Genomic DNA, 56,607 nt, shown 5'->3' with positions numbered 1-56,607 from the left:
TGACCGGCGGCGAGGACCACGCACTGGTCGCCACCTTCGCGCCGGACGCCGCGCTGCCCGCCGGCTGGCGCCCGATCGGGACCGTCCACGAGGGCGGCGCGTCCGTGACGGTGGACGGCAAACCCTGGAACGGCCCCGGTGGGTTCAGCCACTTCGGCCATTCGGAGTAACGGGGGGTATCGCGGCGCCGGTCCGAGTCGGCGACCCGGGCCGGCGGTGTGCGGCACCGCAGGCTCTTCGGTGTCGGTTCGGTCAGGCGGTGTGCGCCGCTGCAAGTTCCTTGGCGCCGGTCCGAGTGTGACTCGCGGGCATGGTGCGGTGCGGAATCCCCGGACCGGGCCACTATCCGTTCCGGCGCGTCAGCCCGGCCAGCACCAGCGTGATCAGCGCGCCGGCGGCCATCGCGGTCCCGGCGGCGTGCATCCCGGACAGCGTCCCGAGGATCGCCACGCCCAGGGCGCTGCCGGTCTGGCGGGCGGCGTTCAGTGCGCCCTGGCCGGTCGCGGCGAGCGGGCGCGGGGTGGCCACCGCCATGTCCGCGGTGATCGACGGGATGGTCATCGTGGTCGCGATCGCCATCAGGACCTGCGCGAGGACCACCACGGCCAGCGAGGTGTGCGCGCCGACGGTGAACAGGACCGCGCCGACCGCGACGTCCATCACCATCGCCGCCATCACCATCGGCCGGGCGCCGAACCGGTGCGCCAGGCGGCTGGTGAGGAACGGCAGGAAGCACAGCGGGATCATCATCGGCAGGAACGCCACCCCGGTCATGGCCGGGCTCAGGTGCCGCGTCTCCTGCAACCACAGCGTCACCGAGTACAGCAGGCCGTAGAAGATGTAGTTCGCGGCGACCGCGGTCACCAGGTTGGTGCGGACCCGGCCCAGGCGCAGCAGTTCCGGCGGCAGCACCGGTGTGGCGGCCCTGCGCTCGACCAGGGCCACGGCGACCGCCGCCAGCACCGCGACCGCCAGCGCGACCAGCGCGGCCGGCCGGCCCCAGCCCTCGGTGCCGGCGTCCACCAGACCGTAGGTCAGGGCGCACAGCGCGACGGTGAACAGGACCAGGCCCGGGATGTCGACCTTCTTGCGCTGCTCGGAGCCCTGCGAGGCCAGTCCGCGCACCAGGAACCAGGACACCAGGGCCAGCGGCGGGTTCACCACGAACACCAGCCGCCAGCCGCCGGCCGCGACCAGTGCGCCGCCGAGCACCGGGCCGACGGCCAGCCCGATCCCGGACAGCGCGGCCCATGCGCCGACCGCCTTCATCCGCTCCTTGGCGTCGGGGTAGAGCCCGGCCAGCAGCGCCAGCGAGGCCGGGACCATGCCGGCCGCGGCGGCGCCGAGCAGGGCCCGGCCGGCGATCAGGCCGCCGGTGTTCGGGGCCAGCGCGCACAGCAGCGACAACACGCCGAACAGGGCGACCGCGCTCTGGTAGACGCGGCGGGCGCCGAACCGGTCGGCGACCGCGCCGGAGGCCAGCATCAGGCCGGCGAACACCACGGTGTAGGCGTCCACGGTCCACGGCAGCGCGGCGGCCGAGGCGTGCAGGTGCGTCTTCAGGTCGGGGAGTGCGACGTTGAGGATGGTCGCGTCGATCAGGACCATGAAGTTGCCGGCGACGATGCCGGCGAAAGCTGCTCTGTTCCTCGGAGTGGAGGTGCGTGGTGCGGGCGCCGCCGTCTTCGGTGCGGCCTCGTCGATCAGTGCCATGACCCGAGGATCACGCCGGCCGCCGCCGTCCCGACAGGCCGGGTTTCCGATCGGGCCATCGGATACTCCGATGGCGGGGGTGCCGACGGCTGAGCGAAGATCAGAGCGTGATCCGAAGCATACTGCTCATCAAATTCACCCCCGAGGCCACCGGCGAACAGATCGAGGCCTTCGGCCGGGCCCTGGCGGCCGTGCCGTTCGAGGGGCGGCGCCACTTCGAGTTCCACCGCGACGCCCGCCTGACGGACGACGCGATGGACGCCGCGGTGATCGCCGACTTCGACGACGAGGAGACCTACCGGGCCTGGGTCGCCGACCCCGGCCACGACGAGGTGCGGACCCGTTTCCTGGACCCGATCCGCGCCCAGCGGGACCGGATCCTGTACCGGATCTAGCGGCGGGCCGGGGATCGGTCGGCCGGGGCCCGGCCCACCGGTCTCGGTCGGCCGGTCTCAGCAGGCCAGCCAGCTCCCGAGGACCGGGTTGAACTCGTTGATCCGTACCCGGCTGACCAGGTCCGCCTCGGCGAAGGGGTCGTGCTCCAGCAGGGTCCGCAGCGCCGCCTCGTCCTCGGCTTCGAAGACCAGCAGCGCGCCGGTGTTGTTGGCCCAGGGCCCGGAGACCAGCAGTTCCCCGCGGCTCTGGGCCTCCGCCAGGAACGCGCGGTGCGCGGGGCGGACCTCGTCGCGCTTGGCGGTGTCCGCGGTGTAGACGTATTCGACGGCGAAGCGAGCCACCATGTCTCCTTGGGAATGGAAGTTTCAGTCACCGTATCCTGCGAGCATCCCCCATCGGAGAAGCCGATGGCAGGATGGGCACATGGACACCCGACAGTTGCGTGCGTTCCTCGCGGTCGTGGAATCCGGCGGCATCTCCGCGGCCGCCGAGCAGCTCGGCTACGCGCAGAGCAGCGTCAGCGACCAGCTGCGCACCCTGGAGCGGGACCTGGGCACCCCGGTCCTGAACCGTACGAGCGTGGGCACCGTCCCGACCGAGGCCGGGCAGCGCCTGCTGCCGTACGCGCGCCGGATGCTGGACCTGGACGGCGAGATGCGGCGCACCGTCTCCGGGCACCGTCCGCTGCTGCGCATCGGGGCCCTGCAGTCGCTGGCCGACGAGTGGCTGCCGGAGATGCTGACCGCCTTCGAGCACGGGGCCGCCGGTCCCCAGACCGCGGACGTCACGGTCACCGTCACCAGCCGTACCCGGCTGATGGAGGAGCTGCAGGAAGGGCGCCTGGACGCGGTGTTCACGCTGGACAGCGGCCCGCCCTACGACGGCCCCACGGCGGTGGTCGGCACCGACCGCGTGGTGCTGGTGACCGCGCCCTCGCACCCGCTGGCGAGCGTGCGTCCGCTGACGCTGGACGCCGTACGCCGCGCGGAGTTCATGGTGACCGAGGTCGGCTGCATCTACCGGCAGCTGTTCGACGAGTGCGGGCGCGACCTCGGGCCGTCGCTGAAGATCGCGATGATCACCGGATCGCTGAACGCGCTGCGGCGCCTGACCGTCAACGGGCGCGGCGCCGCGCTGCTGCCGAGGTTCTCGGTCGCGGCGGAGCTGGAATCCGGCGACCTGGTGATGCTGGACTTGAAGGAGGGCCTGGCACCGCTGACCATCGAGGCGCGGTGGCGGGACGGGATCGGGCCGGCCGCCGAGCCGTTGCGGGCACTGGTGGAGCTGACGCAGAAGTTCAGTCCGGCGGCTTGGGCGATGGCATAGTGGCACACTGCGGATCATGAACAGCGCAGTGGAGATCCGCGATGCCGATGCGGTGGACGAGTCCCTGGCCGGCGCCGCGCACGCCATCCTCGCCGAACTCGTCTCCGGCGGTGCGGCGCTCGGGTGGGTCGACCCGCCTTCGAAGCCTGAGATCGCCGCGTTGCTGGCGAAGGTGAACGCCGCTTCGCAAGCAGGGGACGGCGCGCTGCGGCTGGCGTACTCCGGCGATCGCTTGGTGGGCCTCGGTTACTGGCTGCGGTACGAGCGGCCCACGCACCGTCCCCACGCGGACTTGGAGAAAGTCGCCATCGCGTCCGACGCGCAGGGCCTGGGGGCCGGCCGCCTGCTGACCGCCGCCCTGGTGGACAGCGCACGCGAGGCCGGCATCGAGGTGCTGACCCTGGACGCCCGCGGAGACAACGCGAACGCTCTGCGCCTGTACCGCACGCTCGGTTTTCGCGAGTACGGCCGGCTGCCGGACTTCGTCGCGGTCGGGAAGCGGCGCTACGACAAGGTCTTCTACATGCTCGACTTCCGCGACTGACCGTTTCGGGCCCCCGTCCTCGCCGGCTCGTATGCTGATCACCATGTCCGCAGCCCGCGTTTCCAGTGCCCCGCCCCGCGTCCTCACCATCGCCGGAAGCGACTCCGGCGGCGGCGCGGGCATCCAGGCCGACCTGAAGACGATGCTGGCGCACGGCGTGCACGGCATGTCGGTGCTGACGGCGGTCACCGCGCAGAACTCGGTCGGCGTCCAGGACTTCTGGGCCCTGCCGATCGAGGCGGTGGAGCGCCAGTTCCGCTCGGTCGTGGACGACATCGGCGTGGACGCGGTGAAGACCGGCATGCTGGCCTCGCCCGAGCTCACCTCGACGGTGGCCCGGCTGATCGGCACCCTGGACCCGGCGGTCCCGGTGGTCGTCGACCCGGTGAGCGTCTCCAAGCACGGCGACCCGCTGCTCGCCCCGGACGCCCTGGACGCCCTGCGCGGCGAACTGCTGCCGCGTGCCACGGTGGTCACCCCGAACCTCGACGAGGTCCGCCTCATCACCGGCCTGGAGGTGTCCGCCGAGCCCGACATGGTCCAGGCGGCCCGGGCCCTGGCCGAGCTCGGCCCCCGCTGGGTCCTGGTCAAGGGCGGCCACCTGAGCGACGCCCCGGAGTCGGTGGACCTCCTCGTCGGCCCCGACGGCGCCGAGCACTGGCTGCGCGCCCCCCGCCACGACAACCGCCACACCCACGGCACCGGCTGCACCCTGGCCAGCGCCATCGCCTCCCGCCTGGCCCTCGGCGACGACGTGCCGAGCGCGGTGCGCGCCGCGAAGGAGTACGTCACCGGCGGCATCGCGGCCGGCTTCCCGCTGGGCGCCGGGATCGGGCCGGTGGACCACGGGTGGCGCTGGCGGGCCGTGGCGAACCAGGCCTGAGGGCCGCGGACCGGCTTCAGTATTCGATCACCGCGGCCGATATCCCCGGGAGAGACCGCCGCGCCACGCCGGCGGCCCCCGAGAGATGGAGGTCTGTCTTGCGAACCCGGATGAAGTGCGCCGTCGTCACGGTGGCGACAGTGTCCGCCGCGGCGCTCGCGGCGCCCGCCGCGTCGGCGCAGCCCGTGAACCCCCGCAGCCAGCCGCACGGCCGGGTGTGCCTGTTCGACGCCCCGCGCGAGCCGGCGGACGCCGGGCACATCGGCTGGGCGTACCGCTGGTCCGCCGACCACGGGCAGTGGGACTACGGCGCGACCGTGGGCCGGCAGAACGGCTGGCGCAAGCACGGCTCGTTCGCGCAGATGGTGAGCGACTTCCGGAAAAGCCGCGACGGCGGCGGCTACACCACCTACCGCTGCACGGACACCCTGGCCTCGGACCAGCGGGACGCCAACGCCCTGGTCAACCGGATCAACGGCAAGGACTACAACCTGGTCGTGGACAACTGCCTGACCAAGGCCATCCAGATCCTCAAGGCATACGACGAGTCCGGCGGCCTGAACGCCCTGCCCGTCGGGAAGTGGACCATCCCGAACTACTACTACGCGGCGATGCTGGACAAGGCCGGCTGGGACCGCCTGGTGCGGCTGCACTGATGCATCCTCCGCGCAATCGCCACGCAAGCGGCGCGGCATAGCGTGTGACCGTCCGGAGGGACGGGAACTGCCTACTCGTTCCTCCGGACGACCTTCCTCAAGCTGCCTCGCGGCTGGATGGCTCCAGACGGCTCTAGACGGATTCCGCCAGCGAAAGCCCGAACCGCCCCAGCGAGTCCGTCCACCAGTGCCGCACCGCGAACCCGGCCGCGCCGAGTTCCCGGGCCACGCCCTCGGGCCGGAACTTCGCCGAGATCTCCGTCCGCAGCTCCTCGCCGCGCTCGAACGACACCCCCAGATCGAGCTCCTTCAGCCGGACCGACAGCTCCCGCCGGGCGCGCAGCCGCATCTCGATCCACTCCGCGGCCGGATCCCACAGCGCCACATGGTCGAAGTCGTCCGGATCGAAGTCGGCGTCCAGCTCCCGGTCCACGACCCGCAGCACGTTCTTGTTGAACTCGGCCGTCACCCCGGCCGCGTCGTCGTACGCCGCGACCAGCGTCTCAGGGTCCTTCACCAAGTCGGTGCCGAGCAGCAGCCACTCGCCGGGACGCAGCCCCGCGCGCAGCCGGGCCAGGAACACCGAGCGCTCCTCCGGCAGCAGGTTGCCGATCGTCCCGCCGAGGAAGACCACCAGCCGCGGCCCCGCCGACTCCGGGATCGCCAGCCGCTCCTCGAAGTCGGTGACGACCGCGTGGATCGTCAGCTCCGGATAGCGCCGCTGCAACTGCTCGCCCGAGGCCAGCAGCGCCGCCTCGCTGACGTCGATCGGGTCGTAGCGGCGCAGCGTCCCGGCGTCCCGCAGGGCGTCGAGCAGCAGCGTCGTCTTCGTCGAGGACCCCGAGCCGAGTTCGGCCAGCGTCTCGGCGCGCGTCACGGAGGCGATCTGCGCCGCGCGCTCGGTGAGGATCTCCCGCTCGGCGCGCGTCGGGTAGTACTCCGGCAGCCGCGTGATCTCCTCGAACAGCTCGCTGCCGCGCGCGTCGTAGAACCACTTGGGCGGCAGCCACTTCGGCTCCGCGGTCAGGCCTTTGAGGACGTCGTCCCGCAGCGCCGCCGCGAAGAAGTCCTCCGGCAGCCGCCGCTCGATCTCGATCCCTGTCATCGTCCCTCCACCAATCCGTGCGCGCTCCACAGGTGGACCCCCTCCGCGACGTCGGCCCAATCGGCCGAGTCGTCGTCGGGCTCCGAGGCGACGACCGTGAAGCCGTCGCCGGTCCGCGCGCTGAGCGAGTCGCCGTAGACCGAGGCGACGATCGTCGTGTCATTCATCAGCAACAGGTTGAGCCGGGACTCGGCGAGCGCGGCCACGTCCGCGACGACCGAGGCGACCGCCTCGTCCATCGCCGCGCCGTCGCGCGCCCGGGCCCGGATCAGGGCCCAGACGAACGCCGAGTCCGTCCGCGATTCCAGCTCCAGCAGATCCACCGCCGGCAGCGTCCCGGCGAGCTTGGCCACCGATCCCGGATAGCCGCCGATCGATCCGTTGTGGCTGAACAGCCAGCCCTCGCCGGCGTAGGGCGCCGCGGCCTCGGCCCCGGTGGCCGAGCCCGTCGTGGCGTCGCGCACGGCGGCCAGCACCGCGCCGCTGCGCGTCACCCGCGCCACGTCGGGGAACGAGGGGTCGGCCCAGATCGGGCCGGCCAGGCGGTACCGCGCCGGCACCGGGTCGCCTTCGGCGAACCAGCCGACGCCGAACCCGTCGGCGTTCACCACGCCGTGCGTCTGCCGCGCCGGTTCCCAGCTCTGCCGGAACAGGGAGTGCGGCGGGTCGATCAGCAGTTCCCGCAAGGATCTGCGCGGCCCCAGATAGGCCAGGTGCCGGCACATCAGAGGGCTCCCTCAGACTCCGGACGGCCGTCGCGGGCCGTCCGGAACCCGGAGAAGATCTGCCGCCGGATCGGGTAGTCCCAGTTCCGGAACGTGCCCCGGCAGGCCACCGGGTCGACGGCGAACGACCCGCCGCGCAGCACCTTGTAGTCCGGGCCGAAGAAGACCTCCGAGTACTCCCGGTACGGCCAGGCGGCGAACCCGGGATAGGGCAGGAAGTCCGACGACACCCACTCCCAGACGTCGCCGATCAGCTGCCGCGCCCCGGAGGGCGCCTCGCCGTCCGGGTAGGAACCCGCGGCCGAGGGCTGCAAATACGCCTGGCCGAGATTCGCGTGCTGAGGCAGAGGATCCTCGTCGCCCCACGGGTACCGGCGCGAGCGGCCGCTGATCGGGTCGTACCGCGCGGCCTTCTCCCACTCGGCCTCGGTCGGCAGCCGCCGGCCCTTCCACGCCGCGTAGGCCTCGGCCTCGTAGTAGGTGACATGGACCACCGGCTCCTCGGCCGGCACCGGCTCGACCACGCCGAAGCGCCGCCGCAGCCACTGCTCGCCCTCGCGGGACCAGTAGAGCGGGGCGAACAGGCCGGCTGCCTGCCGGTGCGCCCAGCCGGCCGGCGACCACCAGCGCGGGTCGTCGTAGCCGCCGTCGGCGATGAACTCCAGGTACGCGCCGTTGGTGACCGGCGTGGTGTCGAGCCAGAACCCGGCGACGTCCACCTCGTGCGCCGGCCGCTCGTTGTCCAGCGCCCAGGCCTCGGTCGAGGTGCCCATGGTGAACGGGCCGCCGGGGACGAAGACCTCGGCCGGCAGCCCGAGCACGTCGGCCGGCGGGGCCGGCGGCGGGGGACGGTGCAGGACCGGCTCGCCGGCCCGGATCTGGTGGGTGATCAGCATGGTCTCGTCGTGCTGCTGCTCGTGCTGCGCGATCATGCCGAAGGCGAATCCGCCCCGGCTGAGCTGTTCGTCTCCCCAGCGGGGCTGTTCCAGCAGGTCCATCACCCGGCCGCGCACCTCGTGGACGTAGCGTCTGGCCTCGTCCGGGGGCAGCAGCGGCAGGGTCGGGCGCTCGGCGCGCGGGTGCTCGAAGGCGTCGTACAGCGGGTCGATCTCCGGGTGCATGGGCTCGCGGCCGCCGAGGTTGCGCAGCAGCCACAGCTCCTCCTGGTTGCCGATGTGCGCCAGGTCCCAGACCAGGGGCGACATCAGCGGGGAGTGCTGGCGGATGAGATCGGGGTCCTCGACCGGGCCGGTCAGGCCGTGCGTGCGTTCCCGGGCGCGCTCAAGGCTGCGGGCGATGCGCTCGGCCAGGCCGGCCGCGCCGGCCGACGCGGTGTCGTCTACGGGCACTGTCATGGGAGGTCCTCCTCGGCGTAGCGCGCGACCTCGGCTATAAGCGACGACGGCACGTCCATCCGCCCCAGGGCGGACAGGGCGGCGTCGAAGCAGGCCGCGGCGGCTTTCCGGATCGGGGTGAGTTCGAGGGCGGCCCAGGCGTCCTCGGCGGCCTGGGCGTCGTGGAACAGGGCGGTGACGACCGCGGTCGGCACCCGCCACAGATCGCCGGGCAGCGCGTCGAGCACCCGCAACTCCAGGTGCCCCTGCGGCCGTACCGGCGGGAAGAGGGTGGACAGGTGATAGGCGAGGTCGTCCAGGGTCGGTGGGCGGTCCTCGCCGGGATCCAGCTCGCCGGTCTTGATCCACTCGCGGAAGGTGAGTCCCGGCGGCGCGGTCCAGGGGGCGCCTTCGGGGCGCCGGACGCACAACAGGTTCGCGTCCAGGGCGTACTGCGCGTACGCCAGACGCGGGTCGGGGGAGTCCAGGGGAGGGGCGCCGGTGCGCCCGGGGTCGATCGCGGCCCACACCGCCGGCCTGTCGGTCCGGCAGAAGGCGAAGGTGAGGACCGGGGTGAGCTGGTGCGCCAGCCGCCAGCGGCGGCGGTAACCGTCCGGACCGTCGTGCTCGGTGCCGGCGTCCAGGTTCACCTGGATCGAGGCGGTGGAGCACATCATGATGCGGCCGGAGCTGTTGTCGCGATCGAAGTAGTGCTCCATCGCGACGTAGCGGGGATGGTCGACGAGCCGACTCGGGGGGTGGCCGTGCTCGCGGCCCATGCCGACGAGCGCTAAGCCTGCCTCCGCAGCCGATCGCCGGAGGAGTTCCAGATCACGGTCCGTGGTGGCGATCAGATCACGGACCGAGTCGGCGGGGGAGGAGCTGAGCTCCCACTGGCCGCCGGGTTCCATCGTCAGGGTGCCGGACAACGGCAGGTCCGCCGCGTCCGCGAAGGCACGCATGAGGCGTTCACGCTCCGGCAGGTGCTCCGGATGGCGTGCGTCCCGGGGGAACCATTCCAGTTCCACGCCGACCCGGCTCGGCGGGCCGGTCTTGAAGCAGATGCCCGAGATGTAGTCCAGGGCACCCTCCACCGTGAGAAGGGTCATGCATTCCATCGTGACATGCCGTACTGACACAGTCGCGGGTCGGAAGGCTTACCGTTTGAAGAACACGCAGAACCGCAGGCCCGCCCCCGAGGGGCTGACCTGCGGTTCTGTACGCTTTAGAGCACGCGGCTTTTTACCACCGCTTTACGCACACGCTCAGCGCGCGACCTTGCCCGCCTTGATGCAGGAGGTGCAGGCGTTGACGCGCTTCGGAGTCCCGTTCACGACCGCGCGGACGGTCTGGATGTTCGGGTTCCAGCGCCGCTTGGTGCGGCGGTGCGAGTGCGAGATGTTGTGGCCGAAGCCCGGCCCCTTGCCGCACACGTCGCAGTTGGCAGCCACTTCGATTCACCTCTACCGAGTCGTTGACGCTGCCGGTGGTCTTGCTTTCCTGCGGCTGCGTGCTTGCGTGATCCCCGCCGTCATCGGCGGGCAGGTACTGATGGCCAGGGGGCTGGGCCCGTCCTGGCAACCTGGTCAGAGTAGCCGACTGGCGGGCCGTGACGCCAATCCGGTGCCTGTGCGGGGCCCAGGCAGGGCTCGGGCGGTGTGCGCACCGGCTGCCGCGGGCCGCAGCGGTACCCTGGCCGCCATGCCCCCCACCGCGCCCGGACCCGTCGCGCCGCCCCCGCGCCCGGCCGCCGCCCCGGTCGACGCCGGGGCGCTGCGCCGCTGGGCCGGAGCGGCCCTGACGGTCCTGGGACGGCACCGCGAAGAGATCGACGCGCTCAACGTCTTCCCCATCGCCGACTCCGACACCGGCACCAACATGTACCTCACCTTCGAGGCCGCGTGCCGCGCCCTGGACGACCGGATGGCGGCCCCGGGCCCGGCGCCGTCGGTCCCGGAGGCGCTGCAGGCGCTGGCCCACGGCGCCCTGCTCGGCGCGCGCGGGAACTCCGGGGTGATCCTCAGCCAGCTGCTGCGCGGCGCGGCGGGGGCCCGCTACACCGGTTCGGCGGTCGACGGCGCGGCGCTGGCCGCGGGCCTGGCCGCGGCGGCCGAGCTGGCCTACGAGGCGGTCGCCCGGCCGGCCGCCGGGACGATCCTGTCGGTGGCGGCCGCGGCCGCCGAGGCGGCGTCGGCGGCCGCGGTGGCGATCGGCGAGCTGGCGGCGCGGGCCGAGGCCCCGGCCGGCGGGCCGGAAACGCCGGTGCCGCCTGCGTCGCCTGTTTCCCCCGGGTCGCCTGTGTCCCCCGGGCCGTCTGTGTCCTCCGGGTCGGCAGTGCCGCCCGGGCCGCCGGTGCCGAACCCGCTCACCGCGAACGACTCCCTGGCCTACGTCGCGCAGGCCACCGCGGCCGGCGCCCGTGAGGCGCTGGGCCGCACCACCGACCAGCTCGACGTGCTGCGCGAGGCCGGCGTGGTGGACGCCGGCGGGCTCGGGCTGGTGGTGATCCTGGACACGCTGGCGGCCTACACCGGCGGCCTGGACCCGCGCGGCGCCCTGCGCCAGCGGCGGCTGGCCGCCGTGCGCGCGCTGGAGCCGGCCCCCGCGCCGGCCCGCCCGGAGCCGGAGTTCGAGGTCATCTACCTCCTGGAGGCCGCCGACGAGGCGGTGGCCGGGCTGCGGGCGGCCCTGGACGACTTCTGCGAGCGCGGCGGCGGCGACAGCCTGGTGGTGGTGGGCGGCGACGGGCTGTGGCGGGTCCACGTGCACGTCGACGACGCCGGCTTCGCGCTGGAGGCCGGGATCGCCGCCGGCCGGCCCCGGGACATCCAGATCACCCACCTGGCCTCGCAGCATTCCCCGGGGGCGCAGAGCGCGCCGTCCGCCGAGCCGCCGGCCGTCTCGGCCTCCGCCGCGCCGCCCCTGCGCCCGGTCCGGGCCGTCGTGGCCGTGGCCTACGGTGCGGGCATCGCCGCCCTGCTGGAGGAGGCCGGGGCGCACGTGCTGCGGGCCGAGCCCGGCCGGCCGCCCGGTGCCGCCGACTTCGAGCGCGCCGTGGCCGCCACCCGGGCCTCGGAGGTGGTGCTGCTGCCCAACGACAGCGAGACCACCGCGGTCGCCGCGGCCGTGGCCGAGCGGCTGTCCGCAGGGCAGCCGGCGATGCGGGTCGCCGCGGTGCCGGCGAAGGTGACCGTGCAGGGCATAGCGGCGCTGGCCGTGCACGAGCCGTCCCGGCGCTTCGACGCCGACGTGGTGGCGATGACCGCGGCGGCCGGGGCCACCCGGTACGGGGCCATCGAGGTGGCCGCCGCCGAGGCCTGGACGATGGCCGGGGTGTGCCGGCCCGGCCAGGTGCTGGGGCACGTCGAGAACGACGTCGCGCTGATCGAGGACGACCAGGCCGCCGCGGCCGAGGCCGTGCTGGAGCGCATGCTGTCGGCGGGCGGTGAGATGGTGACCTTGGTGATCGGGGACGGCACGGAGCCGGGCATGCCCGAGGCCGTCACCGAGCGGGTGCGGATGCGGCACCCGGTGGTGGACGTGGTGGTGTACGACGGCGGGCAGACCGGCTACCCGCTCCTGATCGGCGTCGAGTAGTTCCGGAAGGTCCGAGCCATGGGCATCCACTTGGACGAGCCCCTGCACAAGGCAGTGGGAGACCGCACCGCCAAGGTGCTCCGCACCAAACTCGATCTGGCGACGGTCGGTGATCTGCTGCGCCATTATCCGCGCAGATACGTCAAGCGCGGCGAGCTGACCGAGCTCGCCGAGCTGGAGCCGGGCACCGAGGCCACGATCGTCGCGCAGATCACCAAGGTCAGCCGGCGCCCGATGGCGGCCCGGCGCGGTCAGATGCTGACCGTCGAGGTGCGCGACAGCGCCGACACCGCGGTGGAGATCACCTTCTTCAACCCGCGCGCGGCGAACGCGCTCAAGCCCGGCATGGTCGGCATGTTCGCCGGCAAGGTCGGCGAGTACCACGGCAGGATCCAGCTGACGAACCCGGACTTCGAGAAGTTCGACGCCGACGCCGACGACACGGACGTGGACGGCTGGGCCGGCGAGCTGACGCCGATCTACCCCACCACCGCCGGCCTGCTGCCGAAGATGATCGCGCGCTGCGTCCGGATGGTCCTGGATCAGCTCGACACCGACCTCGAGGACGACCCGGTGCCCCACCCGGTCCGGGCCCGCCAGGGGCTGCTCCCGCTGGCCGAGGCTTTCCGCCGGATCCACCACCCCGACGACTGGCCGGAGATCGCCACCGCCCGCAAGCGCCTGAAGTGGGACGAGGCGCTGCCGATGCAGGTCGTCCTGGCTCAGCGCCGGGAAGCGCTCAAGGCCCTGCCGGCCGTGCCCCGCCGCCGGGTCGATGGCGGCCTGCTGGACGCCTTCGACGCGGCCCTGCCGTTCACCCTGACCGACGGCCAGCGCCAGGTCGGCGTGGAGATCGAGCAGGACCTGGCCTCCGAGCACCCGATGCACCGGCTGCTGCAGGGCGACGTGGGCTCGGGCAAGACCATGGTCGCGCTGCGCGCCATGCTCGCCGTGGTGGACGCCGGCGGCCAGGCGGTGATGCTGGCCCCGACCGAGGTCCTGGCTCAGCAGCACCACCGGTCGATCGTGCAGATGCTGGGCGCCGGCGCGGACGTGCCGGTGGACCTGTTCTCGCAGGACGAGGCGCCGGCCTTCGACCCGTCCCGCAAGCAGGTGAAGGTCGCCCTGCTCACCGGCTCGCAGAACGCGAAGGACCGCCGCACGAACCTGCTGGACGCCGCCTCCGGGGCGGCCGGGATCGTGATCGGCACGCACGCGGTGATCCAGGACCACGTGCAGTTCGCCGACCTCGGCCTGGTGGTCATCGACGAGCAGCACCGCTTCGGCGTCGAGCAGCGCGACGCGCTGCGCGCCAAGGGCGAGGACCCGCCGCACGTGCTGGTCATGACCGCGACGCCGATCCCGCGCACCGTCGCCATGACAGTGTTCGGCGACCTGGAGACCTCGGTCCTGTCCGAGCTCCCGGCCGGCCGCTCGCCGATCGCCACCCACGTGGTGGCCGCGCACGAACACCCGTCGCACTTCACGCGCGTGTGGGAGCGGATCCGCGAAGAGGTCGGCCAGGGCCGCCAGGCCTACGTGGTCTGCCCCCGCATCGGCGAGGCCGACGACGTGTCGGACGACGGCTCCGAACTGCTCTCCGACCCCGGGCAGCAGCGGCCGCCGCTGGCCGTGGTGGACGTCGCGGCGAAGCTGGCCGAGGGGCCGCTGAAGGGGCTGCGCGTCGGGATGCTGCACGGCCGCATGGCGCCGGACGACAAGGACGCGGTGATGCGCTCGTACGCCGCGCACGAACTGGATGTGCTGGTCGCCACGACGGTCATCGAGGTCGGCGTGAACGTCCCGAACTCCACGGTGATCGTGGTGATGGACGCCGACCGCTTCGGCGTGTCGCAGCTGCACCAGCTGCGCGGGCGCGTCGGCCGCGGCCAGTGGGCCGGCCTGTGCCTGCTGGTCACCGAGTCGCCGGAGGGCACGCCGGCCCGCGAGCGGCTGGCCGCGGTGGCCTCGACCCTGGACGGCTTCGAGCTGTCCAAGCTGGACCTCGCGATCCGCAAGGAGGGCGACGTCCTGGGCGCCACGCAGTCCGGCTACCGCAGTTCCCTGCGGATGCTGAGCGTGATCGACGACGAGGACGTCATCCGCGCGGCCCGCGACGAGGCCGCCCCGCTGGTCGAGGCGGACCCGGAGCTGACGGCGTATCCGGCGCTCGCCCGGACAATTGCCGTCTTGCTGGACCCCGAGCGCGCGGAATACTTGGGCAAGACATGATCAGCCGCGACCTCACCCCCGAGCTCGTCCCAGTCCCGGGCCGCCGCCGATGACCCGCATCATCGCCGGCGCCGCGCGGGCCCGCCGCCTGGCCGTCCCGCCGGGCGACGGCACCCGCCCCACCGGCGACCGCGCCCGTGAAGGCCTGTTCTCCGCTCTGGAATCCGAATTCGGCGGCATGTCCGGATTGTCAGTCCTCGATCTCTTCGCCGGCTCCGGCGCGCTGGGTCTGGAGGCCCTCTCGCGCGGGGCCGAGAAGGTGCTGCTCGTCGAGGCCGACCGGCGGGTCACCCGGCTGATCGCGCAGAACATCGCGACGGTCGGCCTGCCCGGGGCGCGCGTCGTCGCCGACCGGGCCGAGCGCGCCGTGGCCGCCGAGGTGCCCAAGGAGGCGCCGTTCGACCTGGTCCTGCTCGATCCGCCCTATGCGGTGGCCGACGCCGACGTCGTGACCATCCTCACAGCGCTGGCCGACGGCGGCTGGCTCGCCCCCGATGCCGTGGCGGTCCTGGAACGCTCGGCGCGCGACGCCGAATTCGCCTGGCCGGCGGGCTATGAGGGCACGCGGACCAAGACCTACGGGGAGGCCCGCATGAACTTCGCTGTCTGGTACGTTCGCGGCGGCCCAACGACCGGTCCCCTCAATCCGCCGGAGTAACCATGGACGAGCCCCTCATCCGCCGCGTGGTCTGTCCCGGGTCGTTCGACCCGATCACCAACGGCCACCTGGACATCATCGGCCGCGCCTCGCAGCTGTTCGACGAGGTGATCGTCGCGGTGGGGGTGAACGCCGGCAAGGCCGGGTCGCTGTTCACCATCGATGAGCGGATCGACCTGGTCAAGCAGGTCAGCGCCGAGTATGGGAACGTCCGGGCCGAGCCGTTCGAGGGCCTGCTGGTCGACTTCTGCGCGCGGCACGGGATCCGGGCGATCATGAAGGGGCTGCGGGCGGTCAGCGACTACGAGTACGAACTCCAGATGTCGCACATGAACCACCGGCTGTCCGGGGTCGAGACCTTGTTCGTGGCCTCCAACCCGCTGTACAGCTACCTGTCCTCATCGCTGCTGAAGGAAGTCGCCTCGCTCGGCGGAGACGTCTCGGGCCTGGTCCCCGACCTGGTCCTTTCGGCTCTTACCGACCGACTGGCTGAACGGAAGAAGAAGTCCGCGTAGCCTTTGCCGCTAGGGGCTCGCGCGCGAGACCCCGCGAAGACCGACCGTCGCCAAGAAGGGGCGGCCCCTCGGGGCCGCTAGAGGAGCGAGTGAGAAGTGGCCACAAGCGACCGCCTGGAGCAGATGGTCGGAGACCTCGTGCAGATCGTCGAGACCGCGAAAGCGGTCCCGATGTCGGCCTCGTGCGTGATCAACCGCGCCGAGGTCCTGGAGATCCTGCACGAGCTCGCCGCCGGGGTGTCAGAGGAACTCGCCGAATCGCGGCGCCTGGTCGCCGAACGCGACGAGGTGATAGCCCAGGCCCGGCGTGACGCCTCGGAGCACATCGAGGCGGCCCGGCGCGAGCGGGGCAGCATGCTCTCGGGCACCGAGATGGGCCGGGAGGCCGAGCGCATCCGCGGCGCCGCCCTGGAGGAGGCCCGCCGGATCCGCGAGGACGCCGACAACTACGTCGACGACAAGCTCGCCAACTTCGAGGTGGTGCTCACCAAGACGCTGCAGGCCGTGGGCCGGGGCCGGGCCAAGATGGTCGGCCGGGACCCGATGTCCGAGCTCGGCGAGCACATGGCCGAGCAGGACGCCGTCGAGGCCGCGACCCGCCCGGAGTACGACTTCGACGAGCGCGACGAGGTGCCCACCGGCTACCAGCGCGAGACGTACAACACCGGCGAGTACCCGAAGTACACCGACGAGGCCTACGAGTCGCAGCAGAACGGCTACCAGCAGGAGCCGTCCTACCAGCCGCAGGAGCCCGCGTACCAGCCGCAGGAGCCCGCGTACCAGGAGCAGCAGCCCTCGTACCAGGAAGCGGCCTATCCGGAGCCCGCGTACCAGGAGACCGGCTACCAGGAGCCCGCCTACCCGGAGCCCGCGTACGCCCAGCAGGGCGCCGGCTACGGCCAGAGCGAGTACGGCCTGCCGGAGCCGGAGCTCTCGCACGAGTTCGCCGCGGCCGACATGAGCGGCGTCTTCCAGCGCCCGGACTTCTCCCAGGACTACCCGCCGCAGGAATACCAGCACCAGCAGCAGCCGGCACAGGTCGCGGTGGGCTACGGCTACGACACGGAGAACGGCTACGCCGCGAACTACAGCGACCCGGCCTCGGTGCCGTACCCGGTGCAGCCCTACGGCACCCAGTACGAGCAGCAGCAACAGCAGCAGCCGGAGTACCACACCGGCGAGTACCAGGCGTACCCGCAGCACGAGCAGCAGTACGCCCCGCAGCCGTCGCACCAGCAGCACCCCGAGGCGTCCGGGTTCTTCGACACCGGGATGATCGACGTCCGGCAGTTCCGCGACGACCCGTACCAGCAGCACTGAGCCCGTACCAGCAGCACTGAGCCCGGTACCGGCTCGCACGGACAACGGCCGCGGGGGGGGGGGGGCCCCGGGGGGGGGGGGGGCGGGGGGGGGGCGCGGGGCCGCCCCGGGGGGCGGGCCCCCCCCACCCCCCCCCCCCCCCCCCCCCGCCCCGCCCCATCCAATCCACAGTGCCCCCGCCCATCCCGCCCTCGGCCGGGACCGGGCCCCCCCTCACCCCCGGCGCGCCGCGCCGCGCAGCCGGGGCCCCCGGGCCGCGGCCGTTCAGCATCGGGACGCCGGGCTCAGGTCCCCACGAGCTGCCAGCCGCCGAACGGACTGCCCGTCCCGGCCGCCGTCTGCCGGTCGACGTGCAGCGCCCCGTCCAGCTCGAAGGCCAGCACCACCAGCCGCCCGTCGGAGTCCACCGCCATCGCCGGCGCGCCGACGATCACGTTCCCCAGGTCCGGCCAGGACCCGGAGAAGCCGGCGTTCGCCGCGGACTGCGACGCCATGCTGACCCCGCCGCCGGCGTTGCGGATCGCGATGCTGATCCGGCCGTCGCCCGCGGTCGCGGCGGCGACGCTCTCCAGCATCGGCGGGCTGCCGCCGAGCAGCCCCGGATTGGTCGTCCAGGTGCCGTTGCCCTGCGTCCACTGGGTGGCGACCGCCGGGTCGTTCGGGTCGGCGTAGAAGATCTCCGGCCGGCCGTCCGCGTTCAGGGCGAAGGAGACCTGGGTCTTCCCGGTCGCCGCGGGGGTCAGCGGCGAGGAGTCCATCGCCCACCGCTTGGCCGCGTTCTGCTTCCAGTGCAGGATGCCCTGTCCGGACGGGGCGAACAGCTCGCCGGCGCCGCTGCCGCCCAGGCCCACCGACAGGTTGTCCCGGACTTGGTAGCCGCCCAGATCGGCCCACGCGCTGGGCCAGGTGCCGCCGGCGTTCAAGGTCTTGCCGCTGACCCCGGTGCCCAGGTTGCGGACGAACACGGTCACGTTCCCGTTCTGCTCGGTGAACGCGGCCGGGTCGCCCACCAGCGTCGGGTTGTCGGAGTTGGGGTTGCCCAGCGACTTCCAGGACCCCCAGACCCCGGGGGCGGTCTGGACGTCCGTCATGACCGCGTAGTCCGACAGCCGCGTGGTGAACACCCGCAGCAGTCCCGACGGGTCGACGGTCACCGACAGCCTCGGGGTCATCCCGCCGCTGCCGGGGATCGGCGTGGGGCCGGTCCAGGCCCCGCCCGGCGAGCTCTCGGTCCAGCTCTGGATCTGGCTGTTGATGATCGCGAAGGCGGTGAGCTTGCCGCCGGCCGTCGCCGTCCACACGTTCCCGTTCGGCCACCGCGAGTACTGGCGGCTGTAGAAGGGCGTGTAGAACGTGTTGTTCGGGTCCGGCGACGTGTCGTACAAGCCGTGGTACACGCCGGGGATGTCGCCGCGGTTCGGGCCCAGATAGCTCAGGAAGTCGCCCTTCTTCACCGAGCTGTCGCCGCCGTTGAGGGTGGAGCCCTCGTTGCTGATGTTGTAGTCGCGGTAGGGGCGCAGCAGGACGTGGCCGCCGTTGTTCGGGCCGTGGTAGTTCGCGACCGAGTCCAGGGTGAAGCCGCCGGAGCCGAGGTGGTCGGTGTTCCCCGGGTCGCTGTCGAACCGGTGCGGGTCCATGCCGTAGACGACGGTCGCGTTGTAGTGCGCGTACAGCGCCGTCAGCGAGGCGGTCAGCTGGGACTTGGTGTACGTCTGGTTCGCGTACTGCGGTTCGCAGTCCGAGCCGCCGTCGGCCGCCAGCGTGCCCATCGTGGCCTCGTGCCAGCCGGTGATCTGGCCGGAGTTGTAGATCTGCTCCAGGATCCCCTGCTTGTTCACGCCGCTGACGTAGTTGGCGTCCCCGGCGTCGTGCAGCTTGAAGAACACCAGCTTCACCTGCGGCGCCTGGTCGAGGGTGTCCTCCTCGACGACCTTGCCGGCGAAGGTGATCGGGGTCCGGGTCCAGGTGGGGTTGGCCACGCCGGCGATCTCGGCGGCGGCGGCCCGCGCGCCCTTGTCGCGGCTCTCGCCGTACAGGCAGGTGCTCGAGAACGGCTTGCCCGGCCCGACTTCGGTGGTGGCCGCGCCCGCGGTGAGGAACACCGTGACGAGCGGGAAGTTGTAGACCTTGCGCAGGTCCGGGTTGAAGAACAGGAACGTGTCGTCGGCGTGCGCGACGACTTGGACGATGTTCGGGGTGGCGGCGAACGTGTCGGCGCGGGCCGGTCCCGGCGGCACGCCGAAGAGTACTGTCGCGAACGCCAGCACGGCGGCGCGGATTCTGAGAGTGCGACGCATCAAATGTGTCCGTTGGTGTGAGTTCCGACGACTCGAGGCCGATTCGCGCCCATCCGTACTCTTGTTAATGCGTTTATTCGCACTCGACACGCCGTGCCGCTTCAGGTGCTTCGCAAAGCACTCATATGGAGTAAAAGGACTTGTCGGCGGGGCGCCTGGAGTAGTCAAGTAAGCGCCGACAGTGCCCGTTCCATGACCTTTTCCAAGACCCCAGGGAGCCATCGTGCGCGAGGATGTGAAGCCGGCCCGGACCCGTCGTCTGGTCACGGCCGCCGGTGCGGCCACGCTGATCGCCGCATGCCTGGGGGGTACCGCCCCGGCATGGGCCGACACATCGCAGACCTTCACGGAGGACGGTACGTTCACCGTGCCCGACGGCGTCACCCAGCTGACCGTCACGGCGGTGGGCGCCGGGGGCGGCGGCGGCGGGGACAACATCATGCACGGCAAAGCCTCCTGGGGCGGTGGGGGCGGGGGCGGCGGCGCGATCGTCCAGTGTGTGCTCCCGGTGACGCCGGGCCAGGTCTTCACGGTCTCGGTCGGCGGGAACGGCGGCCGCGGGTCGTCCCAGGCCGCCACCAAGGCCATGGCCACCCCCGGCGGCGGCACCGGCGGCGGCGCCGCCGGCCAGGACGGCCAGGCGGGCGGCTCCAACGGCGGCGGCGCCGAGCCCGGCAGCGGCGGAGGCGGCGGCGGAGGCGGGGCGAACGGCCGGACCAGCGGCCGGGAGCCGCACGGCGGTGACGGCGGGAGCGGGGCGAGCATGATCCCGGACATCTTCAGCCGCGGCGGCAACGGGGCCACCGACGTCTACGCCGGGGGCGGCGCGGGCGGCGGCGGGGGTGCCAGCGCCTTCGCGACCTCCGATCTGGCGGACTACGTCGTGGCGGCCGGCGGCTGGGGCGGCAGCGCCGGCGCGGTCGGCGAGGAGGACGGCGGCCACGGCGGCCTGCCGGGCCTCGGCGGCCGCGACGGCGGCTGCGTCTCGCAGGGGCAGCCGATCGACGCCACCGTGACCCCGGGCGGCGACGCCACCGGCGGGTCCGCGGCCAACAGCTCCAGCAACGCCGTCGGCGGCACCGGCGGCACCGGGAACGGCGACGGGACCGGCACCGGAGGGAACGGCGGCGGGGACAGCGACGACCCGCAGCCGGGCACCGGCGGCGAGATCGTGGTCAGCTACTGAGAAGATCGTCGGGACCCGCCGCGGGCGCCGGGAACCCCACCGGTCGGGCCCGGTGGGGCCGTGCGTTTGGCCGACACCCCGGCCCTCGGCTATCGTGGTTGTCTGCCTGACCGCCGAATGGCTGACGCACGCCTTTCGCCTTGAGGTCAACCACACACGACGATAGAGGGATCATGCCTGGCACGACGCCGAAGACACCGGCGCAGCCCGACCCTCGCTCGCCGTATGTGGTGGACACCCAAGACTTCGCCAGGCGCCCCGGCTCGATGCGCAAGCTGCACGAGACGGTCCCGGCGCCGGAGTCCCTCGGGGACAAGGACGGGGTCGCCGCCGTGCCGGCGGGTTCGGACGTGGAGCTCGACGTGCGGCTGGAAGCCGTCGTGGAGGGCGTCCTGGCCACCGGTACTGCCAGTGCCGCCGTGGCCGGGGAGTGCGTCCGGTGCCTGGAGCCGCTCGACCTCGAGGTCGAGGCGGAGTTCCAGGAGCTGTACTTCTTCCCGGGTGAAGACACGGGAGGCGACGAGGACGCGGTGTTCCTCGTCAACGATCTGCTCGACCTCGAGCCGGTCGTGCACGACGCGGTGGTGCTCGCACTGCCGTCGGCACCGTTGTGCCGGGACGACTGCCAGGGTCTGTGCCCCGAATGCGGCACGAACCTGAACGACGAACCGGAGCACTCGCACGAGACCGCCGACCCCCGGTGGGCGGCCTTGGCGGACCTGAAGGACCAAGTAGCAAGCAACAGCGGTACGGCGCCGGTCGCCCCGCCCGCCCGAGACCAGGAGTAGGCCCGTGGCCGTCCCGAAGCGCAAGAAGTCCCGCAGCCGTACCCGTTCGCGCCGTGCCCAGTGGAAGGCCGCGCCGCTGACCCTGGTGGCGTGCGACAACTGCGGCCAGACCAAGGTTCCGCACCACCTGTGCGAGAACTGCGGCACCTACGACCGCCGCCAGGTCGTCGAGGTCTGAGCCGCACCGGAAACTCGATAGCTGTGGCGTCTTCGAACAGGTCCGGCAAGGGCGGGACAGGAGCCTCCGCCCCGCCGGAGGATCTCATCGCCCGTCTCGGCCTGCCCGTGGACGCCCGGCTCATCGACCGGGCCCTGACCCACCGCTCGTACGCGTACGAGAACGGCGGCCTGCCCACCAACGAGCGCCTGGAGTTCCTGGGCGACTCGGTCCTGGGCCTGGTGGTCACCGACACGCTCTACACCACGCACAGCGAGCTGCCCGAGGGGCAGCTCGCCAAGCTGCGTTCGGCCGTGGTCAACTCCAAGGCCCTGGCCGAGGTGGCCCGCGGCCTGCGCCTGGGCGACTACGTGAAGCTGGGCCGCGGCGAGGAGACCACCGGGGGCCGGGACAAGGCCTCGATCCTGGCCGACACCCTGGAGGCCCTGATCGGCTCGGTCTACCTGGACCACGGCATCGAGGTCGCCTTCGACCTGGTCCGCCGGCTGTTCGGCCCGCTGATCGCCACCTCGGCGACCCTCGGCGCCGGCCTGGACTGGAAGACCTCGCTGCAGGAGCTGACCGCGGTCGCCGGCATCGGCGTCCCGGACTACCGGGTCACCGAGACCGGCCCGGACCACGACAAGTTCTTCGAGGCCGACGCCTGCGTCGGCGGCACCGTCTACGGTCACGGCTCGGGCCGTTCCAAGAAGGAAGCCGAGCAGCAGGCGGCCGAAGAGGCCTGGCGCACCATCCGCGAGACCCATGCGGAGGCGCTGGCCGCCAAGGGCGTGCTTCCCGGCGCCGCCGGAGACCGCAAGCTCACCCACGGCCCGTACGACATCGATCCGGATCCGGCGGCGGACGCTTCCTGACGGTGGCCTTCGGTACGCTCAGCGCGTGCCGGAACTGCCAGAAGTAGAAGTCGTCCGCCGGGGCCTGGAGCGCTGGGCCGTCGGGCGTACCGTCGCCACCGCCGAGGTACTGCACCCCCGGGCGATCCGCCGCTATCTCGACGGGCCCGAAGCCTTCGCCGCGCGCACCACCGGCCTCACCCTGCTCAGCGCCGAACGCCGCGGCAAGTTCCTGTGGCTCCCGCTCGCCGAGCCCGACTCCGACTCCGCTCCCGCCGAAGCGGTGACCGGCCACCTCGGGATGAGCGGCCAGCTCCTGGTCCAGCCCGCGGGCACCCCGGACGAGAAGCATCTGCGGATCCGCTTCACCTTCACCGACGGCGGCCCCGAACTCCGCTTCGTCGACCAGCGCACGTTCGGCGGCATGGCCCTGGAGAAGCTCGAACACGACCGCCACGGCCTGCTCGTCCCGACCTCCGTCGCGCACATCGCCCGCGACGTCATGGACCCCGACTTCGACGTCGACCACTTCCACAGCGAACTGCGCCGCCGCGAGACCGGCCTCAAGCGCGCGCTGCTGGACCAGACCCGGGTCAGCGGCATCGGCAACATCTACGCCGACGAGGCCCTGTGGATCGCGCGGCTGCACTACGACCGTCCGACCTCGAAGATGCGCCGCCCGGACACCGACCGGGTGCTGGCCGCGGCCCGCGAGGTGATGACCGCCGCGCTCGCCGTCGGGGGCACGTCCTTCGACAGCCTGTACGTGAACGTCAACGGCGAGAGCGGCTACTTCGCCCGGTCGCTGCACGCCTACGGCCGCGAGGGAGAACCCTGCGAGCGCTGCGGGACGGCGATCAGGCGGGAGTCCTTCATGAACCGGTCGAGCTACTTCTGCCCTAAGTGCCAACGGCTTCCGCGCTGACCCCGGCGGTTTCGCCGGCCTCCTTGACTTCGCTGACCTCGCTGACCTCGCTGACTTCGCTGCCACCGTTGAACTCGCCGGGCGGCGGGCCGATCCGGCCGGTCCGGCCAGCCCCGCCAGCCCCGCCAGCCCCGCCGGTCCGGAGCCGCCGCCTGCCGCGGTACCAGAGCGCGATGATCACTCCCGCCAGGCCCAGGCCGAACAGCGCCATCGCCTGCCCGATCCGGTAGCCCGGCGGCCGGAAGCTCAGCCGCAGCGTGCTGCCGCCCTTGCGCGCCGGCGGGAGCAGGACCTTGATGATCCCGACATCGGTGCCCTTCAGCCGCACTGTGTGGCCGTCCACCGTGGCCTGCCAGCCCGGCCACAGCAGCGCCGCGATCCGGATCTCGCCCTGGCCGGTGTAGCGCACGGTCTCGCCGACGCCGTCCGGGGCGATGTCGTCCGCCGTGACGTGCGCGCTCGGCGCCGTGAAGGAGACCCGTCCGTCCGGCCACGGCAGAGGCGCGCGGCGGTTCAGGACCAGCGTGTGGTCGTCCAGCGCGCGCACGGTCCAGCCGGCCGGCACCGTCAGCGGCTTCGCGCGCTTCTTCCCCGGCACTACCTGGGGGTTCAGCGTGTCCAGCACGTGCTGCTGGGTCTGGACCACCACGGTCTGCAGCCGCAGCAGGTCGGCGAGTTCGGCGGGGGAGTCGGAGTCCTTGCGCCACAGCCGGGTGTAGAGCGTCTGGCAGGTGCCGCCGTAGTAGGACATGCACAGGTGCCGCATGTAGGCGCGGTAGGAGACGCCGGTGTAGTTGTTCAGGCTCGTCACCCCGGCCACCTGCAGCAGGCTGCCACCGGGCAGGTCGTGCCAGACGCTGCGCCGGCCCAGCCGGTCGGCCTCGGTCAGCGGGTCCCCGACCATCAGGGTGTTGCCCTGGTACAGGGTGCCGAAGTGCTGCTTCATCGAGGCCACGTCGTGCTGCGGGTGCCAGTCGGTGACGTTCTGGTTGGCCGGGAAGGCCACGGCCTGGAAGCCCAGCACCGCCACGGTCCCGCCGATCAGCAGCCGGGACAGCGGCCGCCCGGCGCGCACCCGGCGGACCATCAGCCAGGACAGCACGCCGACCAGCGCGGTCGCGGCGATGACCGTGTGGAACCGGCCGGGCTGCGCCGACCACGACAGGTAGCCGCCGACCACGATGATCACCGCGGTGGCCGCCGCGCGGCGCCGGGGCAGGTCGGTGCGCGGCGACTCGGTGAGCGCCAGCGCCAGGACCACGCACAGGCCCAGATATGCGTACTCGATGACGCGCAGCGGCCAGCGGAACAGCCAGATCTGCGACGGGCCGACCGTAATCGCCAGGTACACCGCCGCCAGCAGGCCCACACCGATCAGCGCGCGCGGCCGGTGCAGCACCCGCCGCCAGTCCAGCCACGGCGCCAGCGGGGCGATGAACCAGGCCAGGTAGGTGGCCGGCACCGTCCAGAACGCCATGTGCCAGGACACCGAGTGCGGCAGGTACGCCGGGGCGGACAGGTTCAGCAGGTCGCCGACGCCGGGGACCAGGAAGCCGGTGTTCATGATGCCCGAGCCCGGCGAGCGGGTGGTGACCGCGGCGCTGAGCACCAGCGGCAGGAACACCAGCGCGGCCGCCGCGGCCGCCACCGCGCTGACCCCGGCCAGCCGCCAGATCGCCCGGCGGTCGCGCGCCGCCAGCGACTCCACGGCCAGCGCGCCGGCCACCACCACCATGCCCAGCAGGCCGTAGGGGTTGCCGGTGGTGACGATCAGCAGCCCGAAGACGATCGGCACCACCGGGTTCAGCCGGCCGCGCATGTACCGGCGCGCCGACCACCAGAAGTGCGCGGTCCAGGCGAAGCCCATGAGGCCGGCGATCCAGGAAGCGGCGTCGAAGTAGAGCGTGAAGCCGGAGAACGGCAGCGCGACCGCCACGACCGCCGCGGCGGCCCGGTTCGCGCGGTACTCGCGGCAGACCGCGTAGATGCCCAGCGTCAGCAGCACCAGGAACTGGGTCTTGATCACGATCGCGGCGATCAGCAGGTCCCCGGACAGCGCGGTGAACACCGCGTCCAGCAGCTCCACCGGGTTCCAGATCCCGAACAGCGCCTCGGCGGCGAAGTTGCCGCCGTTCCACATGCTCGGCACCAGCGGATTCCAGTGCCCGGCCAGCAGATCGGCGCCGATGCGGTGCCACACCGGCAGGAACTCGGCGGCGCTGTCGTCCCAGAGGTAGAAGAACCGGTTGGTCAGCAGCGGGATCTGCGCCAGCACCGCGACGACGACCGCGACCAGCGCGGCCGTCCCGGCCTCGGTGCGCGGCCGCCACCGGCGCCGGCGCCGGGACGGCCGGGCGCCCGGGTCGGGCGCATCGCCGCCGGGACGGATCAGGCGACCGGGAAGACGGGGGGCCGGCGGCCGCAGGGCCGGGGGCGTGACACTCAACGCAGGACTCCTCGGGCGTGGCGCTGGACGCACGCTGCGGACGGGCGCGCGCCGATGATGCACAACGAGCCACCGGCGGCCCCGGCACCGGCTGCTCCGCCGAACGGCTGGGATGTTCACCGCTTCCGGTGACGCGCGAGTGTCCGCGCCACCCCCGGACGCGCCGGTGGTCTAGCGTCCGCAGGACATCCCGCGCAAGCCTCAGGAGGCTGACTCGTGCCCCGGACCGTGCCCGCGCGGCAGCGCCAGACCATCGTCCGCCGGACCTGGCTGTCGGCCTTCGCCGCCTTCGCCCTGCTGGCCGTCGCCTGGTCGCTGGCCATGCCCGCGGACGGCACCACCGACGAGCGCCAGCACCTGGAGCGCGCCTACGGAGCGGTCTCCGGCCACCTGCTGGGCCCGCAGGGCGAGGACCCGCTCGTGCACCGCCCCGGCGCCGCCTTCGAGGTGCCCAAGAGCCTGCTGCCGCCGAACGCGCTGTGCGTCTACTTCCCGAACTACCACCAGGACCAGAGCTGGGTGGCCCGGGGCGCGAGCTGCCAGCACCCGGCACCGTCCACGCACGCCAAGGAGCGCGTGGTGTCCTGGGTGGGCCGCTACAACCCGCTGTACTACCTGGCGGTCGGCGGCCCGCTGCGCTTCTGGCCGGACATGACCGGCATCGTCCTGAGCCGGATCCTGGCCGCACTGCTGGCCTCGGCGTTCGCGGCGACGGCGACCACGGTGGCGATCCGCACCGGCCGGCCGATGCTGGTCGCGGCGCTGCTGACGGTGCTGACCCCGACGACGATCGCGCTGAACTCGACGGTGAACCCGAACGGGATCGAGATCTCGGCGGCGCTGCTGCTGTGGGTGTGCCTGGTGGACCTGGCACGGCCGGGCGCGGCGGGGCGGCGGATGACCTCGGCCGTCTCGGCGGGCTCGGCGGGCTCGGTAGCCGAGCCCGGTTGCGGGGCACGGCTTTCGCGGGTCGGTGTGCTGCGGCGAAGGGCTGCGACGAGGCTGGCCGCTCAGTCGGGCTCCACGGATCGGCGCTCGCTGGGCGGCTTGCTGCGTCGAGCGACTTCTATGGCCGAGTCTGGTTCTGCTGACCGGCGCTCGCGTGTTGACCTGCTGCGTCGAGCGACTTCCGCGGCCTCGGCGCCCGAACCGGCCTCCGCCTTCCCCTCCCAGCCCGCGCTCCTCCTCCTCGCCGCCCTGTCCGGCGCCGTCGTCCTCACCGTCCGCGCCGAGGGCCCGTTCTGGTTCGCGCTCGCCGTGGCCGGCTCGCTGGCGGCGGCCGATCCCGGTCGTATCAGGGAGTTGCTGCGCTGGCCCGCGGCTCGCCTGGTCGCCGCCGGGTGGGCGGTGATCGGGCTGCTGGCCGTGGCCTGGAACGTGCTCTCCGGCAACGACAAGGTCACCGACACCCTCATCGCCGTCCACCCCGCCGACCACCGCCTCGGCACCCTGCTGCGGGTGATCGCCGCGACCCGGGCCGGCGGGTGGTTCAGCGAGGCGTTCGCGCTGGATGTGCAGGCCTCGTGGGTGCCGATGCTGTGGGCGGCCCTGTCGGCGGCGGTGCTGATCCCGGTGGCGGTGCTGCGGACCCGGCGGGTGGCGGTCGCGGCGCTCGCCGTCGCGGCGGCCTCGCTGGGCATCACCGTGCTGCTGGAGATCAAGTTCCTCGGCACGCTCGGCTGGTCCCAGTACGGCCGCTACTTCCTGCCCGGTCTGGCCGGGACCGCGGTGCTGCTGGCCTCCGGTCCCGCCGGTGAGCTGCCGCCCCTGCTGCGCCGCCGGATTCCGCGGCTGTTCGCCGTCGGCGCCGGGTTCTGCCAGCTGTGGGTGCTCGCGGTCGAGATGACGCGGGTACAGGCCGGTCCGAACGCCCCGCTGAACCCCCTGGGCGGCTCCTGGCACCCGGCCGTCGGGTCGCTCACGGTGCTCGCCGTGGCGGCGCTCGGTGCCGCGGCCCTGATCGCCCTCGTGTGGGCCGCCACGGCGACCACAGCCGTCCCCACCCCTGTCGGCAGCGGCTCCGCGACCGTCGGTCCGCAGGCTCCGGCCGGCGCCCCGGCGACGGTCCCCGCCGCCGCTACCGCACTCGTGGGGTCGCAGGTGGTACCCGAACCGGCAAACACCTGATTCTTCACCTATTGGCGTAATACGCCGTTACTCTGCGCCTATCGTCTCGTTGGTGCGTCGTGTCAACAATCGATTCGCAAGCGCCAGAATCCGGACAGGGCGCGGCCGACGCGCCCGCCGTCGTCGTCATCGGGGCCGGGCCGGCCGGGCTGACGGCCGCCTACCAGCTGGTCAAGTCAGGGGTGCGGCCGACGGTCTTCGAGTCCGACGACGTCGTCGGCGGCATCAGCCGGACCGTGGAGCGCGGGGGTTGGCGCTTCGACATCGGCGGCCACCGCTTCTTCACCAAGGCCGGGCCGGTGGAGGCGCTGTGGCACGAGATCCTGCCCGACGAGGACTTCCTGATGCGGCCGCGGATGAGCCGCATCCACTACCGCGGCAAGCTGTTCGACTACCCGCTCAAGGCCGGCAACGCGCTGTCCGGGCTGGGGCTGGTCGAGGCCGCGCGCTGCGTCGGGTCCTACATGTGGGCGCAGATCAAGCCGCCGAAGGACCAGACCAAGTTCGAGGGCTGGGTCGCCGCGCGCTTCGGCTTCCGGCTCTACTCGATCTTCTTCAAGACCTACACCGAGAAGGTGTGGGGCATGCCGGCCAACGAGATCGAGGCCGACTGGGCCGCCCAGCGCATCAAGAACCTGTCGCTGTTCAAGGCGGTGGCCAACGCGTTGGCCCCGAAGCGCAACCAGAAGCAGATCACGAGCCTGATCGAGCAGTTCCAGTACCCGAAGTACGGCCCCGGCATGATGTGGGAGCGCTGCCGGGACCTGGTGACCGGCGGCGGCGGCTCGGTCGTGATGAACACCTGGGTCGAGACTGTGCACCGGGCCGAGGGCGGCGCCGTCGCGGTGACCGTGCGCGACGGCGCCGGCGAGCGCACCGTCGAGGCCGACCACGTGATCTCCTCGATGCCGATCTCCGCGCTGGTGCGCGCGATGGACCCGCCGGCCCCGGCCGAGGTGCTCGCCGCCGCCGACGACCTGCGCTACCGCGACTTCCTCACCGTCGCCCTGGTGGTGCCGGCCTCCGCCGGCTTCCCCGACAACTGGATCTACATCCACACCCCCGGCGTGCGGGTCGGCCGGATCCAGAACTTCGGCTCGTGGTCGCCGTACCTGGTCAAGGAAGGGCGCACCTGCCTGGGCCTGGAGTACTTCGTCTCCGAGGGCGACGACCTGTGGGAGGCCGCCGACGACGTCCTGATCAAGCAGGGCGCGCAGGAGCTGGAAGCCCTCGGCCTGGTGAACGCCGACGCCGTCGAGGAGGGCTACGTGGTGCGGATGCCCAAGGCGTACCCGGTCTACGACGAGTACTACCGCGGCAACGTGGACGTGATCCGCGAGTGGCTGGCGCGCGAGGTCCCGAACGTGCACCCGGTCGGCCGCAACGGCATGCACCGCTACAACAACCAGGACCACTCGATGATGACGGCGATGCTCACCGCCGAGAACATCGCCACCGGCACCACGCACGACGTGTGGTCGGTGAACGTCGAGGAGGAGTACCACGAGGAGGGCTCGGAGCAGAAGCCGTCCGGCACCTCGGGGACCGGCCGCGACGCCCCGATCCTGCCGCGCCGGCGGGTCGAGGCGCCGGAGGAGGCCTCGAAGGCCGACCAGCGGATCTGAGCCCGGCGGCTCATGCGGCTAGGCCGCTTACGCAGCCAGGCCGCTGAGACAGAACGGCCGGTGACACAGAACGGCCGGTAACACAGAACGGCGATGCCGCGGGTCCTTCCGGATCCCGCGGCATCGCCGTTCTCGCGCCGGTGCGTACCGCCTCAGAGGGCCGGTTGTTCGGCCTCCGCCGGGACCGGCTGCGGGATCCCCGCGTCCTCCGCGCGCCGGCGCCAGGTCCGCCTCGCCAGCACCACGATCACCTCCACCGCGGCGAAGGCCCACACCAGCGCCGTCGAGAACACCGCCAGGTCGAGGTGCTTGGCGGTGTCGATCCCGTCGGCGAACGCTGAGGCGCCGAACTGGGTGGCCGCCACCGCGAGCAGCAGCCCCAGCACCGCCCCGGCGCCGCGCAGCGCCCGGTGCCGGCGCGTGGCGAACACCGCCGCCGCCGGGACCAGCCACAGCAGGAGCAGCGTCCCCATCCCGGCGCCGCGCAGCAGCCCGAGCGCGTCGGTGACCGGCGCCCAGCGGGTGTCCAGCACGCCGCGCTTCGTGTGGCCGTTGTCGGTGTAGTTCGCCAGGTGCGGCAGGACCATGACCTGCTTGCCGCCCGGCCTGGCACTGCACAGCGTGGCCGTCGGCCGGGGCACGTAGAAGTACGCCGCGGCGCGGTCCAGCACCGGCAGCAGCCGCGTCGGGTGGTCGGCGAAGTAGCGGAGGATCCGCTGGTGCGACAAGCCCTTGGTGAACCGCTGGTAGGCGGCGCTGTCCTGCAGCGACGGCGGCGCGCACCAGGGCGGCGCCCCGGAATAGTTCGCGAGCCAGGACGGCGCGTTGAACGCCGCGAGGTCGCCCCCCGGATGCGCCGTGGTCGGCAGCAGCGTGACGGTCACGAAGTTCGCCTCGGTCAGCTGCGCCGTCCGCTTGTCCTCGTTGCCCGACACCGCGAACGCCCCGGCCGCCAGCACCACCACGGCCACCAGACCGGTCAGCCGCTGCCGCAGCCGCAGGTCCAGCCCGCGCAGCCGGGCCACCGGCACCGGGACCGCCGGCGCCAGCAGCACCAGGGCCAGCGGCAGCATCGCCGGCACGTTCTGGGTCTTCGCGGTGGCCAGGAAGAGCCCTGAGACACCGGTGACCGCGATGCCCGCGAGCCGCCGCCGGCGGCTCGGCCCGGCCAGCAACAGCACGCCGACCACCACGTAGAGCAGGCCGATGATCGAGGCGATCTCGCTGAAGGGCGAGACCGCGTAGTCGATGAACACGGTGTCCGCGACGACCCCCAGCACCGCGGCGCACAGCAGCAGCCGGTAGCGGTGCCGCAGCGTCAGGACCCGGTACAGCATCCCGATCGCCAGCCCGATCAGCAGGCAGCACACGACGCCGACCGCCCGCAGGTCCAGGTAGCCCGGCAGCCGCAGTACCCGGGTGAGCAGCCGGCCCGCGTACAGCACCAGCACCTGGCTGCTCTGATAGGGCACGTCCGGCAGCCGGATCGAGCCCAGCATGTGCTTGTGGCAGGTGAAGTGCGCGAGGTGGTCGTAGCGGTAGTACACGTAGTCGCGCAGCCGGGGGGTGTTCTTCGGCATCCGCACGTCGACGCCGAGGTGGCACATCAGCCGGACGCCGTCATAGTTGTCGGCCACCCCGACCGGCCGCGGCACGAACAAGCGCAGCATGAGCAGCACCGCCGAACCCATGCCGACGGCCGCCGCGAGGACGGTCGCCGAGAGCCGGGACGGACGGAGGCCTTCGATCCTTGGTTTACGCACGCCTTGGTTCAACGACCGAGGCGGTGCCGCATCACGCTTTCTCCGCTTTCCTGGTGAATCCGCCGGGCAGGCGGCTCACAGCCAGCCGAGCTCGATCGTCCAGTACACGTCGCCGGTCGCCGGATCCAGCTGCGCCGAGACCCCGATCGTGGTGTTCCAGAACGACAGCAGCGCGCGCCGCGACGACGGGTCCTGCATCAGTGCGCCGATGACGTCGTCGCCGGGCTTGCCGTGCGCGATGAGCTCCTGGGACAGCGAGTAGCAGCCCACGTCCGCCGCGCGGCTGAACGGATCGGAGCCGTCGGAGCCGATGTGGCTGAAGTCGCCGGTGTGCGCCATGTCCGTGGAGTGCAGCTTCGCCGCCTTGGTCAGCAGAGAGTCGATGCTCAGCCCGCCGACTCCCTGCTGGTCCCGGGCGCTGCCGATCTCGTTGAGCGCCGAGGAGACCGCGGCCGAGGAGTTGAACGGCGCGGTGTTCGACGCCGACGGGGTCGTCGGCGGCACCACCGGCGTGGTCGGCGGGCTGCTCGGGGGAGTGGTCGGCGGCCGGCTCGGCGTGGACGGGGCGGACGGCGAGGGCTGCGACCGGCTCGGCTGCGGCTGCGAGGACCGCGAGGAGGAGGACGGCGCGGTCGGCGTGTGCTCGGTGAACGGCGCCGGGTTGGAACTCGGCCCGGCCGCCGGGGCGGCCGCCGTGCTGGTCGGCGTCGCGGGCGCGTCCGAGGACGAACTGGCCGGCGCGGTCACCGTCACGAACCCCGGAGCCGCGTTGCCGCCGTTGCCCGGCGCCATCGGCGCCAGACGGTTCGGCGCGCCGTCCAGCACCGTCGAACCCGTCCCGGCCGGGCCGCCGTGCAGGATCCCGGGCGCGACGAAGGCGAACGCGGCGATGGCCGCCGTGGACAGGCTGCCGATGGCGATCGGCGTCGGCCGCAGCGGGCTGAACGGGCTGCGGGCCCGGTGGCGCGCGCTGTAGGAGCCGGCCCTGATGCCGGCCTCCTGCCACGTGCGTAGGTCCATGCGCTGATTCCCCCTGGTCCTTCGAGCGCCCGAAGTCACCAGATGCTACCGCTGAGGCGCAAGGGGAGTAAGACTATTCGCCGCCTGCCACGAGCGGATTCTCGGCGCGGAGCCGAGTCAGGAATAGCCGAAGTCCTGGGTCCACCACGGCCCGTCCGGACCGAACTGCACGCCCACGCCGATGGCCTTGGACGAGCAGTTCAGGATGTTGGCGCGGTGGCCCGCGGAGTTCATCCAGGCCTCGACGACCGCCTGCGGGGTGGGCTGGCCCATCGCGATGTTCTCGGCGGAGGGATCTGAGTATCCCCGGGCCTCGATGCGGGCCCACGGCGTCACGCCGTTCGGGGTGTCGTGGTCGAAATAGCCCCGGGCCCGCATGTCGACGCTGTGGCCTATCGCCGCGGTGCGCAGCCGCGGGTCGTCGCGCAGCGCGGGGCAGCCGTGCGCCGCGCGCTGGTCGTTGGTCAGCGAGACGACTTCGGCCTCGTAGGAGGCGGCCTGGTCCGAGGAGATCTGCACGGTCGGCGCACCGTTGCCGGTGGGCGTGCTCCGCGCCGGCAGGCCCGGGGTGGCCGAGCGGGTCGCGTCGCGGGACACCGGCGGGGCCGAGCGGCTGCCGGCGGTCGTCGGGTCCGACGAGGACGACGAGGACGACGAGGGCGACGAGGGCGACGGGGCCGGGGTCCGTGCAGTGATGTCCGCCGGGGCGGCGGTGGTCGGCGCCGAGCCGCCGGGGGCGAGCGCGACCTCGCCCTCGACCCGGGGGCGCAGTATCAGCGGCGCGGTGATCGCCAGGCCGCCGGCCAGGGCGGTGAGCACCGGTCCGCGCAGCCTCCGGCGCCGAGCGGGCGCTCTGCGACGGTGGCTGGTCGGGCGGCGGGGGCGGTCGGACCGGTCCCCGCCGTCAAGCACTGAGGCCATGCCGTCAAGCTACAAAGGGTCGTTAGCCCGTTCGAGCGACTTGGGTAAAGCTTTGCGTCCCTGGTCCGTCCCGGACCTAGTCGGGGACCACTCCAGAGTGAATTCCCGCTCCGATTAAGGCGGATCAGGCCCGGATAAAGCTTGACGACCCGGTGTCGCAAGTGATCGAGTGGGCCCACGGCCTCCGGGGTCCGCTTTGCGGTGCCCTGCTTCGTGTTGACCCAAGACCCCTTTCGGTGCGACCCTGGTAGTCGCGCACTCCTTTATGTCGGCGCGGTATGCCCTGTGATGAAACCGGCTAAACACCGGCCTCATCGCTGATTCATAACGCTTCCGACGCTGCCCCCGCAGCCGGTGCGCGACCACGGCACCACCTTGTCTGGCAGGTTGACACCTACAGAGGTTCTGGCGAAGACGCCAGGCACTCATCGTGAAGGACCCTCACTATGGCTAAGGCGCTTCTCGGGCATGTCGCTGCGGTGGACCACCGCATGGTTTCCGAGATGAGGCGGCTCAAGCAGCGCGTCGTCGACCTGGAGGCGTATGTGTCCCGCCTCGAGGACGAGAACGCGGCGCTGGCCGCTGCGAAGTACAGCTCGACCGGGCTGGACTCCGAATTCAGCGAACTGGAGCGGGAGCCCGCTCTGTCCCGCTGACCGACCAGCGGCATCTCCCATTGCAAGGGACGTTGGAGCGACCTCCGGCGTCCCTTGACCTGGAGGGGGTACGCTCCGAGGTAGCCTCGCCGGGCGCGCCATCAGCACCGACGGGCGAAGCGTGGACCAAGGACCCCTAAACCAGGCCCCAGCCGGCCGGGCATCGCAGGAGAGTGTCGCCGCACGTGTACCTGAAGACCCTGACCCTGCGCGGCTTCAAGTCCTTCGCCTCGGCCACCACCCTGCGCCTGGAACCGGGCATCACCTGTGTGGTCGGCCCCAACGGCTCGGGCAAGTCGAACGTCGTGGACGCGCTGGCCTGGGTGATGGGCGAGCAGGGCGCCAAGTCGCTGCGCGGCGGCAAGATGGAGGACGTCATCTTCGCCGGCACCACCGGCCGCGCGCCGCTGGGCCGGGCCGAGGTGGCGCTGACCATCGACAACGGCGACGGCGCGCTCCCCATCGACTACTCCGAGGTCACGATCTCGCGGATCATGTTCCGCAACGGCGGCTCGGAGTACGCCATCAACGGCGACCCCTGCCGCCTGCTGGACATCCAGGAACTGCTCTCCGACTCCGGCATCGGCCGCGAGATGCACGTCATCCTCGGCCAGGGCCGGCTGGACGCGGTGCTGCAGGCCAGCGCCGAGGACCGCCGCACCTTCATCGAGGAGGCGGCCGGCGTCCTGAAGCACCGCAAGCGCAAGGAGAAGGCGCTTCGCAAGCTCGACGCGATGCAGGCCAACCTGACCCGCCTCACCGACCTGACCGGCGAGCTGCGCCGCCAGCTCAAGCCGCTGGGCCGGCAGGCCGAGGTGGCCCGCCGCGCCGTGGTCATCCAGGCCGACCTGCGCGACGCCCGGCTGCGCCTGCTCGCCGACGACCTGGTCGGCATGCGCCTGGCCTTCGAGCAGGAGGCCGCTGACGAAGAGGCCATGAAGGTCCGGCGCAAGCAGCTGGAGCGGGCCTACGCCGAGGCGCAGGCCCAGGAGACCGAGCTCGAACAGCGCGGCGCCGCTCTGGTGCCGTACCTCGCCGAGTCCCAGGAGACCTGGTACCGCCTCAGTTCCCTGAAGGAGCGCTACCGCGGCTCGGCGCAGCTGGCCGTCGAGCGGGTCCGCAACGCCTCGCGCACCGCCCCCGAGGAGCGGCACGGCCGCGACCCGGAGGAGATGCAGGCCGAGGCCATGCGGATCCGCGAGGAAGAGGCCGAACTCGCCGAGGAGATCGCCGAGGCTCAGGAGAGCCTGGCCGGCGCGGTCATGCAGCGCACCGACGCCGAGAGCGCGCTGCAGCAGGAGGAGCGCCGGCTGGCCGCCTCCGTGCGGGCCGCCGCCGACCAGCGCGAGAGCCTGGCCAAGCTGGACGGCCGGGTCGGCGCCATGCGTTCCAAGGCCGCCGCCGCCGACGCCGAGATCGGCCGCCTCGGCGCCGCCGCCGAGGAGGCCCGGGGCCGGGCCGCCGGGGTGCAGCGCGAGTACGACGAGCTCAAGGCCGAGGTCGAGACCCTGGAGACGGACGGCGGGGGGCTGGACGACGAGGTCGAAATGGCCTCGCAGGCGCTGTCGGAGTCCGAGGAGAAGCTCACCGAGCTGCGCGCCGCCGAACGCGAGGCGCAGAAGGAGCACGCCGGCTTCGCCGCCCGCAAGGAAGCCCTCGAACTCGGCCTGAACCGCAAGGACGGCGCCGGCGCCCTGCTGGCCGCCACCGACCGGCTGTCCGGACTGCTCGGCAGCGTCGCGGCGATACTGACCGTGGAGTCCGGCGCCGAGGCCGCGGTGGCCGCCGCGCTCGGCACCGCCGCCGACGCGGTCGCGGTGACCAGCGTGGACAGCGCGGTGAACGCGATCCGGCTGCTGAAGGCCGAGGACGCCGGCCAGGCCACGGTCATCGTGGGCGGCGACGTCTCCTATTCCGACGACGGCGACTGGCCCGAACTGCCCGGCAACGCCCGCTATGTCATCGACCTGATCCAGGTCCAGGAGGAGCTGCGCCCGGCGTTCACCCGGCTGCTGAACCGGATGGCCGTGGTCGAGGACCTGTCCGAGGCCTCCGAGCTGATCGGCCGGACCCCGGACGTGCGGGCCGTGACCAGGGATGGCGACGTGCTGGGCCGGGACTCGGCGCGCGGCGGCTCGTCCTCGGCGCCGACGCTGCTGGAGGTCCAGGCCGCGGTCGACGAGGCCGCCGAGAAGCTCTACGAGGCCGGCGCCCGCGCCGAGCGGCTGCGCACCGAGCTGGAGTTCGCCACCGCCGAGCGGCAGACCGCCAAGGCCCGGGTGGACGCGCTGATGGCGCAGCGCCGCGAGGCCGACAGCCAGAAGGCCGGCGTCGCGCAGCAGCTGGGCCGGCTCGGCGGCCAGGCCCGGGCCGCGCTCGGCGAGGTGGAGCGCTTCGTCGCCGCGATCGCGAAGGCCGAGGAGGCCCGCGACCGCGACCTGGCCCAAATCGAGGAACTGGAAGGCCAGCTCCTGGCGGCGCAGGAGGCGGCCGCCGCGGCCGAGGAGCTCGGCGACGCGCTGTCGACGAGCCGCCGCGACGAGTTCGCGCAGGAGGCCACCGCCGCGCGCACCGCGGAGATGGAGGCCCGCCTGGCGGTGCGCACCGCCGAGGAGCGCGCCCGGGCCCTGGCCGGCCGCGCCGACCAGCTGGACCGCGCCGCGCAGCAGGAGCGCGAGGCCCGCGAGCGGGCCATAGAGCGCGCCGAGCGCCTGGCCGAGGAGGCCGAGGTGGCCCGGGCCGTTGCCCACGGCTTCGAGCAGGTCATCCGGCACCTGGAGCAGTCCCTGGCGCTGGCCCAGACCCGGCGCGAGGAGGCCGAGCGCGCCCGGGTCGAGCACGACGCCCAGATCCAGGTCGTCCGCGCCCGGGTCCGCGAGCTGTCCGGCGAGCTGGAGAAGCTCACCGACTCGGTGCACCGCGACGAGGTGGCCCGCGCCGAGCGCCGGATGCGCATCGAGCAGATGGAGGAGAAGGCGCTGGCCGAGCACGGCGTCGAGGCCGACGTGCTGGTCGCCGAGTACGGCCCCGAGGTGCCGATCCCGCCGACCGTCCAGGGCGACATCCCGGTGCCCTACGACCGGGCCGAGCAGCAGCGCCGGCTGAAGAAGGCGGAGAAGGACTACGCGGCCCTGGGCAAGGTCAACCCGCTGGCGCTGGAGGAGTTCGCGGCGCTGGAGGAGCGGCACCAGTTCCTGTCCGAGCAGCTGGAGGACCTGAAGAAGACCCGCAAGGACCTGCTGGACATCATCAAGGAGGTCGACGACCGGGTCGAGCAGGTCTTCACCGAGGCCTACGCCGACGTCGCGCGCGAGTTCGAGGGCGTGTTCTCCCGCCTGTTCCCCGGCGGCGACGGCCGGCTGATCCTCACCGACCCCGAGGACATGCTGACCACCGGCATCGAGGTCGAGGCCCGCCCGCCGGGCAAGAAGGTCAAGCGCCTGTCGCTGCTGTCCGGCGGCGAGCGCTCGCTGACCGCCGTGGCGTTCCTGGTGTCGATCTTCAAGGCCCGGCCCTCGCCGTTCTACATCATGGACGAGGTCGAGGCGGCGCTGGACGACACCAACCTGGGCCGCCTGATCAACATCATGGAGGAGCTGCGGGCCACCTCGCAGCTGATCGTGATCACGCACCAGAAGCGCACCATGGAGGTCGCCGACGCGCTGTACGGCGTCACCATGCGCGGGGACGGCGTCACCACGGTCATCAGCCAGAAGCTGCGCGACAAGGCGACCGGGACGATGAACGACGCGCCCAAGGTCGTCCCGGCGCAGACCGCGCAGGACGTCGCGAGGATGGCCTCCGGAAAGACGATGGAAGACGAAACGGTCTGAGCCTTACCCTGCTGCGATGACCAGTGAGGAAATACGGCTGTCCGACGATGTCGTCCTGCGGCCGGTCCGGGTGGCCGACGCGGCGGCCTACGCGCGCGCCTACAAGCGCAACTTCGCGCACCTGGAGCCGTGGGAGCCGATCCGTCCGGACGAGTTCTACACCGAGGCCGGGCAGGCCAGGCAGCTCGTGAAGTTCGACCAGGAGCGGGCCGCGGGCCGGGTCCAGCGCTGGGCCTTCGACCTCGGCGACGACGAGGTCTACGGCAGCATCACGCTGTCGGGGATCGAGCTGGGCATCTTCCTCAATGCCCGGATGGGCTACTGGGTGGACGCCACCCTCATCGGCCGGGGCCTGGCCACCGCGGCGGTCAACGGGGTGTGCGACCACGCCCTCCGGACCTGGAACCTGCACCGCATCGAGGCCGGGACGAACGTGGAGAACGCCGCCTCCCAGCGGGTGCTGGCCAAGTGCGGGTTCGAGGAGATCGGGATGTCCCGCGCGCACCTGTACATCAACGGGAAGTGGTCGGACAGCAGGCAGTTCCACCGGATCCTGCACACGGATCCGGTGCCGCGGTAGAGGGGATCAGACGCCGTCGAGGTCCAGATTCACCGGTGTGCCCTCGCGCAGTGAGCGGCTGACCGTGCAGTGCCGCTCCTCCACCCGCTCGGCGACGTCTCGGAAAACCTTCTCGGCGTCGGCGTCGCCGGCGGGCAGTTCCACGTCGTAGGCCAGGGTCACCGGCCCGAGCTTGTTCCGCTCGATCTTCTCCGAGGTCGCCGTCGCCACCAGCTTCGTCATCCGGTGCCCGCGCTGCGCGGTCAGCGGCTCGGTGGTGACGATGTTGCACCCGGCCACCGCGACCAGCAGCAACTCCACCGGGGAGAAGTTCGGGCCCTGGCCGTCCCCGCTCAGCTCGATGCGGGCGCCGCGCTCGTTGGTGGCGATGTAGCGCCCGTCGTCGGTGCGCTCGACCTTGATCTCATACATGGGAACCAGTGTTCGCGGGGTGCTGCGAACCTCGCAACCCGGAGTAGGCTCCGCGTCGGATCGAGGAGATGGGAGGGGTTCAGTGACGACGGACCTGACCGGCCGGATGGACGCGTTCATGGCCGCGCTCCGGGCCGCGGAGGCGTCGCTGCGCGAAGTCCCCGGCAAGCTGGAGGGGGCCCGGGTCCACGACTTCGCGTTCGGGAAGATGTTCGAGGCGACCGAGGTCCGCGACGCGTACCACAAGCGGCTCCCGGAGACCGAGAAGGACATCGCCGAGGCCTGCGAGGTGCTCGAGCACTTCATCGCCGGCCTGGACGGCGGCCGCGCGATCGGCACCAACCCGGACGGCCCGGACCCGGACCGCCCCGACTCGGCCCTGTCGCAGGTCTCGGAGTGGACCGCCGACTCCTTCCCGTGGCGCCGGCGGATCCCGCTGCAGACGGAAGGCGGCGCGTCGTGAAGATCATGCTCATCACGGGCCTGAGTTTCGCGGTGTTGATCTTCGGCATGTGGGGCCTGGGCGTGCTGGTGGTCCGCAACCAGAGCCGCAAGCTGAAGGAGGCGCCCGGCCCGGAGCTGACCGAGCAGATCGGGCAGACCGCGGCCGAGGTCCACAGCATCGAGGAGTTCCTCGCCCGGGCCGAGGCGATGCCGCAGGGGCGCGAGCCCGAGCCCCGCCCGGAGCACGTGGCCGCGCGCGACCAGGAGAAGCTGGAGGCCCTGGCCAAGCGCCACTTCCCGCATCTGGAAGTGCCGCATCCGCATCTGCACCTGGTCGGCATCACCGGCCTGGAGAAGCGGCTGCTGGTCTGGGTCTCGCACCACACCGGCCTGCCCAGCCCGTTCGTGCTCCTGGACAAGCTCACCGGCGACCCGGACGAGCTGGAGCGGGCCGCCAAGGCCTGGGACGCCGCGCACGCCCACGTCCAGCAGACCGTCACCGACCTGTGCTCGGCCGCCGCCGCCCTGCACAGCGGCTGGGACGACGAGACCGCCGAGCGCTTCTACCCGCTGCTGGCCGACTTCCTGGCCGAGCTCGACACCCTGGCCGACAACCTGGCCAAGAGCGCCGAGACGCTGCGCGGCCTGCGCGGCGAGGCGGCCCTGGCCGAGGGGACCATCGCCGGCCTGATCAACCTGCTCGTCGGCTCGCTCGGCGGCTTCCTGGTCGAGGAGGTGCTGTCGGTGGGCACGATGACGCCGGCGGTCGCGGCCCAGGCCCAGGTGGAGATCACCTGGGTGCTGAAGCAGATCGCGATGGCGGCCGGCCGGCTGCAGGGGATCTACGCGAACACCCGGCACGTGCTGGACAGCGTGAGCGGCTTCAAGGGGATGCAGCACATGCACAACTGCTTCCAGGCCGACGTGGTGCAGCGGATCGAGCGGCTGGTGGACAGCGAGTGAGCCGCTGACACGACGAAGGGCGGCCGGATGTCCCCGGCCGCCCTTCGCTGTCTCGTCTTCTTCGTCCCGGCTACTGGAGCAGGGCGTCCACGAACGCCTCGGGGTCGAACGGCGCCAGGTCGTCCGGGCCCTCGCCGAGCCCCACGAGCTTGACCGGCACGCCCAGCTCCTTCTGCACGGCCACGACGATGCCGCCCTTGGCGGTGCCGTCCAGCTTGGTCAGCACGATGCCGGTGATGTTCACCACCTCGGCGAACACCCGGGCCTGCACCAGGCCGTTCTGCCCGGTGGTGGCGTCCAGCACCAGCAGGACCTCGTCCACCGTGCCCTGCTTCTCGGCGACCCGCTTGACCTTGCCGAGCTCGTCCATCAGCCCGGTCTTGGTGTGCAGCCGCCCGGCGGTGTCGATGAGCACGGTGTCCACGCCCATCCCGGTGCCCTCCTTGACCGCCTCGAACGCCACCGACGCCGGGTCGGCGCCCTCGGCCCCGCGCACGGTGTAGGCACCGACCCGCTGGCCCCAGGTCTGCAGCTGGTCGGCGGCGGCGGCCCGGAAGGTGTCGGCCGCGCCCAGCACGACGGTGTAGCCGTCGGCGACCAGCACGCGTGCGAGCTTGCCGGTGGTGGTGGTCTTCCCGGTCCCGTTGACCCCGACCACCATCGCCACGGCCGGGCGCTCCGGCGCCCCGTCGGCGGCGGGGTGCTTGGCCACCTTCAGCGTCCGGTCGAGCGTCGGGTCGATCAGCGCGATCAGCTCCTCGCGCAGCAGCGCCCGGGCCTCGTCCACCGACCGCGAGCCCTGCACCCGGGTGCTGGTCCGCAGCCGCTCGACCAGCTCGGTCGCCGGCCCCACCCCGAGATCGGCGGCCAGCAGCGTGTCCTCGATCTCCTCCCACGTCGCCTCGTCGAGCTTGTCGCGGCTCAGCAGCTTCAGCAGCCCCTGCCCCAGCGTCCCCTGCGAGCGCGAGAGCCGGGAGCGCAGCCGCACCAGCCGTCCGGCGGTGGGCTCCGGCACCTCGATCTCCGGCGCCGCCTCGGCCTCGGCCGCACTCGGCGCCGGCGCGGCGGCCACCGGCGGAGCACGCTCCGCGACGGTGGTGCTCCCACCCCCGGAGGGCGCCTCCTGCGCCTTCCCCGCCGGCACCGACGGTGCGGCGGGCGGCGCGTCCACCGCGCGCCCACGGCCTCGGGCACGGAAGAACAGGGCGGTCGCGCCGATGACGGCTATGGCCGCGATGACGATGCCGATGACGAGGAACTCCATGGGAGACATCCTCGCATGTGGAGCCGGTCGGTTCGGCCGTTCGGCGGCCGCCGGGGCGGGCTCGGGGCCGACCCGGGCGTGGCCGCGGCCGGTCGGCTCGGCGGGATCGGGCTCGGCATCGGGCTTGGCATCGGGCTCGGGATCGGGATGCCCCGGCTACCCCACCCGACTCCCCGCGAACAAAGGCCCCCGCTGCTCACCCCGCCGGCAGGCGTGCGCCAGCGCCCCGAGCAGCAGCCGCGCCGGCGGCAGCACCGCGCCGCGCTCGGGCCGCCCCTCCGGCACGGTCTCCGGCGGCCGCACCCACCGCGGACTGCCCGCCGCCGGCAGCGGTGTGTCGGCGGCCAGCACCACGCCGATCGTCCGGACGTCCGTGTCGGCCGGCTCCCAGCCGAGCTCCTTCAGATCCCCCAGGAAGGAGGCCGTGGTCCCGGCCTCCACGAAGAACCGCAGCCGGCTCCCGTCCACCCCGTGCCCGGCCGGCACCGTCAGCACCGGCCCCAGCGGCGTCCCCAGCCGCTCCAGCTGCAGCAGCACCCGGCGCCCGGCGGCGGCCGGCACGTCCAGCAGGTCGTAGGCCGCGGGCAGCCGCAGTGCCGCCGCGGGCCTGGCGTGGGCGCGGCGGGTTACCCCCAGGCGTACTCGCATGCTTCCTCCAACGCCGACGGACGCCTCGGGGTCACGCTGCCCACCCGGGAAGGTCGTTAGACCTACGTCGTCCGACGACTGTGGTTCGACAAGGTGGCGAACCGTGGCGAATCGCAGTGTTCGAAAACGTTCGGCTGCGGGCATCGTCGCGGTGCGGTTACGTTCTGCAACACAGGGTTTCGCATTCCGGCCGGACCGGCGTGAATCTCCAGGGGGCAGTAAAGAATGACCGGCAAGCCGCCCAACGAACTCCTCAATTCTTGGTTCCAGCGTTCCGGGTGGTCGAAGGGGGAACTGGCGAGACTGGTCAACAAACGCGCGAGACAGCTGGGGGCGGCTCACGTCTCCACCGACACCTCGCGCGTGCGCCGCTGGCTCGACGGTGAGCATCCCCGCGACCCCGCCCCGCGCATCCTGGTCGAGCTCTTCTCCGAGCGCTTCGGCACCGTCATCACCCACGCCGAGCTGGGCCTGCGCGAGCCCGCCGCGCCGCCGGCGACCTCCGGGGTGGACCTGCCCTGGGCCGGCCGGCGCTCGATCGAGCTGCTCGGCGACTTCGCCCGCAGCGACCTGATGCTCAACCGCCGCGGCTTCCTGGGCACCTCGCTGTCGCTGTCCGCCGGCCCGTCGCTGATCGAGCCGATGAAGCGCTGGCTCAGCCCGGTGCCGGAGCAGCACTCGGCCAACGGCCGGCTGCCCGGCCGGGTCAGCCCCGAGGAGATGGACCGCCTGGAGGAGACCACGCGCCTGTTCCGGAGCTGGGACGCGCAGTGCGGCGGGGGTCTGCGCCGGATGGCCGTGGTCGGGCAGTTGCACGAGGTAACCGAGCTGTTACGGGACAACTACGCGCCGGCTTTGTCGGAGCGCCTGTTCCGGACCGCCGCGGAACTGGCGCTCCTCGCCGGTTGGATGGCCTATGACATCGGCATGCAACCCTCGGCGCAGCGCTACTTCGTGCTGGCCCTGCACGCCGCCCGCGAGGCCGGCGACACCCCGCTGGGCGCGCACGTGCTGGCCACCATGGCCCGCCAGATGATCCACATCAACCGCGCGCAGGACGCCCTGGAGCTGGTCCACCTGGCCCAGTACGGCAGCCACGGCACCACCACCGCGCGCATGCAGTCGCTGCTGGCCGCGATGGAGGCCCGGGCCTACGCCAACCTGGGCGACAGCGACAACTGCCGCCGCGCGGTGGCCGCCGCCGAGGACCTGTTCCCCGGCGGGCAGGGCGGCCCGGAGCGCTCCGGGGACCCGGCATGGCTCGGGTTCTTCACCGAGGCCGAGCTCTACGGGGAGAACGGCCACTCCTTCCGCGACCTGGCCTACCGCTACCCGCAGCTCACCGAGCAGGCCGCGAAGAACCTCGACCGGGCCGTGGAGCTGCTCTCGGCCGACGAGTCCTACCTGCGCAGCCGGGCGCTGAACGTGGTCGGGATGGCCACGGTCCGGCTCCAGCAGCGCGAGCCCGAGGCCGCGGTGGCCTACCTGCACGGCGGCGCCGAGCTGGTGCAGCGGCTGCGCTCCAAGCGGGTCGAGGACCGGCTGCGCACCACGGCCGGCAACCTGTTCGCGCGCTACCCCGATGTCCGCTCGGTCAGGGAGGTCCACGAGCGCACCCTGGCGGTGCTCCCGGCGGCGGCGTGAGCCGTCGATACGACAAACGTAACAGGAAGCTGATACATGTCCGTTTTGTAACCAACTTTCTCATCTGTTGGGACAAGTTCACCCGGACGTAACATGCGGGCGGCATCTGTCACGGCTCCGAAACACTCGGCGGCGTCACCGGAAACGGTGCGCCGCCAGGCTCCTTCCCATCGTCCGTCGAATCAGGTGAGGGAGAAGCGATGCCATCCGCATTTAGCAATGGTGACACCGCTTGGGTGCTCGCGAGTTCAGCGCTCGTGCTGCTCATGACACCGGGGCTGGCGTTCTTCTACGGCGGCATGGTCCGCGCGAAGAGCGTTTTGAACATGCTCATGATGAACTTCATCGCGATCGCCGTGGTGACCGTGTTGTGGGTCCTGTACGGCTGGTCCGTGTCGTTCGGCAACGTCGGTTCGGGGGACGGCAGCGGGAACGGCTTCTGGGGCGGCCTGCACCAGTGGGCCCTGCACGACATCGGCCAGGGCTTCGGCTCCGGCACCGGCGGATCGCTGTACGGGGCCACCGGGGTGCCGACCATCGCGGTCGTCTGTTTCCAGCTGATGTTCGCGATCATCACGCCGGCGCTGATCTCCGGCTCGCTGGCCGACCGCACCAAGTTCGTCGGCTGGACCGTCTACGTGGCGGGCTGGGTGACGCTGGTGTACTTCCCGGTCGCGCACTGGGTGTTCTCGCCCAACGGCTTCATCAACAAGAACCTGCACGTCATGGACTTCGCCGGCGGGACCGCGGTCCACATCAACGCCGGTGCCGCAGGCCTGGCGATGGCGCTGGTGCTCGGCAAGCGCGTCGGCTTCGGGCGGGACCCGATGCGGCCGCACAACGTGCCCTTCGTGATGCTCGGCGTCGGCCTGCTGTGGTTCGGCTGGTTCGGCTTCAACGCCGGCTCCGCCCTGGGCGCCAACGGCCAGGCCTCCATGGTCTTCATCAACACCCAGATCGCCACCTGCACCGCGATGATCGGCTGGCTGATCGCCGAGAAGATCCAGCACGGCACGTTCACCTCGCTGGGCGCCGCCTCCGGCGCCGTGGCCGGCCTGGTCGCGATCACCCCGGCCTGTGCCTCGGTCTCGCCGCTGGGCGCCATGTTCGTCGGCCTGATCCCGGGCTTCATCTGCTGCTACGCGATCAACCTGAAGAACAAGCTGGGCTACGACGACTCGCTGGACGTGGTCGGCGTGCACCTGGTCGGTGGCATCCTGGGCACCGTCCTGATCGGCTTCTTCGCCACCAAGGAGATGGTGTCCGGCTACACCAACGGCGCCAAGGCCGGCCTGCTCTACGGCGGCGGTGTCGACCAGCTGATCTCGCAGTGCGAGGGCGCGGGGATCGTGCTCGGGTACTCGTTCGTGGTCTCCTTCATCCTGGGCTGGATCCTGCACAAGACCATCGGGATGCGGATCAGCGCGGACGCCGAGGTCGAGGGCATCGACAGCACCGAGCACTCGGAGACCGCGTACGACTGGGGCCGGCTGGCCGGGTCGCTGCGGACCGCGCTGGCCGCGGCCGAGGCGCCGGAGCCGGCGCCGGCCAAGGCCGGCAAGGCTGAGAAGGCTGACAACGACGTCACGGAGGGTGTGAAGGCATGAAGCTGATCACGGCGATCCTCAAGCCGTTCAAGCTGGAGGAGGTCAAGGACGCCCTGCAGCGCTTCGGCGTCCACGGCATCACGGTCTCCGAGGCCAGCGGCTACGGCCGCCAGCGCGGCCACACCGAGGTCTACCGGGGCGCGGAGTACACCGTCGACCTGGTGCCCAAGCTCCGCGTCGAGGTCCTGTGCGAGGACGAGGACGTCGACGCCCTGGTGGACGTCGTGGTCAAGGCCGCGGTGACCGGCAAGATCGGTGACGGCAAGGTCTGGGTCACCCCCGTCGACGAGGTGGTCCGGGTCCGCACCGGCGAGACCGGGGGCGCGGCGCTGTAGTGGACCGCACCATGGACCAGCACGGTGAGGGAGCCGACGGCCGGCCCGATCAGCAGATCGGGCCGGCCGTCCGGCGTGCGCGCTCGGACGCCGCGGACGCGTTCCTGGCCTCGCTCCTGCCGGACGAGCCGGGTATCGCCCTGGTGGCCGTCGGCGGCTACGGCCGCCGCGAACTGTCCCCGGGCTCGGACCTGGACGTGGTGCTGCTGCACGCGTCCGGGCTGAGCCCCGAGGCCGTCGGCGGGATCGCCGAGAAGATCTGGTACCCGGTCTGGGACTCCGGCTGGAAGCTGGACCACTCGGTCCGCACCGTCGCCGAAGCCCTCGAGCTGGCCCGCACCGACCTGGCCGTGGCCACCGGCCTGCTCGACGCCCGCCTGGTCGCCGGGGACGCCGGCCTGGTGGCCCCGGTGCGCGCGGGCGTCTTCGCCGACTGGCGCCGCGACGCCCTGCGGCGCCTGGGCGACCTGCGCGAGGAGTACGCCGCCCGGCTGGCCCGGCACGGCGAGCTGGCCTACCGGCTGGAGGGCGACCTGAAGGAGGCGCGCGGGGGCCTGCGCGACTCGGCGATGCTGCGCTTCATCTCGGCGACCTGGCTGGTGGACGTGCCGCACGGCGCGCCCGAGCGGGCCCGCGAGTTCCTGCTGGACGTGCGCGACGCCCTGCACGGGGTGTCCGGGCGCGCCCTGGACCGGCTGCTGCTCCAGGAACAGGACGGGGTCGCGGCGCTGCTGCGGGACGCCGGGGTGCTCGGCGGCGACGATGACCGGACCCTGACCAGTCCGCTCGACGCCAACGGACTGTTCGCCGCGGACCTGGGGTCCGCCGGCGACAGCGGTCTCGCAGAGCCTCACACCCGCGATCCGCTCGGTGGTCCCGGCGGTTCCGGTGGTTGCGGCGGTTCCGGCAATCCCGACGGTTCCGACGGTCCCGCGTCCGCCACCACCATCGCAGAGCTCTACACCACCGACGCCGACCTCCTCATGCGCCGCGTGGCCGAAGCCGCCACCACCATCGCCTACACCGCCGAAGCCGCCTGGCGCCAGGTCGACGCGGCACTGGCCGCCCGCAACCCCGCGCGGCGCCCGGTGCGCCGCCCGCTGGCCGACGGCGTCGTGGAACAGGACGGCGAGGTCTTCCTCGCCCGGGCCGCCGCGCCCTCGCGCGACCCGGTCCTGGTGCTGCGCGCCGCCGCCGCGGCCGCCGAATCCGACCTCTCCTTCGCCCCCAACACCCTGCGCCGGCTGGCCGAGGAGTCGGCACCGCTGCCGCGTCCCTGGCCGCGGGAGGCCCGGGAAGCCTTCGTGACCCTGCTCGGCGCCGGACCCGGCCTGATCCCGGTGTGGGAGGCGCTGGACCGCTCCGGCATCCTGCACGCGCTGCTGCCCGAGTGGCGGCGGATCAGGTCCCTGCCGCAGCGCAACAGCCTGCACGTCCACACCGTCGACCGGCACACCCTGCAGACCGTCGTCGCGGCCTCCGATCTGCCGCGCCGCGTCGACCGTCCCGACCTGCTGCTGGTCGCCGCGCTGCTGCACGACATCGGCAAGGGGCTGCCCGGCGACCACTCCGAGACCGGCGCGGAGCTGACCCGGCAGCTGGCGCCCGCGTTCGGGTTCAACGCCGCCGACGTCAGCACCCTGACCGGACTGGTGCGCCACCATCTGCTGCTGCCGGACCTGGCCACCGCCCGCGACCCCGACGACCCGGCCACCCTGGACGCGCTCCTGACCGCCCTGGCCGAGCTGGCCGCCCCGCGCGTCGAGGCGCTGCGCCTGCTGCGCGCACTGTCCGAGGCCGACAGCAAGGCGACCGGCCCCGCGGCCTGGAACCCCTGGCGCTCCGGCCTCTACCACGGCCTGGCCGTCCGGGCCGAGGCCGCGCTGCTGGGCGTCGACCCGCCGGTCGCCGAACCGTCCGACCCGGCACGGGCCGCCGAGCTGGCGGCCCGCAGCCGGGCGTCGGCCGACGGCATCGTCGTCGAGATCGAGGGCGCGCAGGCGGTATCCGTCGCGGCCCCCGACCGGATCGGCATCCTCGCCGCCGTCGCCGGTGTGCTGGCGCTGCGCCGGCTGACCATCCGCGCCGCCACCAGCGAGACCGTCGACGGCGTCGTCGTCCAGCGCTGGCTCGTCGCCGCGGACTGGAGCACGGCGTTGCAGGACCGGCTCCGCGAGGACGTGCGCTCCGCCCTGTCCGGCACGTTGGACGTCGCCGGCCGCCTGGCCAGCCGCGACGCCGGCGAGCGGCGCAACCGCCTGGTCGCCGCGCCGAGCGTGGCGGTGCTGCCCGGGGCCTCGGCCTCGGCGACGGTGCTGGAGGTCAAGGCGCGCGACGCGCCGGGCCTGCTCTACCGCGTCGCCTCGGCGCTGGCCGGGACGGGTGTCTCGGTGCGCTCGGCGCGGGTCTCGACGCTCGGGGCCGAGGCCGTCGACGTGTTCTACGTCGTCACGGCCACCGGCGCGCAGCTCGCCGACGACGCCGCGCAGCGGGTGGCCGCGGCGGTGGCCGCGGTGCTGTGAACCGGGACCCCGGTCAGCGGGTGTTCAGCGGGTGTTGACCACCTGGAACGCCTCCGCGATCCGGCCCTCGCCCAGCCCCAGCCGCTGCGCGACGCCCTCGCCCCAGGAGCGCAGCATGCCCTCCAGGTCCGGGTGCCCGTTCGTCTGGGAGGCGTGCGCCTGAAGCGCGGCCACCTTGCGGTCGAAGACGTCGGTGATGTCCACGCCGTGGCCGGCGTTCTTCATCGACATCACCCAGGTCTCCGGGACGCTCCAGGGCTCCAGCCCCTCGACCTCCAGCAGCTCGGTGTGGGCCCAGGGGTTGCGCGCGTCGGGGTAGACCGCCGCGATGGCCGCCTCGCCGACGGCGCGGTGGTCCGGGTGCGAGGCGTAGATGCGCTCCAGGTCCAGCTCGGCGGAGGGGATCAGGACCCGCTCGGGGCGGACCTGGCGGATCACCCGCGAGATGTCCCGGCGCAGCTCCAGCGAGGGCGTCAGCCGGCCGTCCGGCCAGTGCAGGAAGCGGATGTCGGTGACGCCGACGCACTTGGCCGCGGCGGTCTGCTCGGTCTCGCGCAGCGCCGCCACCTCCGAGCGCGGCGTGTCCGGGAACGCCTCGCCGGCGTCGCCGCTGGTCACGATCGCGTAGGTGACCTCGATCCCGGCGTCGGTCCAGGTCGCCACGGTGCCGGCGGCACCGAAGTCGACGTCGTCGGGATGCGCGGTGACGACGAGGACGCGGGAGGGGGCGCTGGCGTCGGGCATGAGGGCTCCTGGTTCCGGGGCGGACGGACGGGAGTGGATGCTCTCCACGAGGGGCAACGCCGGCGGTGCCGCCGGTGTTCCGGGCACCGAACCATTATCTCCGGGTGGCGCCGGTGCCGCCGGTGCCGCCGACGCCGCCGATACCGCCGGTGGCACCGGCATCGGCCCAGGTGACCGGCCCATCTGAGCGACCGCTCCCGTCTTGTCGGTGCGGTCTGCGAAAATCCTTGAGTGAGTTCTTCCCTCTTCGCCCCAGGTGCCCTGCCGTTGTTCCCCATGCTCGACGAGATCCGGGAGCAGCGCGGGTCGGGTGAGGAGCGGCACACCGACCGCACCCTGCCCGAACCCCCGGCCTGGGCCGAGGAGTCCGACGCCGAGCGGGAGGGCTGGGACGGCTGGGACGAGCCGGAGGACGCCTGGGTCCCGCCGGAGGAGTCGGCCTCGGCGCGCAAGCTGCTCGAGGGCCTGAACGACCCGCAGCGCGAGGCGGTCGTGCACGCCGGCTCCCCGCTGCTGATCATCGCCGGCGCGGGCTCGGGCAAGACCCGGGTGCTGGCGCACCGCATCGCCTACCTGGTCGGCGAGCGGCACGCGCACCCCGGCTCGATCCTGGCGATCACCTTCACCAACAAGGCCGCCGCCGAGATGCGCCAGCGGGTGGAGGAACTGGTCGGCCCGCGGGCCCGCCTGATGTGGGTCTCGACCTTCCACTCGGCCTGCGTCCGGATCCTGCGCGCCCAGGCCAAGACCGCCGGCCTGCCGAGCAACTTCTCCATCTACGACACCGCCGACTCCCAGCGCCTGATGACCATGGTCCTGCGCGACCTGGAGATCGATCCGAAGAAGACCACGCCGCGCTCGATGCTCGGCCAGATCTCCAAGCTCAAGAACGAGCTGGTCGACCACGACACCTTCTCCAGCCGCGCGCAGACCGAGGCCGAGCGCCAGCTCGCGCAGGTCTACCGGCTGTACTCGGACCGCCTGACCGCGGCCAAGGCGCTGGACTTCGACGACATCATCATGACCACGGTGCACCTGCTCCAGGCGTTCCCGATGATCGCCGAGCACTACCGCCGCCGCTTCCGCAACATCCTGGTGGACGAGTACCAGGACACCAACACCGCGCAGTACCAGCTGGTGAAGGAACTGGTCGGGCAGCACAAGAAGCGCACCGCGGACGGAGACCTGGTCGGGGGCGCCCCCGGCGAGACCGGCGGGGAGGGCGAGGAACTGCCGCCGGGCGAGCTGTGCGTGGTCGGCGACGCGGACCAGTCCATCTACGCCTTCCGCGGGGCGACCATCCGCAACATCATCGAGTTCGAGCGCGACTACCCGGACGCCAAGGTCATCAAGCTGGAGCAGAACTACCGCTCCACCCAGACCATCCTGTCCGCGGCGAACGCGGTCATCGAGAACAACAAGGGCCGCCGGGCGAAGAACCTGTGGACCGACTCCGGCCAGGGCAAGCTGATCACCGGCTACGTCGCCGACGACGAGCACTCCGAGGCCCAGTTCGTGGCCGAGGAGATCGACCGCCTCTCCGACGCCAAGGAGACCACCTACGGCGGCGTCGCGGTGTTCTACCGCACCAACGCGCAGTCCCGTGTCTTCGAGGAAATCTTCGTCCGGATCGGCCTGCCCTACCGCGTGGTCGGCGGCGTCCGCTTCTACGAGCGCAAGGAGGTCCGCGACGCGCTGGCCTACCTGCGCGCCCTGGCCAACGAGGACGACATCGTCTCGGTCCGCCGCATCCTGAACACCCCGAAGCGCGGCATCGGCGAGAAGGCCGAGGAGTCCCTGGAGCGCCTCGCCGCCCGCGACCGCATCTCCTTCGGCGACGCCCTGCGCCGCGCCGACGAGGCGCCGGCTCTGGCCGCGCGCTCGGTGAAGGCCATCCAGGGCTTCACGCAGATGATGGACGAACTGCGCGAGATGGCCGCCGAGTACGGCCCCGCGCACGTCCTGGAGGCCATACTGGAGCGCACCGGCCTGCTGCAGGAACTGCAGGACTCCGACGACCCGCAGGACGAGACCCGCATCGAGAACCTCCGCGAACTCCTGGCGGTGGCCCTGGAGTTCGAGCAGAGCCAGCCCGAAGGCCGGCTCCCGGAGTTCCTGGAGCGTGTGGCTTTGGTCGCCGACTCCGACCAGATCCCCGACGGCGAGGACCACGAGGGCATGGTCACCCTGATGACCCTGCACAGCGCCAAGGGCCTGGAGTTCCCGGTGGTCTTCCTCACCGGCATGGAGGACGGCGTCTTCCCGCACATGCGCTCCATGGGCGACAAGAAGGAGATGGAGGAGGAGCGCCGCCTGGCCTACGTGGGCATCACCCGCGCCCGCGAGCAGCTCTACGTCTCCCGCTCCGTCTACCGCTCCGCCTGGGGCGCACCGCAGTACAACCCGCCGTCGAAGTTCCTCGGCGAGATCCCCGAGCCCCTCATCGAGTGGGAGCGCACCGCCCCGGAGCCGAAGACCGCCGAGCGCTCCCCGTTCGGCGACCGCCGCGGCGTCACCCGAGGCTTCCAGCAGCGCAAGGGACCGGTGAAGGTGATCTCCCTGGACCCCGGCGACCGCGTGATCCACGACTCCTTCGGCATGGGCACCGTCGTCGCGGTCAGCGGCCGGGAGCGCGACGAGGCGACGATCGACTTCGGCTCGTCGGGGGTGCGGACGCTGCTGCTGACGATGGCGCCGGTGCAGAAGCTTTAGGAATAGCTTGTCGGACTAATCGGGGGTGCGCGATGAGCTCTGCGACGGACGGCTATATCGAGGCGCGACCCGCGCCACGACCGGCAGGGCTGATCGCCGGCATCGCGGTGCTGGAAGCGCTGACCGTCGCGATCGCCGACTATTCGGCGGTCGGCGGCTTGGGCGCGGCCTTGCCGTGGCTGCTGCTGGACATCTACCTGCTCCGGAGGATCTGGATCGGGAGCTCCGTCGCCTGGTTCGCGCTGGTGACGCTCAACGTCGGTGTCGTCGCGGTAGCCGCGTCGACGCTTTTCGTGCACAACCTGCACGTCGACGGCGGCCCGCTACTCCTCGCGCGGCTCGGCCTCGAACTAGCCCTGCTCGCCGCCCCCGGTATGCGCCGCTGGGTCGCGCAGGGCTAAGCCCCGCCGCGTTCGACGGCGCGACCACGGTCAGCCCGGGCGGCAGTTTGTCGGTGGTCTGTGACGGATCCGGCGTGCTCACGGTGACATTGGTGCCGAATTCGCAGTAGGTGCAGGCTCCATGGACATAAGCCAGCGCCCCGGTGACGGCCGCGCCGGACGACCCGGTCCCCGACGCCGCGGCGACGTTGCCGGCCGCGGAACCGCTGCCGCCGGACGCGCCGCCACAGGCCGCGCTCAGAGCCCCGAGCGCGATGAGGCAAGGAAGAATCCTGAGTCGTCCGGTCATGCCTCCTGGCGCCCGTGATGTCGGTCGTACCCCCTAGTTGTACGCCGTATCAGGGCACAGCAAAAGGGTCCGGGATGCCCCGGACCCTCTGTCGCATTTCCGCCTTACGGAACCAGCCCGTGCGCCCGCAGGAACGGCATCGGGTCCACGGCGGTCGACGCCCCGGGCACGCCGGTCATCGGGTCCGCGGCGCCGGGCGGGTGGTATTCCAGGTGCAGGTGCGGCCCGGTGGTGTTCCCGGTGTCGCCGGACAGCGCGATGATCTGCCCGGCCGCCACCTTGCCGCTGCGCACCTTCATCACGCTCAGGTGGCAGTACCAGGTCTGGCTGCCGTCAGGATGCTGTATCACTATCCGGTAGCCGTACGGGCCGGCCCAGCCGGACTCTATGACCGTCCCGTCGGTGATCGCGACCACCTTGGTGCCGGTCGGCACCGCGAAGTCCTGGCCGGTGTGCAGGTTGACCCAGCGGTCGCCGGACTGGCCGAAGCCGGCGGTGAGCACGTAGTCCTGGACCGGCAGGAAGTACTTCTGCGACATCTCCGCGAGCCGCTGCTTCTCCAGCGCCTGCTGCTGCACCAGTTCGCTGCGCTGCTCGCTGCGCGTCGCGCGGTCGGCCAGGTTGGCGCTGGCCGCGCGCATCTGGAGCAGGTTCTGCTCCAGGCCGTTGGTCGGGGTGACCGGGCTCGCCGCGTCGGCGGCGGTCTCGGTGTGGTTCGCCGGCAGGCGCAGGCCGCCGACCGCGGCGACCGCCACGGCCGCCACTCCCACCACCGCGGCCGGGGTCGAGGTGAACGCGTGCAGCGTGCGGCGCCCGGACAGGGGCACTGAGGGGCGCGCGGGCTTGCTGCCGACGGGACGGGGCCCCGGAGTGCCGCCGGAGCGGCTGCGGCTGCGCAGGGGGGTGTCGTCCTGGCCGCCGTCGGGGTCTTCGTAGTCCTCTGTGTCGGCGTATCCGTAGCCGGCGTAGTCCTCGGCGTCGTCGTAGTCCGACCCGGCGTAGGCGGCGTTCTCGTAGCCGTACTCGTCGTAGTCGCCGTCTTCGTGGCCCTCGCCGTCCGGCAGGAGATCGTAGGCGGCTTCCGTCGACCCCGGGGCCTCGTAGATGGCCTCGAAGGTCCCGGTGTCGAAGTCCGGGTGGTGGAAGTTGTGGTCCTCGTACTGCGGCTGCGCCCCGTACTGCTGGGCCTCGAACGCCTGCTGGTCGTAGTGCTGCTGCTGGGGCTGCTCGTACTGCGGCTGCGCGTACTGCTGCGGCTGCGTGTACGGGTCCTGCCACCCCGGTCCGTCCCACATGGGGCTGGACTCCGGCGCCTGCGGCTGAGCGGGGATCATCGGCTCGGCCGGGGCCTGCTGCTGCGGCGCCGTGTAGGCCGCGTACACCGATTCGTAATAGCTCTGGTCCATCACGGGCTGCCGCGTCGTGGCGTCCTCGTAGTCGTAGACGGCTCCCTGTTCGTAGAAGCCGGTCTGCGACGGGGTCTCGTAGACCCCGGACCAGTCGTTGACCGCCTGGTACCCGTCGCTTGAACCGTACAGGCTGTCCTCGCCGTTAGGCGTTATGGCCGCCTCCCAGTCGGTATCCCAATGGGACGGACTATGGGACGCACCATGTTTTCCCATGACGGCCAATACCTCCTGGGAACGCGGGACAGCCGATCAGCAACGGGGCGGGGACAGCGCCGTTATCGAGTCGCGACTTTAGCGCCTCGGAGGCTGGACGGACAACGGTTCGGCAGACTTTGCGCGTCCTTTGCAAGTGGTTCACTGGCGTTATCGCAGGAAGTCCGATGATCCTCACGGAGATTGTGCGGACCGTCACAGGGCGGGACTGGCAGGCCCGACACCCCAGGTCGGTTACTGTGTGAACCGGTTATGGCGGATCAAGGAAGATCTTCCAGGTGGACATCCCATGGAGGCAGTCGCAATGAGCCAGTCAGCTCCGGTCCGCGTCGTCATCGCGAAGCCCGGCCTGGACGGCCACGACCGCGGCGCGAAGGTCGTGGCGCGGGCGCTGCGCGACGCGGGCGTCGAGGTCATCTACACCGGCCTGCACCAGATGCCCGACCAGATCGTGGCCACCGCGATCCAGGAGGACGCCGACGCCATCGGCCTGTCGATCCTGTCCGGCGCGCACATGACCCAGTGCGCCAAGGTCCTCGAGGCCCTTAAGGAGAAGGACGCCACGGACATCAAGGTGTTCGCCGGCGGCATCATCCCCGAGGCCGACTTCGAGCCGCTCAAGGAGATGGGCGTCGTCGCCATCTTCACGCCCGGCACGCCCACCCAGGAGATCATCGACTGGGTGAACGCGAACCTCGCCCACGCCTGACGTCACAAAGCCCCACTCCCGTTGTGGGTGCCCTGAAATAGTGTTCGGGGCATGGCTGAACGTTGGACCGCTGCCCAGGTCAACTCGCTGGCCCCGGATGCCGCCTCGCAGAAGGCGGGCGCGAAACTCGGAGTGCCGGGTCCGTGGTCGGACACGGGGTACCAGGACGCCGAGCGGTTGTTGTGGGGGGACTGCAAAGGCAGCGGGAGCAAGCCGTACCAGGTCACGGTCTCGGTAGCGGACTCGGACACGGCGTATCAGTGCACCTGCCCCAGTAGGAAGTTCCCGTGTAAGCACGCGCTGGGCCTGCTGCTGTTGTGGGCGGCGGGCACGATCGCGGACACCGAGACGCTTCCGGACCGGGTCGAGGCCTGGGCCGAGTCCCGGCGCGACCGCGCGGAGAAGTCCGCAGCCCGTAGCGCCGCCAAGGCCGAGAAGGCCGCCGCCGATCCCGAGGGCGCGGCCAAGCGCGCCGCGCAGCGGGCCGAGCGGATCGGCACGGGCCTGGCCGACCTGGACCGCTGGCTCACCGACCAGATCGCGGTCGGCATCAGCGACTCCGCCGCGCTCTCCTACAGCGCCGTGGACCCGGTCGCCAAGCGGCTGGTGGACGCGCAGGCGCCGGGCGTGGCCGGCCGGGTCCGGATGCTGGCCTCGGCCCGGTCCTCCTCCGGCGACGCCTGGCCGGACGCGGTCCTGGCCGAGTTCGCCCGGCTGCACCTGCTGTGCCAGGCCTGGACCCGGCTCACCGACCTGCCGCCGGCGATGCAGGACACCGTGCGGCGGCGGATCGGGATCTCGGTCGACGCCGACACCGTGCGCCGCGACGGCGAGCGGGTCGCCGACCGCTGGCACGTCCTGGGCTCCCGCGACCGCGCCGCCGACAAGCTCACCGAGCGCCGGATCTGGCTGCGCGGCGCCGAGAGCGGCCGGCCCGCGATGCTGCTGGCGTTCGGCGCCATGCAGCAGGCGCCGACCCTGGCGCTGCCGGTCGGCGCGCTCTACCGGGCCGAGATGGTGTTCCATTCCGAGGTGCTGCCGCTGCGGGCGCAGATGGAGTCCGGCGAGTTCGACTCCGCGAACCCGGCGGGCGCGCCGGCCGGCGGGACCCTGCAGGCCGCGGCCGACGAGTTCGCCGCCGCCCTGGCCTCCGACCCGTGGCAGGAGGGCTGGCCGGTGGTGATCGCGGACGCGGTCCCGGACCGGGACGGCGAGCTCACCGACGGCGAGGGCCGCCGCGTCCCGCTGCTGTGCGAGGACTCCGCCCTGTGGCGGCTGCTGGCGGTCTCCGGCGGGCATCCGGTGACGGTGTTCGGCGAGTACTCCGACGCGGGGCTGGAACCGCTCACGGTGTGGGCCGAGGGGGCGGCGGTCGCGCTGTGAGGACGGCGGCGGGCCCCGCGGGGCGTCCGGGGAGAGGCCCGGTGATTAGGGAATTTCAGGGTATTGCCACGGACCCCGTAAGTTGTCAGTGGCGTGGTGCACAATCTGTGGACATCAGTGCGAAGGCTGTGGGGATCTCCTACTCGGCGGAAGCGCGGTGAGCACCATGAACGAAGCCTCCAATCAGACCGGATCCGAGGTCTGGCAGGACCTTGTCTCGACGGCCCTGGTCGGCACCGACCGTCGCACCCCGCCGGCCGCCGGAGAGTTCGCCGCGCCCGGTGACAGCCCCGCGGCGGCCCTGCTGAGCTCGGCCGCGCTCATGAGCGCCTGGCGGCGGGCCGGCAACGCCGGCTCGGCGTACTCCGCCGAGCTCGTCGGCGAGCAGTCCGGGCAGGCCGGGCAGGCCGCCGGAGCGCCCGAGGGCGCGCCCGTGGCGAAGTCGGCGGCGGTCGACGCCCGGCCGCTGCTCCCGACCGCGACCTCGGCCCGGCTCACGGCGCTGGTGGCGTCCCGCTCCGAGGCGCTCCCGGAGTACCTGGGCGCCGCCGCCAAGACCGGCTGCCGCGCTCCGGCCGAGCTGCTGCCCCCGCTGTTCGACTACGCCCGCGGCAGCATCGCGGTCCGCGCCGACCTGATGAAGCTGGCCGGCCCGCGCGGCACCTGGCTGGCCAAGCAGAACCAGCAGTGGTCGACCTTCACCCGCTTCGCCGCCGCGCCGGATCCC

At 72.3% G+C, this 56,607-nt stretch carries 50 protein-coding genes (2 of these 50 only partly in view); 33 read left to right on the top strand and 17 right to left on the bottom strand.

All coding sequences use genetic code 11. The annotated features are described in order from the left end of the window. Nucleotides 1–170, top strand: partial view of a thiamine-phosphate kinase gene (locus ABH926_RS02275; RefSeq protein WP_370363539.1) — the final stretch only. It extends 838 nt beyond the left edge of the window; the window shows 170 of its 1,008 coding nt (coding positions 839–1,008); its start codon lies beyond the left edge, outside the window; the stop codon is at nucleotides 168–170. 172 nt (nucleotides 171–342) lie between these two features. On the opposite strand, the gene ABH926_RS02270 is transcribed toward ABH926_RS02275, so the two are convergent. After that, the gene (locus tag ABH926_RS02270) at nucleotides 343–1,713 is read right to left on the bottom strand and encodes an MFS transporter (RefSeq protein WP_370363538.1); all 1,371 of its coding nucleotides are present in this window, start codon (nucleotides 1,711–1,713) and stop codon (nucleotides 343–345) included. 107 nt (nucleotides 1,714–1,820) lie between these two features. Between ABH926_RS02270 and ABH926_RS02265 the strand changes: the two genes are divergently transcribed. After that, nucleotides 1,821–2,108: a Dabb family protein gene (locus ABH926_RS02265; protein ID WP_370363537.1), complete on the top strand. Its 288-nt coding sequence runs from the start codon at nucleotides 1,821–1,823 to the stop codon at nucleotides 2,106–2,108. Nucleotides 2,109–2,165: 57 nt separating this feature from the next. On the opposite strand, the gene ABH926_RS02260 is transcribed toward ABH926_RS02265, so the two are convergent. Continuing rightward, on the bottom strand, nucleotides 2,166–2,453 hold the full coding sequence (locus ABH926_RS02260) for a YciI family protein (RefSeq protein WP_370363536.1): 288 nt from the start codon (nucleotides 2,451–2,453) through the stop codon (nucleotides 2,166–2,168). 79 nt (nucleotides 2,454–2,532) lie between these two features. Here ABH926_RS02260 and ABH926_RS02255 point away from each other — a divergent pair, with 79 nt between their 5' ends. The 4 genes from ABH926_RS02255 to ABH926_RS02240 all read left to right on the top strand — a co-directional run bounded on the left by ABH926_RS02255 (nucleotide 2,533) and on the right by ABH926_RS02240 (nucleotide 5,518). Continuing rightward, entirely contained in the window at nucleotides 2,533–3,435 is a 903-nt protein-coding gene (locus tag ABH926_RS02255) for a LysR family transcriptional regulator (protein ID WP_370363535.1), read from the top strand. Between the two features lie 16 nt (nucleotides 3,436–3,451). Next, entirely contained in the window at nucleotides 3,452–3,979 is a 528-nt protein-coding gene (locus tag ABH926_RS02250) for an N-acetyltransferase family protein (RefSeq protein WP_370363534.1), read from the top strand. A 43-nt stretch (nucleotides 3,980–4,022) separates the two neighbouring features. Then, nucleotides 4,023–4,862 (top strand): bifunctional hydroxymethylpyrimidine kinase/phosphomethylpyrimidine kinase, encoded by an 840-nt coding sequence (thiD, locus tag ABH926_RS02245; protein ID WP_370363533.1) that lies wholly within the window; start codon nucleotides 4,023–4,025, stop codon nucleotides 4,860–4,862. Between the two features lie 98 nt (nucleotides 4,863–4,960). After that, on the top strand, nucleotides 4,961–5,518 hold the full coding sequence (locus tag ABH926_RS02240; RefSeq protein ID WP_370363532.1) for a hypothetical protein: 558 nt from the start codon (nucleotides 4,961–4,963) through the stop codon (nucleotides 5,516–5,518). A gap of 133 nt (nucleotides 5,519–5,651) precedes the next feature. On the opposite strand, the gene egtD is transcribed toward ABH926_RS02240, so the two are convergent. The 5 genes from egtD to rpmB form a co-directional block, all read right to left on the bottom strand. Then, a complete protein-coding gene (gene egtD / locus ABH926_RS02235; RefSeq protein WP_370363531.1) occupies nucleotides 5,652–6,623 on the bottom strand; it encodes an L-histidine N(alpha)-methyltransferase in 972 nt (323 codons plus the stop codon). Further along, the gene (gene egtC / locus ABH926_RS02230; protein WP_370363530.1) at nucleotides 6,620–7,348 is read right to left on the bottom strand and encodes an ergothioneine biosynthesis protein EgtC; all 729 of its coding nucleotides are present in this window, start codon (nucleotides 7,346–7,348) and stop codon (nucleotides 6,620–6,622) included. The genes egtD and egtC overlap by 4 nt, the downstream gene beginning before the upstream one ends. Continuing rightward, nucleotides 7,348–8,703: an ergothioneine biosynthesis protein EgtB gene (gene egtB / locus ABH926_RS02225; protein WP_370363529.1), complete on the bottom strand. Its 1,356-nt coding sequence runs from the start codon at nucleotides 8,701–8,703 to the stop codon at nucleotides 7,348–7,350. The genes egtC and egtB overlap by 1 nt, the downstream gene beginning before the upstream one ends. Continuing rightward, nucleotides 8,700–9,791, bottom strand: coding sequence for a glutamate-cysteine ligase family protein (locus ABH926_RS02220; RefSeq protein ID WP_370363528.1), 1,092 nt, complete (start codon nucleotides 9,789–9,791; stop codon nucleotides 8,700–8,702). The genes egtB and ABH926_RS02220 overlap by 4 nt, the downstream gene beginning before the upstream one ends. Nucleotides 9,792–9,947: 156 nt before the next feature. Then, nucleotides 9,948–10,133 carry a 50S ribosomal protein L28 gene (rpmB, locus tag ABH926_RS02215; protein WP_194909835.1) on the bottom strand — a complete coding sequence of 62 codons (186 nt, stop codon included), beginning with the start codon at nucleotides 10,131–10,133 and terminating at the stop codon, nucleotides 9,948–9,950. Nucleotides 10,134–10,383: 250 nt separating this feature from the next. On the opposite strand from rpmB, the gene ABH926_RS02210 reads away from it, so the two are divergent. The 5 genes from ABH926_RS02210 (at nucleotide 10,384) to ABH926_RS02190 (ending at nucleotide 17,004) form a co-directional block, all read left to right on the top strand. Beyond that, nucleotides 10,384–12,279 (top strand): DAK2 domain-containing protein, encoded by a 1,896-nt coding sequence (locus ABH926_RS02210; protein WP_370363527.1) that lies wholly within the window; start codon nucleotides 10,384–10,386, stop codon nucleotides 12,277–12,279. A gap of 18 nt (nucleotides 12,280–12,297) precedes the next feature. Next, on the top strand, nucleotides 12,298–14,511 hold the full coding sequence (gene recG, locus ABH926_RS02205; RefSeq protein ID WP_370363526.1) for an ATP-dependent DNA helicase RecG: 2,214 nt from the start codon (nucleotides 12,298–12,300) through the stop codon (nucleotides 14,509–14,511). Between the two features lie 49 nt (nucleotides 14,512–14,560). Beyond that, nucleotides 14,561–15,169, top strand: coding sequence for a 16S rRNA (guanine(966)-N(2))-methyltransferase RsmD (gene rsmD / locus ABH926_RS02200; RefSeq protein WP_370363525.1), 609 nt, complete (start codon nucleotides 14,561–14,563; stop codon nucleotides 15,167–15,169). Between the two features lie 17 nt (nucleotides 15,170–15,186). After that, on the top strand, nucleotides 15,187–15,684 hold the full coding sequence (coaD, locus tag ABH926_RS02195; RefSeq protein WP_370363816.1) for a pantetheine-phosphate adenylyltransferase: 498 nt from the start codon (nucleotides 15,187–15,189) through the stop codon (nucleotides 15,682–15,684). Between the two features lie 96 nt (nucleotides 15,685–15,780). Next, nucleotides 15,781–17,004: a hypothetical protein gene (locus ABH926_RS02190; RefSeq protein ID WP_370363524.1), complete on the top strand. Its 1,224-nt coding sequence runs from the start codon at nucleotides 15,781–15,783 to the stop codon at nucleotides 17,002–17,004. Between the two features lie 284 nt (nucleotides 17,005–17,288). On the opposite strand, the gene ABH926_RS02185 is transcribed toward ABH926_RS02190, so the two are convergent. After that, nucleotides 17,289–19,301: a hypothetical protein gene (locus ABH926_RS02185; RefSeq protein ID WP_370363522.1), complete on the bottom strand. Its 2,013-nt coding sequence runs from the start codon at nucleotides 19,299–19,301 to the stop codon at nucleotides 17,289–17,291. A 223-nt stretch (nucleotides 19,302–19,524) separates the two neighbouring features. On the opposite strand from ABH926_RS02185, the gene ABH926_RS02180 reads away from it, so the two are divergent. From ABH926_RS02180 to mutM, 5 genes are all read left to right on the top strand, one after another. Continuing rightward, on the top strand, nucleotides 19,525–20,487 hold the full coding sequence (locus tag ABH926_RS02180; protein ID WP_370363521.1) for a hypothetical protein: 963 nt from the start codon (nucleotides 19,525–19,527) through the stop codon (nucleotides 20,485–20,487). Nucleotides 20,488–20,660: 173 nt separating this feature from the next. Continuing rightward, the gene (locus tag ABH926_RS02175; protein WP_370363520.1) at nucleotides 20,661–21,275 is read left to right on the top strand and encodes a DUF177 domain-containing protein; all 615 of its coding nucleotides are present in this window, start codon (nucleotides 20,661–20,663) and stop codon (nucleotides 21,273–21,275) included. Between the two features lie 4 nt (nucleotides 21,276–21,279). Continuing rightward, nucleotides 21,280–21,453 carry a 50S ribosomal protein L32 gene (rpmF, locus tag ABH926_RS02170; RefSeq protein WP_344670630.1) on the top strand — a complete coding sequence of 58 codons (174 nt, stop codon included), beginning with the start codon at nucleotides 21,280–21,282 and terminating at the stop codon, nucleotides 21,451–21,453. A 23-nt stretch (nucleotides 21,454–21,476) separates the two neighbouring features. Beyond that, the gene (gene rnc, locus ABH926_RS02165) at nucleotides 21,477–22,307 is read left to right on the top strand and encodes a ribonuclease III (RefSeq protein WP_370363519.1); all 831 of its coding nucleotides are present in this window, start codon (nucleotides 21,477–21,479) and stop codon (nucleotides 22,305–22,307) included. A gap of 25 nt (nucleotides 22,308–22,332) precedes the next feature. Continuing rightward, nucleotides 22,333–23,211 (top strand): bifunctional DNA-formamidopyrimidine glycosylase/DNA-(apurinic or apyrimidinic site) lyase, encoded by an 879-nt coding sequence (gene mutM / locus ABH926_RS02160; protein ID WP_370363518.1) that lies wholly within the window; start codon nucleotides 22,333–22,335, stop codon nucleotides 23,209–23,211. Here the strand turns inward: mutM and ABH926_RS02155 are convergent. Continuing rightward, complete coding sequence (locus tag ABH926_RS02155) at nucleotides 23,186–25,657, bottom strand: hypothetical protein (RefSeq protein ID WP_370363517.1); 2,472 nt, start codon at nucleotides 25,655–25,657, stop codon at nucleotides 23,186–23,188. The genes mutM and ABH926_RS02155 overlap by 26 nt on opposite strands. A 216-nt stretch (nucleotides 25,658–25,873) precedes the next feature. On the opposite strand from ABH926_RS02155, the gene ABH926_RS02150 reads away from it, so the two are divergent. Both ABH926_RS02150 and ABH926_RS02145 read left to right on the top strand, forming a co-directional pair. After that, nucleotides 25,874–27,784 (top strand): DUF2142 domain-containing protein, encoded by a 1,911-nt coding sequence (locus ABH926_RS02150; protein WP_370363516.1) that lies wholly within the window; start codon nucleotides 25,874–25,876, stop codon nucleotides 27,782–27,784. Nucleotides 27,785–27,843: 59 nt separating this feature from the next. Beyond that, the gene (locus ABH926_RS02145) at nucleotides 27,844–29,409 is read left to right on the top strand and encodes an NAD(P)/FAD-dependent oxidoreductase (RefSeq protein ID WP_370363515.1); all 1,566 of its coding nucleotides are present in this window, start codon (nucleotides 27,844–27,846) and stop codon (nucleotides 29,407–29,409) included. 152 nt (nucleotides 29,410–29,561) lie between these two features. Here ABH926_RS02145 and ABH926_RS02140 read toward each other — a convergent pair whose 3' ends face one another. Continuing rightward, nucleotides 29,562–31,172 carry a hypothetical protein gene (locus ABH926_RS02140; RefSeq protein ID WP_370363514.1) on the bottom strand — a complete coding sequence of 537 codons (1,611 nt, stop codon included), beginning with the start codon at nucleotides 31,170–31,172 and terminating at the stop codon, nucleotides 29,562–29,564. Between the two features lie 75 nt (nucleotides 31,173–31,247). After that, nucleotides 31,248–31,676, bottom strand: a complete 429-nt coding sequence (locus tag ABH926_RS02135) for a CAP domain-containing protein (protein ID WP_370363513.1) — start codon at nucleotides 31,674–31,676, stop codon at nucleotides 31,248–31,250. On the opposite strand from ABH926_RS02135, the gene ABH926_RS02130 reads away from it, so the two are divergent. After that, complete coding sequence (locus tag ABH926_RS02130) at nucleotides 31,645–32,148, top strand: hypothetical protein (protein ID WP_370363512.1); 504 nt, start codon at nucleotides 31,645–31,647, stop codon at nucleotides 32,146–32,148. The genes ABH926_RS02135 and ABH926_RS02130 overlap by 32 nt on opposite strands. A gap of 161 nt (nucleotides 32,149–32,309) precedes the next feature. Here the strand turns inward: ABH926_RS02130 and ABH926_RS02125 are convergent, their stop codons facing one another. Next, on the bottom strand, nucleotides 32,310–33,113 hold the full coding sequence (locus tag ABH926_RS02125; protein WP_370363511.1) for a CAP domain-containing protein: 804 nt from the start codon (nucleotides 33,111–33,113) through the stop codon (nucleotides 32,310–32,312). Between the two features lie 446 nt (nucleotides 33,114–33,559). Between ABH926_RS02125 and ABH926_RS02120 the strand changes: the two genes are divergently transcribed. The 3 genes from ABH926_RS02120 to ABH926_RS02110 all read left to right on the top strand — a co-directional run bounded on the left by ABH926_RS02120 (nucleotide 33,560) and on the right by ABH926_RS02110 (nucleotide 38,182). Continuing rightward, nucleotides 33,560–33,769 carry a hypothetical protein gene (locus ABH926_RS02120; RefSeq protein WP_370363510.1) on the top strand — a complete coding sequence of 70 codons (210 nt, stop codon included), beginning with the start codon at nucleotides 33,560–33,562 and terminating at the stop codon, nucleotides 33,767–33,769. A 185-nt stretch (nucleotides 33,770–33,954) separates the two neighbouring features. After that, a complete protein-coding gene (smc, locus tag ABH926_RS02115) occupies nucleotides 33,955–37,602 on the top strand; it encodes a chromosome segregation protein SMC (protein ID WP_370363509.1) in 3,648 nt (1,215 codons plus the stop codon). Between the two features lie 16 nt (nucleotides 37,603–37,618). Continuing rightward, nucleotides 37,619–38,182: a GNAT family N-acetyltransferase gene (locus tag ABH926_RS02110; RefSeq protein WP_370363507.1), complete on the top strand. Its 564-nt coding sequence runs from the start codon at nucleotides 37,619–37,621 to the stop codon at nucleotides 38,180–38,182. Nucleotides 38,183–38,188: 6 nt separating this feature from the next. On the opposite strand, the gene ABH926_RS02105 is transcribed toward ABH926_RS02110, so the two are convergent. Continuing rightward, nucleotides 38,189–38,593, bottom strand: coding sequence for an OsmC family protein (locus tag ABH926_RS02105; RefSeq protein WP_370363506.1), 405 nt, complete (start codon nucleotides 38,591–38,593; stop codon nucleotides 38,189–38,191). Nucleotides 38,594–38,675: 82 nt separating this feature from the next. On the opposite strand from ABH926_RS02105, the gene ABH926_RS02100 reads away from it, so the two are divergent. Beyond that, on the top strand, nucleotides 38,676–39,056 hold the full coding sequence (locus ABH926_RS02100; protein ID WP_370363505.1) for a hypothetical protein: 381 nt from the start codon (nucleotides 38,676–38,678) through the stop codon (nucleotides 39,054–39,056). Between the two features lie 5 nt (nucleotides 39,057–39,061). Beyond that, nucleotides 39,062–40,000, top strand: a complete 939-nt coding sequence (locus ABH926_RS02095; protein ID WP_370363815.1) for a WXG100 family type VII secretion target — start codon at nucleotides 39,062–39,064, stop codon at nucleotides 39,998–40,000. 70 nt (nucleotides 40,001–40,070) lie between these two features. Here ABH926_RS02095 and ftsY read toward each other — a convergent pair whose 3' ends face one another. Both ftsY and ABH926_RS02085 read right to left on the bottom strand, forming a co-directional pair. After that, the gene (gene ftsY / locus ABH926_RS02090) at nucleotides 40,071–41,264 is read right to left on the bottom strand and encodes a signal recognition particle-docking protein FtsY (protein WP_370363504.1); all 1,194 of its coding nucleotides are present in this window, start codon (nucleotides 41,262–41,264) and stop codon (nucleotides 40,071–40,073) included. Nucleotides 41,265–41,420: 156 nt separating this feature from the next. Continuing rightward, a complete protein-coding gene (locus ABH926_RS02085) occupies nucleotides 41,421–41,912 on the bottom strand; it encodes a hypothetical protein (protein WP_370363503.1) in 492 nt (163 codons plus the stop codon). 225 nt (nucleotides 41,913–42,137) lie between these two features. Between ABH926_RS02085 and ABH926_RS02080 the strand changes: the two genes are divergently transcribed. The 4 genes from ABH926_RS02080 (at nucleotide 42,138) to ABH926_RS02065 (ending at nucleotide 48,020) form a co-directional block, all read left to right on the top strand. After that, entirely contained in the window at nucleotides 42,138–43,556 is a 1,419-nt protein-coding gene (locus tag ABH926_RS02080; RefSeq protein ID WP_370363502.1) for a hypothetical protein, read from the top strand. 200 nt (nucleotides 43,557–43,756) lie between these two features. Further along, a complete protein-coding gene (locus ABH926_RS02075; RefSeq protein ID WP_370363501.1) occupies nucleotides 43,757–45,163 on the top strand; it encodes an ammonium transporter in 1,407 nt (468 codons plus the stop codon). After that, entirely contained in the window at nucleotides 45,160–45,498 is a 339-nt protein-coding gene (locus ABH926_RS02070) for a P-II family nitrogen regulator (protein WP_370363500.1), read from the top strand. The genes ABH926_RS02075 and ABH926_RS02070 overlap by 4 nt, the downstream gene beginning before the upstream one ends. An 11-nt stretch (nucleotides 45,499–45,509) precedes the next feature. Then, the gene (locus tag ABH926_RS02065) at nucleotides 45,510–48,020 is read left to right on the top strand and encodes an ACT domain-containing protein (RefSeq protein ID WP_370363499.1); all 2,511 of its coding nucleotides are present in this window, start codon (nucleotides 45,510–45,512) and stop codon (nucleotides 48,018–48,020) included. 24 nt (nucleotides 48,021–48,044) lie between these two features. On the opposite strand, the gene ABH926_RS02060 is transcribed toward ABH926_RS02065, so the two are convergent. Continuing rightward, nucleotides 48,045–48,764, bottom strand: coding sequence for a PIG-L deacetylase family protein (locus tag ABH926_RS02060; protein ID WP_370363498.1), 720 nt, complete (start codon nucleotides 48,762–48,764; stop codon nucleotides 48,045–48,047). A 276-nt stretch (nucleotides 48,765–49,040) separates the two neighbouring features. On the opposite strand from ABH926_RS02060, the gene pcrA reads away from it, so the two are divergent. Both pcrA and ABH926_RS02050 read left to right on the top strand, forming a co-directional pair. Further along, entirely contained in the window at nucleotides 49,041–51,476 is a 2,436-nt protein-coding gene (gene pcrA, locus ABH926_RS02055) for a DNA helicase PcrA (RefSeq protein WP_370363814.1), read from the top strand. 32 nt (nucleotides 51,477–51,508) lie between these two features. After that, nucleotides 51,509–51,877 (top strand): hypothetical protein, encoded by a 369-nt coding sequence (locus tag ABH926_RS02050; protein WP_370363497.1) that lies wholly within the window; start codon nucleotides 51,509–51,511, stop codon nucleotides 51,875–51,877. 393 nt (nucleotides 51,878–52,270) lie between these two features. Here ABH926_RS02050 and ABH926_RS02045 read toward each other — a convergent pair whose 3' ends face one another. Next, a complete protein-coding gene (locus tag ABH926_RS02045) occupies nucleotides 52,271–53,788 on the bottom strand; it encodes a M23 family metallopeptidase (protein ID WP_370363496.1) in 1,518 nt (505 codons plus the stop codon). A gap of 304 nt (nucleotides 53,789–54,092) precedes the next feature. Here ABH926_RS02045 and ABH926_RS02040 point away from each other — a divergent pair, with 304 nt between their 5' ends. The 3 genes from ABH926_RS02040 to ABH926_RS02030 form a co-directional block, all read left to right on the top strand. Continuing rightward, on the top strand, nucleotides 54,093–54,497 hold the full coding sequence (locus ABH926_RS02040; protein WP_370363495.1) for a cobalamin B12-binding domain-containing protein: 405 nt from the start codon (nucleotides 54,093–54,095) through the stop codon (nucleotides 54,495–54,497). A gap of 51 nt (nucleotides 54,498–54,548) precedes the next feature. Next, nucleotides 54,549–55,880, top strand: coding sequence for an SWIM zinc finger family protein (locus ABH926_RS02035; RefSeq protein ID WP_370363494.1), 1,332 nt, complete (start codon nucleotides 54,549–54,551; stop codon nucleotides 55,878–55,880). 166 nt (nucleotides 55,881–56,046) lie between these two features. Continuing rightward, nucleotides 56,047–56,607, top strand: partial view of a DUF5691 domain-containing protein gene (locus tag ABH926_RS02030; protein ID WP_370363493.1) — the 5' end (the start) only. Its footprint extends 1,029 nt past the window's final position; only the first 561 of its 1,590 coding nucleotides appear in the window; it begins with the start codon at nucleotides 56,047–56,049; the stop codon falls past the right edge of the window.

The organism is Catenulispora sp. GP43 (assembly GCF_041260665.1).
Classification (GTDB): domain Bacteria; phylum Actinomycetota; class Actinomycetes; order Streptomycetales; family Catenulisporaceae; genus Catenulispora.
This window is presented reverse-complemented; position numbering and strand designations above follow the sequence as displayed.

What these genes read in the sequence shown, in the direction of transcription:
- ftsY (WP_370363504.1), bottom strand. Translation starts at nt 41,264, where the DNA reads ATGGAGTTCCTCGTCATCGGCATCGTCATCGCGGCCATAGCCGTCATC.
- ABH926_RS02210 (WP_370363527.1), top strand. Translation starts at nt 10,384, where the DNA reads ATGCCCCCCACCGCGCCCGGACCCGTCGCGCCGCCCCCGCGCCCGGCC.
- egtD (WP_370363531.1), bottom strand. Translation starts at nt 6,623, where the DNA reads ATGACAGGGATCGAGATCGAGCGGCGGCTGCCGGAGGACTTCTTCGCG.
- ABH926_RS02070 (WP_370363500.1), top strand. Translation starts at nt 45,160, where the DNA reads ATGAAGCTGATCACGGCGATCCTCAAGCCGTTCAAGCTGGAGGAGGTC.
- ABH926_RS02065 (WP_370363499.1), top strand. Translation starts at nt 45,510, where the DNA reads ATGGACCAGCACGGTGAGGGAGCCGACGGCCGGCCCGATCAGCAGATC.
- ABH926_RS02050 (WP_370363497.1), top strand. Translation starts at nt 51,509, where the DNA reads ATGAGCTCTGCGACGGACGGCTATATCGAGGCGCGACCCGCGCCACGA.
- ABH926_RS02250 (WP_370363534.1), top strand. Translation starts at nt 3,452, where the DNA reads ATGAACAGCGCAGTGGAGATCCGCGATGCCGATGCGGTGGACGAGTCC.
- rsmD (WP_370363525.1), top strand. Translation starts at nt 14,561, where the DNA reads ATGACCCGCATCATCGCCGGCGCCGCGCGGGCCCGCCGCCTGGCCGTC.
- recG (WP_370363526.1), top strand. Translation starts at nt 12,298, where the DNA reads ATGGGCATCCACTTGGACGAGCCCCTGCACAAGGCAGTGGGAGACCGC.
- ABH926_RS02270 (WP_370363538.1), bottom strand. Translation starts at nt 1,713, where the DNA reads ATGGCACTGATCGACGAGGCCGCACCGAAGACGGCGGCGCCCGCACCA.
- ABH926_RS02075 (WP_370363501.1), top strand. Translation starts at nt 43,757, where the DNA reads ATGCCATCCGCATTTAGCAATGGTGACACCGCTTGGGTGCTCGCGAGT.
- ABH926_RS02175 (WP_370363520.1), top strand. Translation starts at nt 20,661, where the DNA reads ATGCCTGGCACGACGCCGAAGACACCGGCGCAGCCCGACCCTCGCTCG.
- ABH926_RS02085 (WP_370363503.1), bottom strand. Translation starts at nt 41,912, where the DNA reads ATGCGAGTACGCCTGGGGGTAACCCGCCGCGCCCACGCCAGGCCCGCG.
- egtC (WP_370363530.1), bottom strand. Translation starts at nt 7,348, where the DNA reads ATGTGCCGGCACCTGGCCTATCTGGGGCCGCGCAGATCCTTGCGGGAA.
- ABH926_RS02220 (WP_370363528.1), bottom strand. Translation starts at nt 9,791, where the DNA reads ATGACCCTTCTCACGGTGGAGGGTGCCCTGGACTACATCTCGGGCATC.
- ABH926_RS02260 (WP_370363536.1), bottom strand. Translation starts at nt 2,453, where the DNA reads ATGGTGGCTCGCTTCGCCGTCGAATACGTCTACACCGCGGACACCGCC.
- ABH926_RS02125 (WP_370363511.1), bottom strand. Translation starts at nt 33,113, where the DNA reads ATGGCCTCAGTGCTTGACGGCGGGGACCGGTCCGACCGCCCCCGCCGC.
- ABH926_RS02045 (WP_370363496.1), bottom strand. Translation starts at nt 53,788, where the DNA reads ATGGGAAAACATGGTGCGTCCCATAGTCCGTCCCATTGGGATACCGAC.
- pcrA (WP_370363814.1), top strand. Translation starts at nt 49,041, where the DNA reads ATGCTCGACGAGATCCGGGAGCAGCGCGGGTCGGGTGAGGAGCGGCAC.
- ABH926_RS02185 (WP_370363522.1), bottom strand. Translation starts at nt 19,301, where the DNA reads ATGCGTCGCACTCTCAGAATCCGCGCCGCCGTGCTGGCGTTCGCGACA.
- ABH926_RS02095 (WP_370363815.1), top strand. Translation starts at nt 39,062, where the DNA reads ATGCTCATCACGGGCCTGAGTTTCGCGGTGTTGATCTTCGGCATGTGG.
- ABH926_RS02080 (WP_370363502.1), top strand. Translation starts at nt 42,138, where the DNA reads ATGACCGGCAAGCCGCCCAACGAACTCCTCAATTCTTGGTTCCAGCGT.
- ABH926_RS02255 (WP_370363535.1), top strand. Translation starts at nt 2,533, where the DNA reads ATGGACACCCGACAGTTGCGTGCGTTCCTCGCGGTCGTGGAATCCGGC.
- ABH926_RS02035 (WP_370363494.1), top strand. Translation starts at nt 54,549, where the DNA reads ATGGCTGAACGTTGGACCGCTGCCCAGGTCAACTCGCTGGCCCCGGAT.
- egtB (WP_370363529.1), bottom strand. Translation starts at nt 8,703, where the DNA reads ATGACAGTGCCCGTAGACGACACCGCGTCGGCCGGCGCGGCCGGCCTG.
- thiD (WP_370363533.1), top strand. Translation starts at nt 4,023, where the DNA reads ATGTCCGCAGCCCGCGTTTCCAGTGCCCCGCCCCGCGTCCTCACCATC.
- ABH926_RS02105 (WP_370363506.1), bottom strand. Translation starts at nt 38,593, where the DNA reads ATGTATGAGATCAAGGTCGAGCGCACCGACGACGGGCGCTACATCGCC.
- ABH926_RS02060 (WP_370363498.1), bottom strand. Translation starts at nt 48,764, where the DNA reads ATGCCCGACGCCAGCGCCCCCTCCCGCGTCCTCGTCGTCACCGCGCAT.
- ABH926_RS02120 (WP_370363510.1), top strand. Translation starts at nt 33,560, where the DNA reads ATGGCTAAGGCGCTTCTCGGGCATGTCGCTGCGGTGGACCACCGCATG.
- ABH926_RS02110 (WP_370363507.1), top strand. Translation starts at nt 37,619, where the DNA reads ATGACCAGTGAGGAAATACGGCTGTCCGACGATGTCGTCCTGCGGCCG.
- ABH926_RS02040 (WP_370363495.1), top strand. Translation starts at nt 54,093, where the DNA reads ATGAGCCAGTCAGCTCCGGTCCGCGTCGTCATCGCGAAGCCCGGCCTG.